Raw genomic sequence first — 54,903 nt, 5'->3', positions numbered from 1 at the left:
TGGTATCCGTTGCCGGCGCGGCCCATTTGCTGCAACCCTGCGGCATTTTTTAACCCTGGGTTGCGGTTGGGGGACGGGCTTAGCCCGCCTTGCCCTGCTTGGCCACGGCGGCTTGCGCCTTGGCAATCGCGTCCTGGTCGCCCAGATAGTAGTGCTTGATCGGCTTCAGGTTTTCGTCGAGCTCATAGACGAGCGGCACGCCGTTCGGGATATTCAGGCCGACGATGTCGTCGTCCGAAATGTTGTCGAGATACTTCACCATGGCGCGGATCGAGTTGCCGTGCGCGGCGATCACGACCTTGCGGCCCGACTTGATCGCCGGCGCAATCGACTCGTTCCACAACGGCAGAACGCGCGCGACGGTATCCTTCAGGCACTCGGTGAGCGGCAATTGCTCGCGCGGCACCTTGGCGTAGCGCGGATCGCCGTAGGGCGCGCGCTCGTCAGACGGATCGAGCGCCGGCGGCGGCGTGTCGTAGCTGCGGCGCCAGACCAGCACCTGTTCGTCGCCGAATTTGGCGGCGGTTTCGGCCTTGTTCAGACCCGACAGCGCGCCGTAGTGGCGTTCGTTCAGGCGCCACGAATGCACCACCGGCAGATACATCAGGTCCATCTGGTCCTGTACGTGCCACAGGGTGCGGATCGCGCGCTTGAGCACCGACGTGTAGGCGATATCGAACGAATAGCCCGATTCCTTCAGCAGCACGCCCGCTTGCTGCGCTTCACGGTTACCCTGCTCGGTCAGGTCGACGTCGACCCAGCCAGTGAAGCGGTTTTCCTTGTTCCACGTCGATTCGCCGTGGCGGATGAGAACGAGTTTGTACATGAGATTGCCGGTCGGTAGTAAGGAAGCGGTAAAGCGTTGCGAGGGTCCTCTGGAGGAGCGCCGCCATCGCGTCAGACGGTTATTTTATAATGGGTGGATTGCCCTTTTCGATTTCTCTCTTTTTCGGCGGATTTTCCGTGAAGTTTTTCACTGATTACACAAACCTTGTACTGATCGCAATCGTCCTCATCTCCGGTGGGTTGCTGCTGTGGCCGACGATCAGCCGGCGTGGCCGCGGTGGCCTGTCGGCCGCGGAAGCGACCCAACTGATCAACCGGCGCAACGCGGCGGTCGTCGATCTGCGTTCGTCCGCCGAGTTTGCCAAGGGCCATCTGCCCGCGGCGCGGAACCTTGAATTTGCAGAGTTGCAGGCGAAAGTCACGCAGCTCGTGAAGAACAAGAACAACCCGGTGTTGCTGGTGTGCCAGACCGGCCAGCAGTCGAACAAGGCAGCGCGTATCGTGCAGGATGCCGGATACGCCGAAGTCCATGTTCTCGACGGTGGTGTCGACGCCTGGCAGAAGGCCGGTATGCCGGTTGTGAAACAAGGAGCAGCCAAGTGAACAAAGTGATCATGTACAGCACGCAGGTGTGCCCGTATTGCCAGATGGCCGAACGTCTTTTAAAGTCGCGCGGCGTCGAGCACGTTGAAAAGGTACTGATCGACAAAGACCCGGCCCGTCGTGAAGAAATGATGACCCGGACCGGTCGCCGCACGGTGCCGCAGGTGTTCATCGGCGAGACGCATGTCGGCGGGTACGATGATCTGTCCGCGCTCGATCGCGCGGGCGGTTTGATGCCTCTGCTCGAGGCTGCCTGAACGAAGAGCTGCCCTGCTCATGCGCCGGCCGGCGCGTGGATTGGGCAGGTGAAATACAAGTCGGCGCATGCCGGCCCTGCGAGGGCAACTTCGAGGGCGGGCACGCGCCGCAACGATCTGGCGGCCCGTGAAGCCATGGGCCGCCGCCATGCATACCTATCAGGGAATCACACAATCATGTCCGACGAGAACAACCAGCCGTTTTTCAACATCCAGCGCATCTACCTGAAGGACATGTCGCTCGAGCAGCCGAATTCGCCGGGCATCTTCCTCGAGCAGGAAATGCCGTCGGTCGAAGTCGAAGTCGACGTGAAGGCCGAGCGCCTCGCCGACACCGTGTTCGAAATCCTCGTGACGGGCACGGTCACGGCCAAGGTGTCGGACAAGGTCGCGTTCCTGATCGAAGCCAAGCAAGCCGGCATTTTCGACATCCGCAACATTCCGGCTGAACAGATCGACCCGCTGGTCGGCATTGCCTGCCCGACGATCCTGTTTCCGTACCTGCGCTCGAACATCGCCGACGCGATCACCCGCGCAGGCTTCCCGCCGATCCACCTCGCTGAAATCAACTTCCAGGCGCTGTACGAGCAACGTCTCGCGCAAATGGGCGGCCAGGAAGGCGCGGTGCAGAACGGCGTCACGCATTAACGCGTCCGTTCGGTGCCGGCTATGAAGGTTGCTGTCCTCGGCGCCGGTGCATGGGGCACAGCCCTCGCCGGCCATCTGGCCGCGCGGCACGACACGGTGCTGTGGGCGCGCGAACCCGCGCTCATCGCCGATCTCTCCGCTTCGCATGAAAACGCCCGCTATCTGGCGGGCGTTGCTTTGCCGCCGTCCCTTCGCTATGAAGCCGATCTGAACGCAGCGCTCGAACACGCGCTCGCCGCGGACGCGTTATGCGTCGTGGCGACGCCCGTCGCCGGTCTGCGGGGTCTGTTCCGGGCAATGCACGACGCGGGCAAAGTGCCGGCGCATGTAGTGTGGTTGTGCAAAGGTTTCGAAGCCGACTCGCAGTTGTTGCCGCACCAGGTGGTCGCGGCTGAACTGCCCGGACATGGCAGCAACGGCGTGCTGTCGGGGCCGAGTTTCGCGCGTGAAGTCGGGCAGGGTTTGCCGGTCGCGTTGACGATCGCGAGTACGTCACCGACGTGCCGCGAGCGCACGGTGGCTGCGTTCCATCATGGCGCCATGCGTATCTATACCGGCGACGATATCGTCGGTGTGGAAGTGGGGGGCGCGGTGAAGAACGTGCTGGCGATCGCCACGGGCATTGCCGACGGCCTTGGCCTCGGTCTCAATGCGCGCGCGGCGCTAGTCACGCGAGGTCTTGCGGAAATGTCGCGCCTTGGTGTGACGCTCGGCGGGCGGGCGGAAACGTTCACCGGTTTGACCGGCCTGGGCGATCTGATTCTAACCGCCACGGGCGATCTGTCGCGCAATCGCACGGTCGGCCTGCAACTTGCCGCGGGCCGTACACTCGACGATATCCTCGGTGGGCTCGGTCACGTGGCCGAGGGCGTGCGTTGCGCCCAGGCCGTACTGGCGATTGCTCGCGCTCACGCGATCGAGATGCCGATCACTCAGGCAGTCTGCGCCGTGCTGTTCGACGGTGTAGCGCCGCGTGACGCCGTCAGCGCTCTGCTGCGGCGCGATTCGAAAGCGGAATAAGTCTTGTATTTCAGCCGTTTAGCGCGAAAAGCGCTGAACGGCTGCCCGCTATCGCTGTCCACGTTGTATCGACGCTTCGGACCAGCGAGGTTCTCATGCCCAATTTCCACAATCGCATCCTGGAAGCGCGTCGGGTCGACATCACGACACTGGCCGTGGATGCGATCGTCAATGCTGCCAATACCTCGTTGCTAGGTGGTGGCGGCGTGGACGGCGCGATTCACCGCGCGGCCGGTGAGGAACTGCTGCGTGAGTGCGAGACGCTCGACGGCTGCGCGACCGGCGACGCGAAGATCACCGGCGGCTACCGCTTGCCGGCCAGGCATGTGATTCACGCGGTTGGCCCGGTGTGGCGGGGCGGCGCGCATGGTGAGGCCGATCTTCTCGCCTCCTGCTATCAGCGCGCGCTCGAAGTGGCGCATCAGGCGCATTGCACGAGCATTGCGTTTCCCGCGATTAGTTGCGGCATCTACCATTTTCCCGCCGACGAGGCCGTGAAGATTGCCGTGAGCACCGTGCTCGAAACCTTGCCACGCACGCCGAAAATCGAACGCGTGATATTCGCCTGTTTCGACGGCGCCATGCTCGCGCTTTACGAAGCCGAATTGGCGCGCCGTCAGGCGCCGCCGTCGAAACCAGTCTGACGCCACGCTTCGAACACGACCACGGCGACTGTATTAGAGAGATTCAGACTGCGGTTGCCTGGCCGCATCGGCAGACGCACGCGCTGCTCGTTGGCGAATTGATCGAGCACCGTGTCAGGCAGGCCGCGCGTTTCGGCACCGAACACGAACCAGTCGCCGGATTGAAACGCATGCTCGTGAAACCGGCCCGAGCCACGCGTGGTGAAGGCGAACATCCGCGCTGGATCGGGCGTCTCCTTGGCGACGAACGCTGCCCAGTCGGCATGCACGTTCATCTGCGCATACTCGTGATAATCGAGTCCGGCACGGCGCAACTTGGCGTCGTCGAGCGGAAAGCCTAGTGGCTCGATCAGATGCAGACGCGCGCCGGTGTTGGCGCACAAGCGGATAACGTTACCGGTGTTCGGCGGAATTTCCGGTTCGACAAGAACGACATTGAACATGATGGCTTCAGGTAGAGACTAGTTTTTCGGCGTGCGCAGCGCGACGAAGTTGGTGACGCGCCGCGCACCGGCAGCTTTGAGCGTACGCGCGAGAGCCTCGAGTGTCGCGCCGGTCGTCATCACATCGTCGACGATACCGATATGCAGGCCCTGCACCGGTTTCGCGGCTTCGAACGCGCGGCCCACGTTCAGCCGGCGCGCGTCCAGATCGAGCCGCGATTGCGGCGCAGTATGGATCACGCGACGCAGCAGGACGGCGTCGCTGCGCACATTCAGCGCGCGGGCGAGCGGTCTTGCGATCTGCCAGGCCTGGTTGTAGCCGCGCTCGGTAAGACGCTTGCCGGCGAGCGGCACGGGGGCGAGCACGTCGGGTTTTTCGGACGCGTCGACCCAGGTGTCCTGCGCGAGCCGCGCAAGGCGTTGTGCGAACTCGCGCGCCAGCATCAGCCGGGCGCGGAACTTCAGGCCGAGCGCCAGGGCGTCCAGCGGCCGGCGGTAATCGGCGAGCGCAAAGGTTGCCTCGAACGGCGGCGGCTCGGCGATGCAATCGGCACAACGATATTGTGCGTGACTTGCCCAGCGCATTCCGGATAGAGGAACCGCACACACCGTGCAACGCAACCGGCTTTCATTCCAATAGGTCTCGTCACAATCGGCGCAAAGCGTCTTGTGCGACAAATTGCCGCACAATGCGCACAGATTAGGCAGCACGGCATGCATCACCTTCGGCCATGCTGTATACAAGCCGCGCGTGAATCGTGCAAAAGACGCCCTCGAATTGCCGGGAGACACAGAATTTTTTCGGAATGGCATGATTGGACCGCCCGCCAAGGCCTTTCACGCTGAATGGAAGGAAGCGAGCGAGTATACTTCGTGCTCTACGCCAGTACGACACCCATGCCCCCAACTACGTCTCAATCTGGCCGTCCGGCCTATGATTCCCGGCGCCTCAGGCAGATTTTCGACCGCCGTGCGGCGACCTTCGACAATGTCGCGTTCCTGCCACGCGAAATCGCGCAGCGCATGCGCGAGCGGCTCGACTACATCAAGGTTACGCCTGCGAGCGTACTCGACGCCGGTTGCGGCGCGGGCGAAGACATTCCCGCATTGCGCGAGCGCTTTCCCGAGGCACCGGTGTTCGGCACCGACCTGTCGCACGGCATGCTCAGCCGCGCGCTGCGTCACGATTCCGGCGACACCAGCTGGCGGCGTTTTCTACCGGCCACGCTCGGCCGCGCGCTTGGTGCTCGCGGCCCGCGTTTTGCGCAGGCCGACTTCTCGGCACTCCCGTTCGCCGCCGGCGCCTTCGAATTCATCTGGTCCAATCTCGCCTTGCACTGGCACTCGCGGCCCGACCTCGTGTTTCCCGAGTGGCAACGCGTGCTGAAAGTAAACGGCCTTCTGATGTTCAGCACGCTCGGTCCCGATTCGCTGAAGGAGCTGCGCGGCGCCTACGCCGAGGTCGAGGCGGCGCACGGCGTGGCTTCGCGCAAACATGTGATCGACTTCGTCGACATGCATGACCTCGGGGATATGCTGGTCGAGAGCGGTTTCGAGATTCCCGTGATGGACCAGGAAACCCTCACTATTACGTATAAGTCGCCCGAGTCGCTGCTCGCGGACGTGCGCCGCTGGGGCGCCTATCCGTTTGAGCGCGAGGCCGCTTCGAATGCCGTCGCGCGCAGGCTGCACAAGGCTTTGCTGGCGGCGCTCGAAGCTCGCCGGCGCGCCGACGGCACGATCGCGTTGACCTTCGAAGTCATCTACGGCCATGCCTGGAAAGCCGTGCCGCGTACCACGGCTGAAGGTCATGGAATCGTGCGGATCGAGGATATCGGGCGCGGTTCCTCGAGGAGCCGCTGAGGAATAGACGAAGTGGTAAAGAGGACATCTGTTATGTCTGAAATTACCGCTTCAAAAGACGCGTGAAAGCTGCGTCAAAACGGCGCGGAGGCTTGTCGCACCTGGCTTGTGGGCCGATTGAGGCTTGCTTGTGGATGCTATGGATCGCGCCTATAATGCGTCAGTTTGTCGCCCGGAGTTCCCACATTTGGGGCGGCAGGCCCGAGGCACAGGGCTGCAATATGACATGGCGCGGCGGGGAATCGAGTGGCCGTTCAGCGGTCGCGAGCAATGGCCGCAAGCGGTGATTGGAGACGATCGGCAGGAGGCAGCGATGGAAGCATCAGATCTGCTGGCGGATTCAGAACCAGTTCTCAAAGACTGGACGATGAAACGCAACTGTTCGATTTCACCGCGGCAGTTTGTATGTTTCTACGTATCACTTGCGTTGTTCTCGTTGGCAATTGCTTTCATGCTGGTTCTGGTCGGCGCCTGGCTGGTGTTGCCGTTCACCGGTATCGAATTGCTGGCGGTGGGCATCGCGTTTGCCATATATGCGCGTCATGCTGTCGATTACGAGCGCGTCCGGCTGTTTCAGAACCGGCTCGTGATCGAGCAGGTCAGCGCCGAGCGGCTCACGCAGTTCGAATTCAATCCGCGCTGGGTGCGGATCGAACCGGGCGCAACGCCGCGTGACCAGATCAAACTGGTCTCGCGCGGGCAGACGATCATGATCGGGCAACATCTCGCGCAGTATCGGCGCGCGCAGTTCGCAGGCGAATTGCGTATGTGGCTCACGCGTTGTTAGACGTGTTGAGACGCGCGGCGTTCAAGGGGAGCGCGAGACAGCCCGCCAGCGGGGTCGAGGGTTTGAATGGAAATTTTGGGTAAGGAAGCTATGAAAACAATCAAGCGAGCCCTCATGGGCGTGCTGGCGATGAGCGGACTGCTTTTCGCCGGTGCCGCCCTGGCAGTGGGCGATGTTCCGGGCGGCCCTGCCGTCAACGAGATCAATCTCCAGCCGCCTGCGACAAAAATCGCTGAGGAGCTCTTCAGCCTCCACATGTTCATGCTGGTTCTTTGCCTGGTGATCTTCGTCGGCGTGTTCGGCGTGATGTTCTATTCGATCTTTGCTCACCGCAAATCGAAAGGTCACAAGGCTTCGAATTTCCACGAAAGCACTACCGTCGAAATCATCTGGACGATCGTGCCGTTCATCATCGTTGTGTTGATGGCGCTGCCCGCCACCAAGACCGTCGTCGCGATGAAAGACACCACGAACGCCGACCTCACCATCAAGGTCACCGGCTACCAGTGGAAATGGGGCTACGACTACGTGAAGGGTCCGGGTGAGGGCATCAACTTCCTGTCCACGCTGGCCACGCCGCGTGCGGAAACCGATGGCCGCATGCCGATTTCCACCACGTATCTGCAGGAAGTCGACAATCCGCTCGTCGTCCCGGTCGACAAGAAAATCCGCATCATCACCACCGCGAACGACGTGGTCCACTCCTGGTACGTGCCGGCGTTCGGCGTGAAGCAGGATGCGATCCCGGGTTTTGTGCGCGACACGTGGTTCAAGGCTGACAAGACCGGCACTTTCCGTGGCTTCTGTACCGAACTGTGCGGCAAGGAACACGCGTTCATGCCGGTCGTGGTCGAAGTCCTGTCGGCGGACGACTACGCGAAGTGGGTCGATACGCAGAAGCAGAAAATGGCCGCCAGCCAGGACGACCCGAACAAGACTTACACGATGGCCGAGCTGATGGAGCGCGGCGGCAAGGTGTATGCAGCGAACTGCGCAGTCTGCCACCAGCCGACCGGCAAGGGCGCGGGCGTGTTTCCGGCGCTGGACGGCAGCAAGATCGCCAATGGCCCGATCGCCGAGCACGTGAGCCTGGTGCTGAAGGGCAAGAACGCGATGCCTTCGTGGGCGCCGACGCTGAACGACGTCGAAATCGCTTCGGTCATCACGTACGAACGTAACTCGTGGGGCAACCACACCGGCGACATTCTCCAGCCGAAGCAGGTTGCCGATGCCCGCAATGGCAAGCTGCCGGAAGGCGGCAACCATCTGGCCGACGCAGGCGCTGCCGCTAGCGGCGCGGATGCCGCAGCTTCGGGTGCGGCGGCCGCCTCGGGTGCAGAAGCCGCTTCGGCTGCCTCGGACACCACGGCAACACTGCCGGCGAGCATCTACTTCGACACGGGCAAGAGCACGTTGCCGGCCGACGCGAAAGCAGCGGTCGACGCGGCCGCGGCCTACGCGAAAGCGCACCCGGACGCAAAGTTCACGCTGTCGGGCTTTACCGATGCCACGGGTTCTGCCGAAGTCAACGCGAAGCTCGCGAAGACCCGTGCTGAAGCCGTGCGCGACGCGCTGAAAGCAGTCGGCATTGCCGAAGATCACATTATTTTAAAGAAGCCGGAAACGATCACGGGCGGCAGCGATGCGAAAGAAGCCCGGCGTGTCCAGATCAGCCCGGCTGCCTGACGTGTTCATGGTCAGCACCGCAGTATTCGTATTAGGAGATTGTCATGTCTAGCATCGGACACGATGTAACCGCGGGCCACGAGCACGTGCACGGCGACCATGCCCACGAAACGCCGCATGGCTGGCGTCGTTGGCTGTTCGCAACCAATCACAAGGACATCGGTACGCTGTACCTGATCTTCTCGTTCACCATGTTCCTCTCCGGGGGCGTGATGGCGCTGATGATCCGTGCCGAACTGTTCGAGCCGGGTCTGCAGATCATGCGTCCCGAGTTCTTCAACCAGTTGACCACCATGCACGGCCTGATCATGGTGTTCGGCGCGATCATGCCGGCCTTCGTGGGCTTCGCGAACTGGATGGTGCCGCTGCAGATCGGCGCATCGGACATGGCTTTTGCGCGGATGAACAACTTCAGCTTCTGGCTGCTGCCGGTGGCCGCGGTGCTGCTGGTCGGTTCGTTCTTCGCACCGGGCGGCGCGACCGCCGCGGGCTGGACGCTGTACGCGCCGCTGTCGACGCAGATGGGCCCGGGCATGGACTTCGCGATTTTCGCGGTCCACTTGATGGGTGCTTCGTCGATCATGGGCGGGATCAACATCGTTGTGACGATCCTGAACATGCGCGCGCCAGGCCTCACGCTGATGAAGATGCCGATGTTCGTCTGGACGTGGCTGATCACCGCGTACCTGCTGATCGCCGTGATGCCGGTTCTGGCGGGCGCGATCACCATGGTGCTGTTCGATCGCCACTTCGGTACGTCGTTCTTCAATGCGGCAGGCGGCGGCGACCCGGTGATGTACCAGCATATTTTCTGGTTCTTCGGGCATCCCGAGGTGTACATCATGATCTTGCCGGCGTTCGGGATCGTGTCGCAGGTGATCCCGGCGTTCTCGCGCAAGCCGCTGTTCGGCTATAGCTCGATGGTGTACGCCACCTCGTCGATCGCGATTCTGTCGTTCATGGTCTGGGCGCACCACATGTTCGCAACCGGCATGCCGGTGACGGGCCAGCTGTTCTTCATGTACGCGACGATGCTGATCGCCGTGCCGACGGGTGTGAAGGTGTTCAACTGGGTCGCGACCATGTGGCGCGGTTCGCTGTCCTTCGAAACGCCCATGCTGTTCGCGGTCGGCTTCCTGATCGTGTTCACGTTCGGCGGCCTGTCGGGCCTGATGCTGGCAATGGCGCCGCTCGACATCCAGTATCACGGTACCTATTTCGTGGTGGCGCACTTCCACTACGTGCTAGTGGCGGGTTCACTGTTCGCGCTGTTCTCCGGGTGGTACTACTGGGCGCCGAAGTGGACCGGCTGGATGTACAACGAAACGCGCGGCAAGATCCACTTCTGGGCGTCGATGTTCTTCTTCAACCTCGCGTTCCTGCCGATGCACTTCGTGGGTCTCGCAGGCATGCCGCGTCGTTACGCTGACTACCCGGCACAGTTCACGGACTGGAACCAGGTCATCTCGATCGGCGCGTTCGGCTTCGGTCTGGCGCAGGTGTACTTCCTGTTCGCCGTTGCACTGCCTGCCTACCGCGGCGGTGGCGAACTCGAAAAAGCGAGCGACAAGCCGTGGGACGGCGCAACGGGCCTCGAATGGACCGTGCCGAGCCCGGCTCCGTTCCACACGTTCGAACACCCGCCGACCGTCGAGTAATAGCGGTTCAGCGAGGTTGCCGGTTCAGGCAGCGGCACAGAAGTGGATAAGCCGCCGTCCGAACCGGGCAGCCACGCGAGCGGTGGCGGCACCCTGTAGTTACGAAAGTATTCAGAAAGTCGAGCATGACGCGCAATCCTCAAGAAAGGCGTACACCCGAGCAGATTCGCGCGGGCAACCGGCGGATAGGTTTTGTGATGCTTGCCATCGCCGCGGTCTTTTTCGCGAGCGTCATCATCAAGCAGTGCTGGTTCGCCTGACGCGGCGGTCCAGGTCTGATTTGCAGGTCTGTTGAGGATTGAGATGTCGACGCAACCGCCGGCTCAGGCCGATCGCTCTTTTAACCGTTCGATGCTGATCAAGCTGTTCATCGTCGCGTTGATGATGTTCGGTTTCGGTTTTGCGCTGGTGCCGATGTATCGGGCGATCTGCCAGATCACCGGCATCAACAACCTCGTGCAGCGTGATGCAACGGTGCGTGAGGCGAAGAATACGCAGGTCGACATGAGCCGCACGATTTCGATCGAGTTCGATGCGAACGCGCGCGGCCCGCTGGGTTTCAAGCCGGAGCAACGTAGTCTCGACGTGCATCCGGGCGAGGTGACGACCGTGATGTACGAGGTCAGCAACGAACAGGCGCGCACGATTCAGGCGCAAGCCATTCCGAGCTACGCGCCGAAGCAGGCCACCGAGTACTTCAAGAAGATCGAGTGTTTTTGCTTTACGCAGCAGACTTTGACGGCGAATCAGACGAAGCGGCTGCCAGTGGTGTTCGTGGTCGATCCGAAGTTGCCGAAGGATGTGAAAACGATCACGTTGTCGTACACGTTCTTCGAATTGAATACGCCGGCAGCGGCGACGGCCACAAGCACGTCACCCACGGCCAATACGGCGGCAACCACCGCCAATCCCGCCTGACGGTTTGTGCCGCGGGCGAAGGAAGAAGACGTAATGAGCGATAACAGCGGCACCCCACGCAAGAGCAGTTTCGGCCAGTCGATGAAAGCCGTGTTCTGGTCGTTTTTCGGGGTGCGCAAGCGTCGTGATCTGGAAGCGGATGCCACGCAGCTGAACCCGCTGCATGTGATCGTGGCGGCCTTGATCAGCGCGGCCATTTTTATCGGCGTGCTGATCCTGATCGTGCGGGCGGTGGTGGGCTGAGGCCTCCGGGCTCACGCGTAGTACGGGGCGCAGCAGAGCCCACGAATTAGAGTGAAGCGGTGCGGTATCGACGCGCCGCCGAAGATACAGCCGGAGATTCCGGAACAACTGGACTGAAGTGGAGAATCAAGAATGAGCGGTCAAAACGAGAGCCCGTACTATTTCGTACCGCATCCGTCGCGGCATCCGATCAGCGCCGCTGTCGGGTTGCTGGTCATGCTCGGATCGCTTGCGGCCTGGATCAACGACCACGAATTGGCACCGCTCGGCGTCGTCGTCGGCCTGCTGTGGCTGCTGTATACGTTGTGGCACTGGTTCGGCGACGCGATCGCGGAATCCGAGGGCGGCATGTACGGCAAGAACGTCGACAAGTCGTACCGCTGGAGCATGAGCTGGTTCATCTTCTCCGAAGTCATGTTCTTTGGCGCGTTCTTCGGTGCGCTGTTCTATGCACGCGAAATCGCGCTGCATCAGCTCGGCAGTCTCGACTACAAGCTGATCTGGCCGGATTTCTCGGCGGTGTGGCCGAACAACGGTCCGGCAGCGCTGGTCTCGACCTTCAAGTCGATGCAACCGTGGCCGGTGCCGACCATCAACACGGCGTTGCTGCTGTCGTCCGGCGCGACGTTGACGGTTTCGCACCACGCGCTGCGTGAAGATCACCGCAAGAAAGCGATCATCTGGCTGGCGGCCACCCTGGTGCTGGGCGTCTGCTTCCTGTTCCTGCAAGGTTTCGAGTATTTCCACGCGTATAACGAACTGAACCTGACGCTGTCCTCGGGGGTCTATGGTTCGACGTTCTTCCTGCTCACAGGCTTCCACGGTTTCCACGTGTTCCTGGGCGGCACGATGCTGGCTGTGGTGCTGGTGCGGATGATTCGCGGCCACTTCACGGCGGAACATCACTTTGCATTCGAAGGCGCCGCGTGGTACTGGCACTTTGTGGACGTCGTGTGGCTTGGGCTGTACGTCGTCGTGTACTGGCTGTAACGCAGTCTGGCCTGCCTGCGTACCGGAAACCAGCCGGTTTCCGGAATGCGTGCAGGCCATTCGCGCAGCGCTTTTCAGGGGCGTGGCGCACGAGCAGTACGCAAGTTATGCAGCGCCGCCCTCGACCCTGTCAGGGCGGCGTTTTGTTTGGTGTGTCTGGTAACTGATGCGCTTTCCGGCGGACTCAACGTCCGTAAGGAATACCGGTCGACTGAATCCAGCCCATCCAGTGAGCGAACAGGATGAACAGGAACAGCGAGATCGATAGGCCCACCCGTGTGGCGAGTGACCAAACCATCCGCTTGGTTTTGCCCTTGTCATGCATCATGAAATACAGCGCCGACACCATGCTGGCGATGATCAGGACAAAGGCGATGGGAACGAGAATGTGCATGGAACCAACTGAAACCAGAAAGCGCAGAGGCAAGACGTTTATTATCGCACCGCGCGCTGGCGTCTGCCGCAGCTTCCAGGCGAGGCCGCAAGAGACGGCGGAGTGCGTCTGATGAAGTTCCGCCTGGTTCCTGCGCTGTTGATTCTGCTGGTTATCGTGGTGACGGTGCGGCTCGGTTTCTGGCAGCGCGACCGCGCCCACCAGAAGGAAGCGCTCGAAGCGCAGATCACGCAGTTCGAAGACGCGCCGGCTCTGCCGGTCAGTGCTACGCCGGTCGAACTGAAGGACATCGAATTTCATCGCGTGAAAGCGCGTGGCAGTTTCGTCGCGGACAAAGTCGTCTATCTGGACAATCGCCCGTATAACGATCAGCCGGGCTTTTATGTCGTGATGCCTTTTAAACTGACCGGCGGCGGGTATGTGCTGGTCAATCGCGGCTGGCTGCCGCGCAACACCAGCAATCGCGAAACCATCGCGCCGTACACCACGCCGCAAGGCGAGATCGAAATCGAAGGCATTGCGCGTGCCGACGCCTCGCGTGCTTTCGAGTTGGGGCAGGGCGGCTCGGCCGCGCATCAGATGATCCGCCAGAATCTGGATACGGCGGCCTACGCTGCGGAAACCGGTCTGCCGTTGCAATCGTTCGTGATCCAGCAGTTGAGCGACGACGGCGACAAGCTGGTGCGCGACTGGCCGGCGCCGACGAGCGGTGTTGAACGCAACTATGGCTACATGTTCCAGTGGTGGGGCATGGCGGCCGCGGCCTTCGTTTTCGGCCTGTACGCCGCGCGCCGTGCCGCAAAGAAAGAGCACGCGCAGAGCGTGTAATGCATTGCCTGTGGTTTCCCGTACCCCGAACAAGGGCCCCGAAGCCGCGCTATTTCTGAAAGAGGTCCTGTAGTGTCGACGCAATCTCCCCGTTCGCCGCAAGCCGGCAAACCCGCAGCTCCGAAAGTGATGGCAGGTCAACCCAATGGCGTGGGATCGTGGAAGCGTGGCCGCTGGATGCTGCTGTTGCTGGCGGTTATCTGCGCCGCACCGATAGCCGTGTCGTACTTCGTCTATTACGTGGTCAAGCCGGCAGGCGGCAGCACGAACTACGGCACGCTGATCGAACCGCAGCGGCCGATTCCCGAATCGATCGTCGTGACGGGTGAAGACGGCAAGCCGCTCAAGCTCGCGTCGCTACGCGGCCACTGGCTGATGATCTCCGTCGACAACAGCGCGTGCGACAAAGCTTGCGCCACCAAGCTGTACTTCATGCGACAAATCCGCGCAGCTCAGGGCCCGGAACGTGAGCGCGTCGTTGAAGTGTGGCTGCGCACCGATGCAGGCAACGTGTCCGACGTGATACAAAAGGCCTATCCCGACACCGACATGCTGATCGCCAACCCGGCGCAGGTGTCCGCATGGCTGCCGGCCGACACCGGCACCCAGCTCACCGACCACATCTACCTGGTCGATCCGAATGGCAATCTGATGATGCGTTTTCCGAAAGATCCGAACCCCAGCAAGATCAAGGGTGATCTGACCAAGCTGCTCAAATGGTCGAGGATCGGCTGACGCCGCAACCAGGGTAAGAAAGATGTTCGTACTGCAATTGGCCCTGATCGGCTTGTGTATCGCGTTGTTGCCGCTGTCCTATGTGTGGGTTAAGGCCGACGACAACAAATTCCGCAAGCTGGTGTGGCTCACCACTTTCCTGACGCTTGACCTCGTGATGTTCGGCGGCTTCACGCGCCTCACCGACTCCGGTCTCGGCTGCCCGGACTGGCCGGGGTGCTATGGCACGTCGTCGCCGTTCATCGCGCACGCCGCGATCACCGCCGCGCATCAATTGATGCCGACCGGCCCCGTCAGCATGACCAAGGCCTGGATCGAGATGATCCACCGTTACTTCGCGATGGCGATCGGCGTGCTGATCATCGCGCAAACCTTGATCGCCTGGACGGCGCGCATCAAGCGCCGTCCGCTGCATGTGTCGCCGTGGTGGCCGACTTCGCTGTTGCTGCTGATTCTCGTGCAGGGCGCCTTCGGCGCGTGGACGGTGACCATGAAGTTGCAACCGATCATCGTGACAACCCATTTGCTGCTCGGCCTCGCGTTGCTCGGCACGCTCGGCTGGCTGGCCGCACGCCAAACGCCGCTGCCGGCCTATGAACCCGAGGCCGCGCGCTGGCGTGCGGCCGCAATCGCCGGTCTAGTGCTGCTGGTCGTGCAGATCGCGTTGGGCGGCTGGGTGAGCACCAACTACGCAGTGCTCGCCTGCACCGACTTCCCGACCTGCAACGGCCAATGGGTTCCGCCGATGGACTTCGCGCACGGCTTCCATTTGTGGCGTGCACTCGGCATGACCGGCGACGGCGACATGATCACGCAAGATGCGCTGGTCGCGATCCACTGGACCCATCGCACCTTCGCGATTGTCGTGGTCGCATACCTGGCGTGGCTGGCGCTGAAGCTGCGCCGTTTCGAGTCGCTGCGGCGCCCGGCCAACGGCGTGTTGCTGGTGGTGCTGATCCAGTTCATGACCGGTTTGTCGAACATTGTCCTGCAATGGCCGTTGCCCATTGCTGTCGCGCATAACGGGGGGGCCGCAATCCTGCTGCTTTTGCTCGTTATGTTAAACTTTCGGATCGCTTATAGCCGTCCCGGCCGCGCCGTGTTGCCTGCGCGCGATGCCGCGCCAGCGTGACCCCACATGGACAGCACAACTCTCTCCCAAACACCCGGTAGCCGGGTCTCCCAGTACATTGCCCTGACCAAGCCGCGCGTCACGCAGCTTGCTGTGTTCTGCGCAGTCATCGGCATGTTTCTGTCGACCCCCGGCATGGTGCCGTGGACCGTTCTGATCGGCGGCACTGTCGGCATCTGGCTGCTGGCGGGTGCGGCGTTCGCCATCAATTGCCTCGTCGAACAGAAGATCGACGCGAAGATGCGCCGCACATCCTGGCGGCCGTCCGCGCGGGGCGAAATCACCACCACGCAGATCCTGCTGTTTTCGGCCGTGCTCGGCGGCCTCGGCATGTGGACGCTCTACACATTCGCCAATCCGCTGACCATGTGGCTCACGCTCGCCACCTTCGTTGGCTATGCGGTCATCTATACGCTGCTGCTCAAACCGGCTACGCCGCAGAACATCGTGATCGGCGGCGCGTCTGGCGCAATGCCGCCGGCACTCGGCTGGGCCGCCGTCACCGGGCACGTGCCGGGCGACGCATGGATTCTCGTGCTGATCATTTTCGTGTGGACGCCGCCGCATTTCTGGGCGCTCGCACTGTATCGCCGCAAAGACTACGAAAACGCCGGCCTGCCGATGCTGCCGAACACGCACGGCGAAAAGTACACGCGTCTGCATATTCTGCTGTACACCGTGATCCTGTTCGCGGTCACGATGATGCCGTTCATCTCCGGCATGAGCGGCGTGGTGTACCTCACGGCGGCCGTGTTGCTCGGCGCCGTGTTCCTCGCGTATGCGTGGAAGATCTACCGGGAATATTCCGATGATCTGGCGCGCAAGACTTTCCGTTATTCGATCGTCTATCTGTCGGTGCTGTTCGCCGCGCTGTTGATCGACCACTATGCGCGCGTCGTGATCGGCGCGTAACACCCATGCTTAAACAAAGCTTTGTGCGCAAGGCGCGTGCCGCCGCGCGTGTCACCCTGATCGCCTGCGCACTTGGTGGCGCGTTGCTGGTGGCGGGCTGCGGCAAGCAGCCGCCGGCGTTCCAGAACCTGGACATCACCGGCAACACGCAATTCGGCAGCGACTTCTCGCTGCCCGACACGTCCGGCAAGATCCGCACGATGGCGGATTACAAGGGCAAGGTGGTGGTGCTGTTCTTCGGCTACACGCACTGCCCGGACGTCTGCCCGACCACGATGGCTGAGCTGTCGCAAGCACTTCAGCAGCTCGGCCCGGAAGACGCGAAGCGTGTGCAGGTGCTGTTCGTCACCGTCGATCCGGACCGCGACACGCCGGCTCTGCTCGCGCAATACGTTCCGGCGTTCAATCCGACGTTCGTCGGCTTGCGTCCGGCGGACCAGGCGCAACTTACCAAGATCACGAAAGACTTCCGCGTCTACTACGCGAAAGTGCCGGGCAAGACGCCGGATAGCTACACGATGGACCACACGGCGGCGAGCTATGTGTTCGACACTGACGGCAAGCTGCGTCTGTTCGCGCGCGACGGTCAGGGCGCTACGCCCTGGGTGCACGATATCAAGCTGCTGCTCGATTGATGGCCTGATGCAGACGGGCGCGTGCATCTGCCGTGCGCCCGTATTCAAATTCCTTCGCAGTAGTCCTCAAGCCGGCATCGGCAAATTCATTCCTGGCGCCATGCGCGTCGCCCTGAACTCCGTCACCTCGTAACGCGCGAGCTTCTGCTCGGCAAACGGGTCGCTGGCGAGAATCTCATCCAGCTCATCGCGCCCGATGCGCACCGCCAGAATGATGCCGCCGTCGCGCGGTATTTTCGGTCCGGCGGCCACGAACACCCCCGATTCGAAGTGCTTTGTCAGAAACGCACGATGCGCTTCGAGTGCGTCGTCGACGCTTTCGAGCGATGCGGTGTAGATGAGATTGATGACGTACATGAGGGTTCTCGTAGGCGAATGGCTGGGCCGCATGCGTTCGCGGGCAATGACCTTCGATTTTATCCGTCACCGGGCGATTCGTTGCGCACCGTCAATGCCGGCTCATGTTGCTTTCTCCCTGCCATCGCTTCCTTACAGCTTGCCTCAAGTTGAGCGGCTGACATGCCGATATACCTGTGGCAATCGTTTGCGCGTCAGGCCTTCAGCGCGCTCGCATCGCGCGAGACAGAGGCGACACCGGTCCGCAAACAGAACACGAATTACACGAGAGAGATCACAACAATGAGCAGGATGAGTTTGAATCGCAAACTATGGCTGTCGCTTGCGCTCGTCTGGCTGGGGCTGCTGGGCGTCGGGCTATGGAGCGCGGTCGAAACGCGCAGCACGATGCTGGCCGAGCGCAAGGCGGGCATGGTGAACCTCGTCGAGGCGGCGCAGGGCGTCGTGAACGGCTACTACGCGCTTTCGCAGAGCGGCAAGATGAGCGAGGCCGACGCACAGCGCGAAGCGCTCGCCCGGCTCGCCACGATGCGCTACGGCGAATCCGGCTATCTGTTCGTGATGGACTCGAAGCCGGTCGTGCTGATGCACCCGACGCTGCCGCAGATGACCGGCAAGCCGGTGGGCGACTTCAAGGACCCGGACGGCAAGCTGCTGTATGTGACGATCGTCGACGCAGCCAAGGCGAGCGGCAAGGGCTTTGCGGAATATCGTGGACGCTTGCCGCACAGTGAAACCGCCGTGCCGAAAATCAGCTACGTGGTGCGTTTCGCGCCATGGGACTGGAACATCACGAGTGGCGTGTTCATCAAGGACATCGACACGGTCTACTATGAAACGCTGCTGGGTCATCTGTTCGTTGTACTGGTGATCGGCGCGATCATTTCGCTGGCAATGGTGCTGATCATCCGCAACGTGCGCGCGAGTCTGGGCGGTGAGCCGGATCAGGCGGCGCGCTTGGCCGCGAGCATCGCCAAGGGCGATCTCACGCAGGAGGTCTACGTTCGTGCGCAAGACAAGACCAGCATGATGGCGGCCATGCACGAAATGCAGAACCGTTTGCAGCGGACCATCGGCGAAATTCGCCACTCGGCGGAATCGATTGCCTCGGCGACCCAGCAGATCGCCGCCGGCAATGGCGATCTGTCGCAGCGCACCGAACAGCAGGCGGCCTCGCTGCAGGAGACTGCGGCGAGCATGGAAGAGCTCACCGCGACAGTCAAGCAGAACGCGGACAACGCGCGCCAGGCAAGCGGTCTCGCGCACAGTGCGTCGGAAATCGCGACGCGCGGCAACGATGTGGTGAGTCGCGTGATCGGCACCATGGGTGAGATCAACGACAGTTCGCGGCAGATCGCCGACATCATCGGCGTGATTGAAGGCATCGCGTTTCAGACCAATATTCTGGCGCTGAACGCGGCGGTCGAAGCCGCGCGCGCGGGCGAGCAAGGCCGCGGTTTTGCGGTTGTCGCCGGGGAAGTGCGCAGCCTCGCGCAGCGCTCGGCAACGGCGGCCAAGGAGATCAAGCAGTTGATCGGCGCCTCGGTGGAGCGCGTGCATAACGGCTCGACACTGGTCCAGCAGGCCGGCATGACGATGGGCGAAATTCTGCAGGCGGTGCAGCGCGTCACCGACATCATGGGCGAGATTGCGGCGGCGTCCGAGGAGCAGAGCAGCGGCATTTCGCAAGTGGGCCGCGCGGTTACGCAGATGGACGAAGTGACCCAGCAGAATGCGGCGCTGGTCGAACAGGCCGCGGCTGCTGCTGCGTCATTACAGGATCAGGCGGGGCGTTTGCGCGACACAGTCAGCGCATTTCGCGTGAACGCCGCCGCGCAAGACGCATAAGGATATGCGATCGTGATATTTCCCATCTCGCCGGGCATATGAGACCATTTACGGTCCAGTTGGCGGTGCACTGCCGGAGCACATCAGCGCAGCAGCGCTGCCGCCGGCTTCCACCCGAATCTGACATCGATCAGAAAAAGCGAGAATCACATGCAGCGCAGAAACATCCTCAAAGCCCTCTCGGCCGTGGTCGCCGGTGCGGCGATCGTCACCAGCCTCGGCGCACACGCTGACGACAAGGTCATCAAGGTCGGCACCATTGGCGGTCCGGATGCGCAAATCTGGGAAGTGGTCACGAAAGTGGCGAAGCGCGAAGGCCTGAACGTGAAGGTCGTCGAATTCAACGACTACGTGCAGCCGAACGCCGCGCTCGACGCAGGCGATCTGGACGCCAACAGCTTCCAGCACCAGCCGTACCTCGACAGCCAGGTCAAACAGCGCGGCTACAAGATCGTCAATGCCGGCCTCACGTACATTTCGCCGCTCGGCATCTATTCGAAGAAGCTGAAATCGCTGAAGGATCTGGCGCAAGGCGCGAAGATCGCGGTGCCGAACGATCCGTCGAATGAGAACCGCGCGCTGCTGCTGTTGCAGGCGCAAGGCGTGATCAAGCTGAAGGCAGGCGCGGGTACGAACGGCAATAACGCCACGCCGCTCGACGTCGCTGAGAATCCGAAGAAGATCAAGCTGGTTGAGCTCGACGCGGCACAACTGCCGCGCTCGCTGTCGGATGTCGACGCTGCCGCGATCAACACGAACTTCGCGCTGGCAGCCGGTCTGCAGCCGACCAAAGACGCGATCGCGCTCGAAGACATCCGCAGCCCGTACGCGAACCTGATCGCCGTGCGCGCGCAGGACAAGGACAAGCCGTGGGTCAAGAAGCTGGTCGCGGCGTACCAGTCGGAAGACGTGCGTCAGTTCATCAAGACGCAGTTCAAGGGTTCGGTGGTGCCGTCGTTCTAAGCGGCAGCCTTCAGCCTACGCTGGAAAACAAAAACGCCACGGTCGCAAAAACCGTGGCGTTTTTTTGTGTCGCGCATAGGCCGGCGAGGCTACAGATCCAACTCCCATCGCTCGATCACCAGATCCTTGCCGAAACGGCGCTCAGCCGTCGTGCAGGCAAGCTGGAAGCCGGCGCGCTCGCATAGCCGCCTCGGTTCTTCAAGGATGCTGGCCGTGGTCAGCGTGAGTTTGGTGTACCCCGCGCGCCGGGCGAACCGCATGCATTCGCTCATTAATTGCGTGCCGATACCAAGACGCTGCACGTCCGGTTCGACCCACAAGAGCCGCACACCCGCCACCGTCGCCGAGATTCCGACGATGCACGCCGAGCCGACCACCATGCCGTCCTGATCGGCGACCCAGCACATTTCGCGCACAGAATCGCGGCGTTGCGTGTAATCGGCGACGATGCGCGAGAGCAAGCCCTCGAACGATTGATCCCAACCGTATTGCGCGCTGAACCACTGCGCCTGCCGATGCACGAGCCAGCTGCAGTCGCCGGCGCGGGGCTGCCGGAGGATCACGAGTTCGTGCTTCGGCTTGCTGCCGAGCAGCCGCTCGATCACCTTCATCGCGGTAATCAGTTGATCCTGGGAGAGCGCCGTCAAGCTGTTCAGCAGTGCCGATACTTCTTCGATCGCCGCGGTATCGAGCGGCGCGTAGGCCGCGTGACCGTGGTCGGTGAGCGCGATCAGCGACTGGCGAGCGTCCGTGTCGGACGGGCGCCGCGTAATCAGATTGCGTCGTTCGAAGCTGGTCAGGAGGCGGCTGAGGTAACCGCTGTCGAGGCCGAGATTGCGCCCGAGCACCGAAGCCGTCTGCGCGCGCTCGCGAGACAGTTCATGCAGAACGCGTACTTCTGTCAGCGAGAAGGCGCTCTTTGCCAAATGCTCATGCAGCGCGCCGATGTGCTGAGTATAGAAGCGGTTGAAATGCCGGACGGCCTGAGCGCGCCGCAGCGCCTCGGAATCTGTCAAATGCTGCTCCCCGGGGAATTTTTGTGGCTTTCCATCCAGCACTATATTGGATGACATCTCATTAAAAAAGCGCGTGGCTCGAGGGCACCTCAAAGTGGTATCAGAAAGGTATCGATTTCTGCGTATCCCATTGACCCGATAGAGCCCATGTGGACCGCCCTGACGCCGTCCGGTATCTCCAATACGGGTAAATCCCGATCCCTGTAAACGGCCCTTCGCAGCACCCAAACTCCCTTCTAACGCTTACCCAGCAAGGCTTTCCGGAAAACTATACCAGCATGAGACCAGTTGATTGACTGGTATTATGTTGGTTATATAATGGGCTCTCATTTTCGTAGGCCGCATTCTTCGAGACGACCGCCGGAGCCCCATGGAAACTCGCTGGTCCGCACTGATGCCTGACGCTCGCAACGTCACGCCGCTCTATCTGCAGCTCGCGCGCAATCTGGCGACGGCGATCCACTGCGGCGTGTGGTCGGCGGGTGAAGCGCTGCCTTCGGAGCGCACGCTGTCCGATGCGATCGGCGTGTCGCGCATCACCGCGCGCAAGGCGATCGAGCTGCTGGTTGAACAAGGCTTGATCCGGCGCGCGCGTGGCGCGGGCAGCTTCATTACGCCGCGTGTGGAGGACCCGCTGTCGCGGCTCACCGGTTTCACGAAGAAGATGCAGCAACGCGGCTTCCGGCCAGATTCGGTGTGGCTCGAGCGCGATATCCGCGCCGCCAACCGTGATGAACTGGTGCACCTCGGTCTGTCGCCCGGCGCGGCGGTGGCGAGCCTGCGGCGCCTGCGGCGCGCGGACGGCATCGTCATGGCGGTTGAGCATTCGGCGCTGCCCGCGGCGATCGTGCCCGATCCGCAGGCCATCGGCGTGTCGCTTTACAGCTATCTCGAACAACGCGGCGCTGCTGTCGTGCGCGCCTTGCAGCACTTTCGCGCGGTCAACGCTTCGAGCGAGATTGCCTCGTTGATGGATATCGAACCGCGCTCGGCGCTGCTGGTCATTACCCGTATCGGGTATAGCGCGGACCAGCGTGCGATCGAACTGACCGACACCTATTGCCGCGACGATTACTACGACTTTGTCGCTGAATTGCGCACCTGATCGATGTGCCCGCCTGGCGCACCTGAGCGAGGCCGCGCAGCTCGCTGTCACGTGCGGCGCCATCGAGCGTATTTCAGCCGCACCCCGCATTACGCCTCACCAGAGAGACTCATGCTGACCGGAAACATACTCACCACCGATGGGTGGATTCACGGCACGCTCGAATACGAAAACGGCCGCATCACGGCGCTGACCGGCGAACGTGCCGATCCGGCGAAGAACGACGCGCCCTACATCCTGCCTGGCTTCATCGATCTGCACGTGCACGGGGGCGGCGGGTCCGACGTGATGGAAGGCGGCGACGCGATCGAAACCATCACTCGCACGCATGCGCGTTACGGCACGACCAGTCTGCTCGCCACCACGATGACGGCGCCGCGCGACGAGCTGATGAATGTCGTCGCTGGGCTCGGCAACAACGCGCGGATTCGCACACCGGGCGGCGCGCGCGTGCTCGGCGTCCATCTGGAAGGTCCGTATATCAACCCGGGCAAGCTCGGCGCGCAGCCGGACGCCGCCGTATCGGCGGTGATGGACGAAGTGCTGAAGTATCTGTCGATCGCGCCGATTCGTGTGGTCACGCTGGCGCCGGAAATCGCCGGCCATATGGAGATCATCTCCGAAATGGCGGCGCGTGGCGTGCGCGTGCAGCTCGGCCATTCGCTCGGCACCTACGATGACGCCGTCGCCGCGCTCAAGCACGGCGCGTGCGGTTTCACGCATCTGTTCAACGCGATGTCGCCGCTGCATCACCGCAATCCTGGCCTTGTCGGCGCCGCGCTTGCGCACGCCGAATTCGCCGAAATCATTCCCGACCTGCTGCACGTTCATCCGGGCGCGATCCGCGCCGCGTTGCGCGCGATTCCGCGCCTCTACGTGGTGACGGACAGCACCTCGGCGACCGGCATGCCCGACGGCGAATACCGCCTCGGCAGCCAGCATGTGACGAAGTGCCTCGGCGGTGTGCGTCTCGCCGACGGCACGCTCGCCGGCAGCACCCTGACGATGGATCAGGCGCTGCGCAATCTCGTCTCGATCGGCTTGCCGATCGCCGATGTTTCAAACCGTCTGTCACGCTACGCCGCCGACTACCTAGGCATCGAAGACCGCGGCCGCATCGCTCGCGGCGCGTGGGCCGATGTGGTCGTGTTCGATCGTGAACTGGCGTTGACCGCGACATACGTCGAAGGAGAATCAATTGTCGAATATGCTTAAAGAGGCGCTGGCGTCCGCTGAAACGGTCGCCGCGCAACTCGCGGAACCATCGCGCGTCGAGGCGCTGGCGGCGAAGCTCGCCCAGCAGCCGCGCCATGTCGCACTGACGGTCGCGCGCGGCAGCTCGGACCATGCGGCGAGTTACTTCGCAAGCCTGACGATGAGCCGCCTCGGCGTGCCGGTCGCCTCGCTGCCGATGTCGGTCGCGACGCTCCAGCAAGCGCCGCTGCAAGTGCGTGATCAGCTCGCGCTGGCGTTCTCGCAATCAGGCAAGAGCCCGGATCTGGTCGGTACGATGGAAGCGTTGCGCAAGGCCGGTGCGTTGACGGTTGCTGCCGTGAATGCGCCGAACTCGCCGTTGGCCGACGCCTGCGAGTTTCACCTGCCGCTCGTGGCCGGCCCCGAACTGAGCGTCGCGGCGACCAAGAGCTACATCGCCATGCTGTCGATCTCCGCGCAACTGGTCGCTCACTGGCAAAAGGACGACGCGCTGCTCGGCGCGTTGAACACACTGCCCGCAGCGCTCCAGCACGCGGGCAAACTCGACTGGTCGAAAGCGGTGGACGAACTGCGCGGCATCGAACGCATGATCGTGATCGGCCGCGGTCTGGGTCTCGCGATCGCGCAGGAAGCCGCGCTGAAACTGAAGGAAACCTCCGGCATTCAGGCCGAAGCGTTTTCGAGCGCGGAAGTGCGGCATGGTCCGATGGAGTTGATCGACCGCGACTATCCGCTGCTGGTCTTCGCACCGCGTGGCCCCGAACAGGCCGGTCTGCTGCAACTCGCGCGCGACATGCAGGCGCGCGGCGCCCGCGTATTGCTCGCCGCGCCGGACGACGTGCCCGAAGCCACGCTACCGCTTGCCACTACCGATCATGCGGCGCTCGATCCGATCGCCGCGATCCTGTCCTTTTATGTGATGGCCGCCGGCCTTGCCGCCGCTCGCGGGCGCAATCCTGACGCGCCGCGCCATCTCAACAAAGTCACCGAAACTCACTGACGAGAAATCAGATGCGACGTGTCGAGGAGTCCCGCTTGATGAGCCATTCTGAAGGCCATATTGTTTTGGTCGCACCGATGACCGGTCCGGTCGTGCCCTTGGCGAATGTGCCCGACCCTGTGTTCTCGGGCGGCATGTTCGGCGACGGTATCGGCGTCGATCCGCTCGAGGGGCGGCTCGTCGCGCCGTGCGACGGCACCGTCACCCATCTCGCGCGCACCGGCCACGCGGTCACGCTCGCGACGGCCGAAGGCGTGGAGATTCTGCTGCACATCGGCATCGACACGGTTGAACTGAATGGCCAGGGTTTCGCGCCGATGATCGCGCAAGGCGCACAGGTACGCACGGGTGAAGTGCTGATCGAATTCGATCAGGACCGGGTCGCGCTGAACGCGCCGAGTCTCGTCTCCGTGATCGCGATTGCCAACTCGGATGCGTTCGAGATTGTCGAGCGTGTGCAGGGCGGCATGCTGAAGGCCGGCGAGACGCCGTTGCTGGTGCTGCGCGCTCGCGGCGGCGAAGCGGCGCAGGCCTCGCGCCAGGCGAGCGCCACCAACGTGACCGAAGAGGCCCGTCAGCAAGTCACGCTGATTCACGCAGGCGGTTTGCATGCGCGGCCGGCGGCGCGTGCTCGTGAAGCGGCGCGGGGTTTCGATGCGCGCGTCGAGGTGCGTTACGAAGGGCGCAAAGCGGCGATCGAGAGCGTGGTGGGTTTGCTTGGGCTTGGTGCCGGCGAAGGGGCGACTGTCGAGTTGCTCGGCGTCGGTCCGCAGGCCAAAGCCGCGATCGAAGCGATTGCCCACGAATTGACACGTGAAGCGCATGGCGAAGTCGAAGAAAAGCCGGCACGTCAAAGCTCGCCGGCGCCGCAAGCCGTTGCGCATGCGGCAGGCGAAACGCTCGCGCCGAATACGCTCGCGGGTGTGTGCGCGTCGCCGGGCGTCGCGGTCGGCAAGATGGTGCGTTGGGACGATGCGGATATCGATCCGCCGGAAAAGGCGAACGGCACGTCGGCGGCTGAAAGCCGGCTGCTCGACAAGGCGATTGCAACGGTCGACGCCGACCTCGGCACCACCGTGCGCGATGCGTCGCAACGCGGCGCGGTGGGTGAAGCGGGAATTTTCGCGGTGCATCGCGTGCTGCTCGAAGATCCGACGCTGGTCGACGCCGCGCGCGATCTGATCAGTCTCGGTAAGAGCGCAGGCTTTGCGTGGCGCGAGGCGATCCGTGCGCAGATCGCGATCCTGACGAAGATCGAAGACGCATTGCTCGCTGAACGTGCAGCCGATTTGCGTGATATCGAAAAGCGCGTGTTGCGCGCGCTCGGTTATACAAACGCCGCGGCACGCACGCTGCCGGAAGAAGCTGTGCTGGCGGCTGAAGAGTTCACGCCGTCGGATCTGTCCTCGCTGGATCGCTCACGCGTCACAGCGCTCGTGATGGCCCGCGGCGGCGCGACCTCGCACGCGGCGATTCTGGCGCGCCAGGCCGGTATTCCGGCGCTGGTGGCAGTCGGCGATGCCTTGCACGCGATCCCCGAGGGCACGCAGGTCGTGGTGAATGCCACAACCGGCCGCCTCGAATTTGCTCCAACCGAACTCGACGTCGAACGCGCGCGTCTTGAGCGCAGCCGCCTCGCCGATGTGCGCGACGCGAACCGCCGCACGTCGCAACAGGCGGCGGTCACCTCCGATGGCCGCGCGATCGAAGTCGCCGCGAACATCGCCACGCTCGAGGATGCGCAAACCGCCGTCGACAACGGCGCGGACTCCGTGGGTCTGCTGCGCACCGAATTGCTGTTCATTCACCGCGCTGCGGCGCCGACCACCGACGAACATCGCCAGAGCTATCAGGCCATCGTCGATGCATTGAGCGGCCGCACCGCGATCATTCGCACGCTGGACGTCGGCGCGGACAAGGAAGTCGACTACCTGACGCTGCCGCCCGAACCGAATCCGGCGCTCGGCCTGCGCGGCATCCGCCTCGCACAGGTGCGCCCGGACCTGCTCGACGACCAGTTGCGCGGTCTGCTGGCGGTGCAACCGCTCGGCGCGGTGCGCATCCTGCTGCCGATGGTGACCGATGTGGGCGAGCTGATCCGCATCCGCAAACGCATCGACGAATTCGCCCGCGAATCGGGCCGTACCGAACCGATCGAAGTCGGCGTGATGATCGAAGTGCCGTCGGCCGCGCTGCTCGCCGATCAACTGTCGCAACACGCGGATTTCCTGTCGATCGGCACCAACGATCTGACGCAATACACGCTCGCCATGGACCGCTGCCAGGCCGATCTCGCGGCCCAGGCCGACGGCTTGCATCCGGCGGTGCTGCGTCTGATCGCGGCGACCGTGCAGGGCGCGAACAAGCATGGCAAATGGGTCGGCGTATGCGGCGCACTGGCGGGCGACCCGCTCGCCATGCCGCTGCTCGTCGGCCTTGGCGTGACCGAGCTCTCGGTGGACCCGGTGTCGGTGCCGGGCATCAAGGCGCGTGTGCGCAACCTCGATTATCAGCTGTGCCGTCAACGTGCCCAGGATGCCCTGGCGCTCGAATCGGCGCAGGCGGTAAGAGCAGTAAGCCGCGAAACCTGGCCTTTGGACTGAACCCCACAGAGTCCGCAACCAGCTTCGCATAGTCAGAACGTATCGCTAGAAAACTCAACGACGACTGTCGACAACGAGACAAGGATTGGAGGTGTCAATGGATGGGAATCCGTTTCTGAAGATTCAGCGCCTGGGCCGGGCGCTGATGCTGCCGATTGCAGTGCTGCCGGTTGCCGGTTTGCTGCTGCGATTGGGCCAACCCGATGTGTTCAACATCAAGATGATCGCCGATGCCGGCGGTGCGATCTTCGACAACCTGCCGTTGCTGTTCGCAATCGGCGTGGCGGTCGGCTTCGCGAAAGACAACAACGGCGTGGCGGGTCTCGCGGGTGCGATCGGTTATCTGATCGAAATCGCGGTGATGAAGGACATCAACGACAAGCTCAACATGGGCGTGTTGTCCGGGATCGTGGCGGGTATCGTCGCGGGCTTGCTGTACAACAAGTACAAAGACATCAAGTTGCCCGACTACCTCGCATTCTTCGGAGGGAAACGCTTCGTGCCGATTGTCACCGGCGTGGCCTGTCTGGTGATAGGCATTGTGTTCGGCTACGTATGGCAGCCGGTGCAAGGCGTCATCGACACGGCCGGCCATTGGCTGACCACCGCGGGTGCGCTCGGCGCGTTCGTGTTCGGCGTGCTGAACCGTTTGCTGCTCGTCACGGGCTTGCATCACATCCTCAATTCGCTGACGTGGTTCGTGTTCGGCAGCTTCACGCCGCCGGGCGGCGTCGCGGTGACGGGCGATCTGCATCGCTTCTTCGCGGGCGATCCGACCGCGGGCACGTTCATGACCGGCTTCTTCCCGATCATGATGTTCGGCCTGCCGGCCGCGTGTCTCGCGATGTATCACGAGGCACCGAAAGAACGCCGCGCGATGGTGTTCGGCCTGCTGGCGTCGATGGCGCTCACCTCGTTCCTGACGGGTGTGACCGAGCCGATCGAATTCAGCTTCATGTTCCTCGCCCCCGTGCTGTATGCGATCCACGCGGTGCTGACGGGCTTGTCGCTGGCAATCTGCTCGGCACTCGGGATTCATCTCGGCTTCACCTTTTCGGCCGGCTTCATCGACTATGTGCTGAACTACGGCCTGTCGACCAAGGGCTGGTGGGCGATTCCGATCGGTGTCGTGTATTCGGTGGTGTACTACGGCCTGTTCCGCTTCTTCATCCGCAAATTCAACATGGCGACGCCGGGCCGCGAACCCGCCGCTGAAGAAGAACAGATCGAGTCGTTCGAGGCCGGCGGTTTTGTGTCGCCGGTTGCGGGCGCTGCCGTACCGCGCGCACAGCGTTATATCGCTGCGCTGGGTGGTGCGTCGAACCTGTCGGTAGTGGATGCCTGCACGACGCGTCTGCGTCTGTCGGTGGTGGATGCCAGCAAGGTCTCGGAAAGCGAGCTGAAGACGATCGGCGCGCGTGGCGTGCTCAAGCGCGGCGCGACCAGCGTGCAGGTGATTATCGGACCGGAAGCGGACATCATCGCCGATGAAATCCGTACGGTGATCGCACAAGGCGGTGGCGATGCGGTGAAGCCGGCGGCTGCGCCTGCTGTTGCTGCGGCTCCTGCGGCTCCCGCGGCGGCAAGCGGCGCTCAGGGCGGTGCACTCGATCCGGACCCGATGCGTTGGCTCGCCGTGTTCGGCGGCGCGGGCAACGTCGTGTCGCTGGATGCTGTAGCAGCAACGCGTCTGCGTATCGTGGTTCGCGATCCGTCAGCGGTTGATCGCCAGCGTCTTGCTACGCTCGATACGGCGTGGGTGTCGGCCGATACGTTCCACATCGTAGTGGGCGACGCAGCCCAGCGTTACGCGGCGCAACTGGCGACGCGTCTGTCGCCCGGTACGGGTGCAGGTACGGCGCCGCAGCCCGCGTAATCTCATCGAGGCTTCGAGCTGGGCTGATTTCAGTTTTCCGCCCAGCTTGAAAGCCACGGTAGGTCAATGAGAACAGGCGGGCGCTGCATTGCGTCTAGCTTCGTAGAAATAGAAAGCGGCACCTTGAATCAAGGTGCCGCTTTTGCGTTTACCGGCTAGCGTCTAACGGCGCTCAGCGGGCAAGGGATACATCAACGTGCTTTCTGTTTACCCGCTTCCAACGGCCGGCGCGATTCCAGCCACATCACGTTGATGATGCCGAACGCCAACGCCACGCTAATGCCGAGAAGCCAACTGAAATACCACATCACAAACTCCTGTTATCCGTATTCCTGATCAATACATCGAATGGTGATTTTCCTTGAGCGCCGCGGCGGTCACCTTGCCTCGCATCACGCGATACACCCAGCTCGTGTAGATCAGGATGATCGGCAGGAAGATGATCACGGCGACCAGCATGATCTGCAGCGTCATGCGGCTCGAGGTCGAATCCCACACGGTGAGGCTGCTGCGGCCGTCGAGCGAGGAGGGCATGATGAACGGAAACATCGAAAAACCCGCCGTCAGAATCACGCCGATGACCATCAGCGAGGTCGACAGGAAGGCGCTCTTTTCAAAGCGTGAACGCGCCAGCAACAACGCGAGCACGCCACCGACGAGGCCCGCCACCGGCGCGATCACCATCCATGGATAGTTGGCGTAGTTGGTGAGCCACAGGCCGGGTGCGCCGATCACGTTCTTCAGCAACGGGTTCGCGACCGTATCGAGCGGCGGGGCATCGATGATCTGATAGCCGCCGATCATCGTGGCGATCAATGCGCCGGCAAGCAGGAACAGCACCACGGCGGCGAGCGAAGCGATCCGCAGCGCGAGCGATGCACGTTCAGCGACGACGTCGTCCGCCTTCATCTTCACGAAGGCTGCGCCGTGCGCGGCCAGCATCGACACGCTAACGAGCCCGCACAGCACGGCGAACGGGTTGAGCAGCGCGAAAAAACTGCCGTGATACGTGACGCGCAGATCGGTGTCGAATGAGAACGGCACGCCTTGCAGCAGGTTGCCGAATGCCACGCCGAACACCAGCGCGGGGACGAAACCGCCGACAAACAAAGCCCAATCCCATGCGCTGCGCCAGCGCGGGTCTTCACGCTTGCTGCGGTAGTCGAAGCCGACCGGCCGGAAGAACAGTGAGAACAGCACCAGCAACATCGCGAAATAAAAGCCCGAGAACGACGCGGCGTACACCAGCGGCCAGGCGGCGAACATCGCGCCGCCCGCTGTGATCAGCCACACCTGATTGCCTTCCCACGTTGCGCCGACCGTGTTCACGACGATGCGCCGCTCGGCGTCCGTTTTCGCGATGAACGGCAGCAGAATCGCCGCGCCCATGTCGAAGCCGTCGGTGAGCGCGAAGCCGATCAGCAGTACGCCGATCAACACCCACCAGATCAGTTTGAGGGTTGCGTAATCCATGATGATCTTTCCCTTGGAACAGAGTGGCGGCGAATCATGCGGCCGTGTTGGTCGGCAGCGGCTGATTCAGCGGCTGTTCGTGGTGATAGCGTCCGGTGTGCAGCGATGAAGGTCCGAGCCGCGCGTACTTGAACATCAGCATGATTTCGATGATGAACAGCACCGTGTAGAACACGATAAAGCCGGCGATGCTCAGGTAGAGATCACCTGGAGTCAGGCTGGAGGCGGACAACGCGGTCGGCAGAATGCCGGCGATGGTCCACGGCTGACGGCCCACTTCGGCGACGATCCAGCCGAATTCCGCCGCGAGCCACGGCAAGGGAATCGCCCACACGGCCCAGCGCAGGAACCAGCGGCGCTTCTCCAGCAGCAGCGAGCGCTGCGCGCAGAACCAGAACGCCAGCACGAAGGTCGCGAGGAACAGGATGCCGAGGCCGACCATCAGGCGGAATGAAAAGAACACCGGCGCCACCGGCGGAATCGTCTTTTTTGCGGCTTGCGCGATCTGATCCGGCGTGGCGTCGGTGACGTTCGCGGTGAACTGCTTGAGCATCAGGCCGTAGCCGAGGTCTGCCTTATGTGCGTCGAAAGCGGCCTTGGCTTCGTCGGTTGCGTCGCCGAGTTTCAGCTTTTGCAATGCGGCGTAGGCGAGCATGCCGTTCTTGATGCGCACTTCGTTCTGCGCCATCAGGTCTTTCAGGCCGAGCACCGGTTCGTCGATTGAGCGTGTGGCGATAAGGCCGAGCGCATACGGGATCCGGATCGCATAGTCGGTGCGCTCTTCCTTCTGGTTCGGAATGCCGAAGATCGTGAACGGTGCCGGTGCGGGCGCCGTTTCCCATTCGGACTCGATGGCCGCCAGCTTGACCTGCTGAACTTCGCCGGTGCGGTAACCGGATTCGTCACCAAGCACGATCACGCATAACGTCGACGCCAGACCGAAGCCGGCGGCAATCGCGAACGAGCGCAAGGCAAACTCAGTGTCGCGGCGCTTCAGCAGATACCACGACGACACGCCGAGTACGAACATCGAAGCCGTCACGTAACCAGCCGAGACGGTGTGCACGAACTTGACCTGTGCGACCGGATTGAACAGCACCGAGAAGATGCTGTCGAGTTCCATGCGCATGGTCTGGTAGTTAAAGGTGGCGCCGACCGGATTGTTCATCCAGCCGTTGGCCACCAGAATCCACAGCGCCGACAGGTTCGAGCCGAGCGCCACGAGGAACGTGACGATCACGTGCTGCACTCTCGAGAGCCGCTTCCATCCGAAGAAGAACAGGCCGACGAAGGTCGACTCGAGAAAGAACGCCATCAAACCTTCTACGGCGAGCGGCACACCGAAGATGTCGCCGACATAGTGCGAGTAGTACGACCAGTTGGTACCGAACTGGAACTCCAGCGTGAGACCCGTGGTGACGCCCATCGCAAAGTTGATGCCGAACAGCTTGCCCCAGAACTGGGTCATGTCCTTGTAGATCTGCTTGCCGGTCATCACGTAGACCGACTCCATGATCACGAGCAACCAGGACAGACCGAGCGTGAGGGGCACGAACAGAAAGTGATAAAGCGCCGTGATGGCGAACTGGAGGCGCGACAGTTCTACGACTTCGCTAACGGGCATGTTGATCACCTTGGGACGGATGCGGGACAGGCACGGACAGCAGCGCCTGCGCGACTTGATCAGGCGGCAGCGACATATGCTCCGCCTGCGGATGATTGAAGAACGCGTACTTGAGCACCATCAGTAATGCGAATTTGATGGCGAGGACGATGGCGATATCCCGCGCCAGCGTCGGACCGCGTGCCCAGGCGGCGAGCCGTTTGCGCAGGCCCGGGCGAGGGTTGTTATTGCGATTCAGGGCTATGGTCATTATCGGTCGAAGGCAACTTCACACCGGAGAGTCCGGCTGGATCCAGGCCACCTGGGTGGTCTGGCGAGTGCATCTCGATTTTAGGAGCGGAGACCTTGTACGCATAAGTTCGACGCTGCGGCATTGGGTCGCGAACGTCACCCCGTGCGAACAGTATTGCTATGAGGTTTGTGATACGTCAAGAAACACGTGTTTGATAGGCATGTTCTTGAGTGAGGCCGAATGCGTCTGCGATTGAGCGCATGCGTCATTGAGCGGACACAAAAAAGCCCTGCCTTCTTGCGAAGACAGGGCTTTGTCGCTAATCGGCGCGCACCGGATGAGCCGGTGCGGCCCAGCGGTTACGGGCCGGCTTTAGGCCTTATGCGTATTCAGCCAGGGCGCCACGCATTTTTTTCATTGCGCTTGCCTCGATCTGGCGAATACGTTCAGCCGACACGCCGAATTCGTCGGCCAGCTCATGCAGTGTTGAGCCGCCCGAACCGTCGTCTTCCACCTTCAGCCAGCGTGCTTCGATGATGCGGCGGCTGCGGGCGTCCAGCGCGTTCAGGGCGCTCGCGATACCGTCGCTTTGCAGCTTGTCGCGCTGACGCGATGCCAGCACGGCAGTCGGTTCGCTATGCGAGTCGGCGAGGTAGGCGATCGGCGCGTACGACTCTTCGCCGTCTTCGACCTGGCCTTCCAGCGCAATATCGCCACCGGACAAGCGCGTTTCCATCTCGGCCACTTCTTCGCGCTTCACGTTCAGTTCCTGGGCGAGACCTTCGATCTCGTCCGGCGTGAATGCGCCGAGGCCCTGCTTGTGGCTGCGCAGGTTGAAGAACAGCTTGCGCTGCGCTTTGGTGGTGGCGACCTTCACCATCCGCCAGTTGCGCAGAATGTATTCATGGATCTCGGCCTTGATCCAATGCATGGCGTACGACACGAGCCGTACGTTCTGCTCCGGATCGAAGCGCTTTACGGCCTTCATCAGGCCGATATTGCCTTCCTGGATCAGGTCGGCGTGCGGCAGTCCATAACCGAGGTAGTTGCGCGCGATCGACACGACCAGCCGCAGGTGCGACAGGACGAGACGGCGTGCGGACGCAAGGTTGTCCTGCTCGCGAAATTCGGTGGCGAACTGGCGTTCTTCCGCCGGCGTCAGCATCGGAATCCGATTTACGGCCTGGATGTAGGCGTCGATATTGCCCAGTTGACCGGGCAGCAGCGAGGAATGCGAGAGCGCCAGCGCACCTGCCGAAGCGGCCTTAGCCGACGACGGGCTCAAAGTACTCGGAAGGGTCATTGCATGGCTCACGTAGGAAACTCCTTTGGAATCAGACAAAAGCGTATTCAGTTAACGACTCCAGCGTCGGATGTTAGCACTCTGATTTGCCGAGTGCTAATACTTAGAAGGCGTAGGGGCATCCAAGTTCCGCAAATTCCTATTGAAATTTAGAGTTCGATAGCCAATTGGGGGCGCCCTATCTGATCTTCAAGAAGTCGTATGATTTTCCTGACAGGGTGCTTTCGTTCTCATAAATGACCGATATTTTCTGAAGTAGAAGTGACTAATTGCGGGAATTGGCCTTTCTTCATACAAAGCGCCGGATGTACATTGTCTCTAAACTAGACAGCACAGTAGTTCGCTGATCAACGTCCGGCTAGCTCTCGGGTGTCCGATGAAGAACAAAAAAAATGCGTTGCGTGGTCTGGCGCTAAAAGGCACTGCCGCGGCCGTCCTGTTCGTTGCTTCCGGGCTGGCCGCAGCCGACCAGTTCGGCGTGCAGATTGCCGGTGGAGTGGGCGATAATCACATTAAAAAGCTCGATCTCGGTTTTGTCTGGGATCCGAATCTGACGTGGTGGCAGATCGGCGACTGGCACTTTTCGTTGATCGGCGAAGCGCACGTGGCCTGGTGGCATACCAATGAAGGGAATGTGCACGAAAACATCGGCGAGATCGGTGTGACGCCGATCATTCGCTTCATCAACGCAGCGGGGCCGATTCGCCCTTATATCGAAGCGGGTGCCGGTGTCCGCCTCCTGTCGAGTCCCAGGATCTCTTCTGACCTCACGCTCGCCACTGCGTTCCAGTTCGCCCCGATGGCGGGCGTCGGCGTGCAATTCGGCAGCCATCAGCAGTACGAGGCGGGCTACCGCTTCCAGCATATTTCCAACGGCGGTATCAAAGAGCCCAATCCTGGTATAAATTTCCACCAGCTATATTTGCAATATAACTTCTGACGACCGAGGCCACGTTCGGCTTACCGGTGCGAGGGGCTGAGCAATGGCAGCAAAGACAATCGAGGCGATTCGCGGGCTGGAGCGAGAACGCTTTCGTGCAATGGTCGACGGCGACGGGCAGTCGCTCGATACGCTGCTCTCGGACAACGTGAGCTACGTCCACACCAACGGCAAGCGCGAAACCAAGCGGCAGTTCATTGACGGGATAACCGCCGGGCGTCGCCGCTATCGGCAGATCGAGGTGCAGTCGCAAGAGGTGCTGCCCGTGGGGCGTGAGACCTGCGTCGTCACGGGGCGCGCGCTGATCGAGATGGAAGCGAATAACGGGGCGCTGCTGTTCCCGATTGCGTACACCGCGATTCATACGCAGGAAGACGGGCAATGGCGTCTGATTGCCTGGCAGGCGACGCGTTGCGCGATCGAGTGAGCCTTTTGGGTTCACTGGAGCTCACTGGAGCTCACCGGTTGCGCCTTGTGAGCGCCCGGAGGGCACGGGCAGGCGGGTTGCGCCGCCAGTGCTGAATCGCCGCCTGCCGGGTTGGGCCGGGCGGATGTCGATGCAATTGCGCTGTCAGGCGCCCGGCCAGGAATCAGGGGGCTTCGCCCCGCTTCATGTCACTCAGGCGGCCGCGCGCTGCAGATCCTCGTCGCTCCTTACCTGCCGATGCGTTGCATCGCCCGCATACGGGTGCCGCGGGTGCACCGGAAGCTGGTTGCAGCGCTCGACCACGCGCCGCACCGTATCGATGCCGGAGAAGTCGAGACCCGGGTCGACGCCCTGTGCGTCGAGGTTCATCGCGACCGTGACGAGGTCCACGTTGCCGGTGCGCTCACCGTTGCCGAACAGACATCCTTCGACGCGATCGGCGCCCGCCAGCAGCGCCAGTTCCGTGGCGGCCACGGCAGTGCCGCGATCGTTATGCGGATGCACCGACAGCACGATGCTGTCGCGATAGCTGAGATTGCGGTCCATCCACTCGATCTGATCGGCGAACACGTTAGGTGTTGCGGCCTCGACGCTCGCGGGCAAGTTGACGATCATCTTGTGATCGCGCGTAGGCCGCCATGTCTGCGCGACCGCGTCGCATACTTCGCGCGCGTACGGGAGTTCGGTTGCGTTGAAGGTTTCGGGCGAATACTGGAATGTCCAGTGTGTGTCGGGCCGCGCCTCGGCGTGTTCCTTGATGATGCGCGTACCTTCTACAGCGAGGGCTTTGATCTGCTCCTTCGACTGGTTGAAGACGATCTTGCGAAACGACGGACAGATTGCGTTGTACAGGTGCACGATGGCGCGCGGCGCGCCTTCGAGCGACTCGAACGTACGCGCGATCAGTTCGGCGCGCGCGGGCACGAACACTTCGATCGTCACGTCGTCGGGAATGCGTTTTTCTTCGATCAGTTTGCGGACGAAATCGAAGTCGGTTTGCGAGGCCGACGGGAAACCGACTTCGATTTCCTTGAAGCCGATCGCCACCAGCATCTCGAAGAATTCGAGCTTTTGTGCGGCATTCATCGGTTCGATCAGCGCCTGATTGCCGTCACGCAGATCGGTGCTCATCCAGATCGGCGCCTGGTTGATCGTGCGGCTCGGCCATTTTCGGCCGGTGAGGCGTACAGCGGGAAAGGGACGGTATTTCTCAGCGGGATTGCGCAACATGAGGAGCCTCGTTCGTGGTGTCGTATGCGAAAGGGTGTGGCCTCGAGCGGCTGGCGGGCTGCCACGGATGCACGGCCCGCCAGCCACTGGCTAGCGGCAACAACGAACGGGCGCGAACGAACAACGTCATGACGACGGCGAAAACGAACGTGGGTGATGCCCATGCGACGTGCATTTGATCCTCGCGCTTCGTCCGAACGGTAAACGGACGAATGCAAACGACTACAGGTTGTGAAGAACTACGCTTGGGGGTGATGCGGGAACTGCGGAACTGCTTTGAGGACCGCGCTTTGGGCAACGAAAGTTGCCAACGCGCGGCGCTACGCCTGGCTTACGCTAGACGTAGCGATAGGGGCCGCGCTAGGCGGCCGGAGGTAATTCGGAGGGTGTTCGGAAGGGAACGCATAGGTCCAATGTATGACGGCTCGTAGCGGCCTGTCAACCCGCGGCTGTCATATCCGGCGCGTGAGCGCGGCGCTGCAGGCGCTGCCTTGTGCGCCCGTGTGTACGTAACACGAGCGCAATGTGGGCACTAAGCGGGTATTTGCGCGACATCCACGATCAGCTCCACCTGGCGCTCGATCGCACTTGGCACGGGCGCTTCGCCGCGCAGCACGGCGCTGATCCACGCGGCCGTGGTCGCGGCGTCGCGAGCCTCGGGCAGCTCGACTTCAGGCGCGTCGGGCGACGAGCGCTCGTGCGGCACGCGCGTTTCGCAGATGCCGTCATGCAGCCAGTCCACCTGCACCTGGCGCCGCGTGTCGGCCACCGCTTCACCCTCAGTGCCACGCGCGAGCAGGGCGCCGCCCGCTGCAGCGTCCGGGTGCGTGTTGAACAATTGCGTGAGACTGTCACGATACGGCGGATGTGTGTAGTTCACGAGCCGCAATCCCGCAGGCGCGAACGGCTGCAGGATTTTCACGAGCGTATGCGTCGAGTTGCGCACACCCATGCGCCGGCGCAGTGAAAGAAGGTGCGCCAGCTTCGGTGCGAGGACGTCGATCGGCGCGAACGCGAGGCGGCGTTCGGCGAGACCGTCTTCGATATCGGCGTGCGATTGCGCGTGCGGGATCTGCAGATGCGTGAAAATTTCGGCGCTTGTCACGCGGCCCGGATCTTCGGTAACGCCATGCACCAGCACCGGCACACCTTCGCGCGCCAACAGCAGCGCCAGTAGCGGCGCCAGGTTGGGCTGTTTGCGCGCGCCGTTGTAGCTGGGTATCGAGACGGGCCGGAAGGCCGCATGGGGCAAATGAACCGGTTCGAACGACGCATGCGCGCCGGCCAGCATAGCGGCGAGTTCGTCGGCGGTTTCGCCCTTCACGCGATAGGCGAGCAACACGGCGCCGAGTTCGAGATCGGCCACGCGGCCGTCGAGCATCGCGGTGTAGAGCGCGCGCGTGTCCTCGGCGGTCAGGGCGCGGGCACCGTTCGGGCCGCGGCCGATTTCCTTGATATAGCGGGCACAGGGGAACGGATTGGCGGAGTCGGCGGAGTCGGTCATCGGGCGCAATGGGACGGGGGCGTGCCGCGTTTGGGCGGCCGGCCACGGTATTGAAAGGACACTGTTCGGTGTGAGTATCGCATCTATGGCGATCCGGCGGTCCGGCAACCCCTTGGACGATGCGCCGGGACGACCGGTCCATGCACGCCGGTGGCGATTGGCTGCACCGCGCTTTGCTGCGCGTTACACTCGATGTTTTATCGCCGCGCGGACGCGGCACAATCCAGAAAACGGAGAACGGGATGAGTTACGTATTTGCACCCGCACCGGTGGTCGCGGTGCCGGTCGTGGGGTCCAGCGAGCAGTTCGCGGTGCGTCGCATCTACTGTGTGGGCCGCAATTACGAGGCACACGCGCGCGAGATGGGGCACGATCCCGAGCGTGAACCGCCGTTCTTCTTCGCCAAGCCGGCCGACGCCGTGCTGTATGTCGCGCCGGGTGCGACCGGCGAATTCCCCTATCCGTCGCTGTCGAAGAACGTCCACTTCGAGATGGAGCTGGTGGCCGCGATCGGTAAAGGCGGCAAGAACATTCCGGCCGAAAGCGCACTCGAGCATGTGTACGGCTATGCGCTCGGTCTCGACATGACGCGCCGCGATCTGCAGGCCGAAGCGAAGAAGCTGGGCCGTCCGTGGGATACCGCGAAGGGCTTCGATCACTCGGCGCCGCTCGGCCCGATTCATCCGGTAACGACGGTCGGCCATGTCGGCAAGGGCGCGATCTGGTTGTCGGTGAACGGCGAGGAGAAACAGAACTCGGACGTGTCGCAACTGATCTGGTCGGTGGCCGAGACGATCGCCTACCTGTCGACGCTGTTCGAACTGCAGCCGGGCGACCTGATTTTCACCGGCACGCCGGAAGGCGTGGGCGCCGTGGTGCAGGGCGACCTCATGAAGGGCGGTGTGGACGGGCTCGGCGAGCTCAGCGTACGCGTCGTCTGAAGCGCGCCTGGAGGAGACACACAAAATGAAGCTTTATAGCTATTTCCGTAGCTCGGCGTCCTATCGCGTGCGCATCGCGCTCAACGTGAAGAACCTGCCGTACGACTACGTGCCGGTGCACCTCGTGCGCGAAGGCGGCGAGCAGTTGAAGCCCGAGTACCGGAAGGTGAATGTCGACGGCATCGTGCCCACGTTCGTCGACGGTAACGACGTGATGCCGCAGTCGCTCGCGATCATCGAGTATCTGGAGGAAACGCATCCGGAACCGCCGCTCTTGCCCGGAACGCCGGCCGACCGCGCGTATGTGCGCGCGATCGCGTTGCAGGTGGCGTGCGAGATTCATCCGCTGAACAATCTGCGCGTGCTGAAGTATCTGAAACACACGCTGCGGGTGGACGACGAAGCGAAAGACGCGTGGTACAAGCATTGGGTCGAAGCGGGTTTTGCGACGCTCGAGGCGCATCTGGCAGCCGACCCGCGCACCGGCAAGCTGTGTTTCGGCGACACGCCGACATTGGCCGACGCCTGTCTGATTCCGCAGGTGTTCAACGCGCAGCGCTTCAAGGTCGACACGGCGAAGTTTCCAACGATTCAGCGTATCTACGACCACGCAACGCAACTTGACGCGTTTGTTCGTGCAGCACCGGGTGTTCAGCCCGACGCGGAGTGATGCGGTGGTTTGAATAAAAAAAGGGCGCTCGCAAGAGTGCCCTTTTTGCTTGTTTCGCGATCGCGACGATCGTTCCTGAATTCAACCGCCCAGCAAGGCGTCCGAAAATTCTTCTGCGCTGAAAGGCTGCAAGTCCTCCACCTTTTCACCGACACCGATGAAGTACACCGGGATCGGACGCTGACGCGCGATTGCCGCGAGAATGCCGCCCTTCGCCGTGCCGTCGAGCTTGGTGACGATCAGACCAGTGAGGCCGAGCGCGTCGTCGAAGGCTTTTACTTGCGCGAGCGCGTTCTGGCCGGTGTTCGCGTCGATCACCAGCAGCACCTCATGCGGTGCGCCGTCCTGCGCCTTGCCGATCACGCGCTTCACCTTGCGCAGTTCTTCCATCAGATGCAACTGGGTCGGCAGACGGCCGGCCGTGTCCGCCATCATGACGTCGATCTTGCGCGCACGCGCGGCGCCGACCGCGTCGTAAATCACGGCGGCCGGGTCGCCGCTTTCCTGCGACACCACCGTCACGTTGTTGCGCTGGCCCCAGATCGCGAGCTGCTCGCGGGCGGCGGCGCGGAACGTGTCGCCCGCAGCCAGCAACACCGACTGATCGAAGCTCTGCAAATGCTTGGCGAGCTTGCCGATGCTGGTGGTTTTGCCCGCACCGTTCACGCCCGCGATCATTACGACCAGCGGTTGCGCATGGCCGAGCATCAGCGATTTTTCCAGCGGCTTGAGCAGGTCGATCAGCAGGGTGCGCAGCGCCGCTTTCACCTGCTGGGGATCGGTGAGACGCTCGGTGCGCACCTTCTCGCGCAGCGATTCGAGCAGGAACTCGGTGGCCTCGACGCCCGCGTCCGACATCAACAGGGCGGTTTCGAGTTCTTCGTACAGGTCCTCGTCGATTTTCGTACCGACAAAAATGCCGGTCAGGCTCGAACTCGTTTTCGACAGGCCGGTTTTCAGGCGGGTGAGCCAGGAGCGCTTGGCGCTGGCATCCTGCTGGGGCGGCGGGACGATTTCGACGGCTTCGAGCGCGGTTGCGCCGGGTTCGCCGGCGGACGGCACGTTAGCCGGCTGCGTCTCGACCTTAACCGGCGCAACCGGCCGTGGCGCCGGCGGCGTCAGGGGCGCAACCGGCGCCTTTGCGGCGGGTTCGGCCGCCGCGGCTTGCGGCGCGGTTGGCGATTCTTCTGGCGCGTTGTCGGACTCTTTCGAACCCTTGAATCGTTTGAAAAAGCTGAACATGATCTGGCGTGGTGAGAGCGCGCGCCGATGCGCGCAGCCGGGACAAGCCCGTGGGAGCGGCAGACAGCGTTGCGATGCGGGATGCAAGGCGCTGGAAGCCGCACATTTTATCAGGCGCGCCGCCACCCGTCGTATTGGCCGGACGGCCAGGCTGGACGCCGTGCGCCCCTGTGGTAACGTTGGCCCTCCAGTCCCTACGCATCGGCGTGGCGGGCATCCCTATCACGTATTCGAAACTGCATGCCCCGTTCTGCTCCCTCACGCGCCCATGGCGCTTCGTCCAAAGGCGGCAAGCCGCACGCCATCCGTATCATTGGCGGCGACTGGAAGCGCACGCCGCTGCCCGTGCTCGATCTCGACGGCCTGCGTCCCACGCCCGACCGCGTGCGCGAAACGCTGTTCAACTGGCTCGGCCAACGGCTGGACGGCCAGCGCTGCCTCGATCTGTTCGCCGGCAGCGGCGCGTTGGGCTTCGAGGCCGCCTCGCGCGGCGCGGCGCGCGTATTGATGGTCGAGCGCAACGCGCGGGCCGCCGGCCAGTTGCGGGCCAACCAGGAGCGCCTGTCAGCGCGTACGATCGAAATCGCGGAAGCTGACGGCTTGCGTCTCGCAGCGAGTCTCGCGCCGGGATCGTTCGACGTGATTTTCCTCGATCCGCCGTTCGGCGACGATCTGCTCGACAAGGCGCTCGCACTGGCCGTGCCGCTGCTCAGCCCGGAGGGTTTTCTTTATGTGGAGGCGGGTGTTGCGCTCGAACTCGAGGGGAACGAGACGCTCGCCGGTTGGGAAATCGTGCGGCAGGGCAAAGCGGGCGCTGTCCACTTTCATTTGCTGCAGCGCGAAAATAAGGAATAATGCGCGTTCCAAAACAAGCAGCGGACGGTTACCGTCACGCGTGCGGTCGGTGCCAAATGCGTCGCGTGGACGCTTTGACGTGCCCATTTGTCTGAAGAGAGGAGAAGTCTCATGGTAGTCGCCGTGTACCCGGGCACGTTCGACCCGCTGACGCGCGGTCACGAAGACCTCGTTCGACGCGCGTCGAGTATTTTCGACACACTGGTGGTGGGCGTTGCCGACAGCCGCAACAAGAAGCCGTTTTTCACCCTGAAAGAGCGTCTGGACATCGCTCATGAGGTGCTCGGGCACTACCCGAACGTTCAGGTGATGAGCTTCAAAGGGCTATTGAAGGACTTCGTCCGCAGCAATAACGCGCGCGTGATCGTGCGTGGCCTGCGCGCCGTCTCGGACTTCGAATATGAGTTCCAGATGGCCGGTATGAACCGTTATCTGCTACCGGACGTCGAGACCATGTTCATGACGCCGTCCGATCAATACCAGTTCATCTCCGGCACCATCGTGCGTGAAATCGCACAACTGGGCGGCGATGTCAGCAAGTTCGTGTTCCCGTCGGTCGAAAAATGGCTGAAGGAGAAGGTTGCTTTGCTGGATCCGAATGACGGTGTTTCGGCGGGACAACCTTAACCGGCGTAAACTGTTGGTTTGACGGATCAAAGCTGGCTTCGGCTGGCGCGAAGTGAGAGAAGTATGGCCTTGATGATTACCGACGAGTGCATCAATTGCGACGTGTGCGAGCCCGAGTGCCCGAACGACGCGATTTCGATGGGCGCGGAAATCTATGTAATCGACCCGAAGAAATGCACCGAATGTGTCGGTCATTTCGACGAGCCTCAGTGTATTCAGGTCTGTCCGGTCGAGTGCATTCCGCGCGACCCGGAGCATCTGGAGACGGCGGAAGGTTTAATGGCGAAGTATCACGCACTGCAGGCTGCGAAGCTTGCTTGAGCGTTGAATGAGGGTGAACGGCGAGGCATCTGCCTCGCCGTTTTCTTTAGTAGCAACGCTTGGTGTCGCGTGCGCTTATCCTGGTCGCTATCCGACGTAAGCGCTGAAAATGTCGCGCAGTGCGTCCAGCAGAATGCCGCATTCGGTATCGGTGCCGACCGAGATCCGCAGATGCTGGTCGATTCGCGCTGCCTTGAAATGGCGCACGAAGATTTCCTTTTCCTTTAGCCGTGTCATGAGCGTCGCGGCGTCGTAGCCTTCGTGACGCGCGAACAGCAAGTTCGCCGCCGACGGCACCACCTCGAAACCCAGTGCGGTCAAACCAGCCGCTAGCCGCTCACGGCTGGCAATCACCCTGGCGCAGTTGTCGCGGAACCACGCATCGTCCTCATAGGCTGCGGTGGCCGCGGCTTGCGCGAGACGGTCGAGCGGATACGAGTTGAAACTGTCCTTCACGCGGTTCAGCGCGTCAATCAATCCGGGATTGCCGAACGCGAGGCCGACGCGCATGCCGGCCAGCGAGCGCGATTTCGATACCGTCTGGATCACCAGCAGATTGGGATAGCGGTCGATCAGGGCGATGGCCGATTCGGCGCCGAAATCGACATAAGCCTCGTCGATTACCACGACCGAGTCGGTGTTGCGCGCCACCAGCCGTTCGATATCGGCGAGCGGCAGCGGTCGTCCGGTCGGCGCGTTCGGGTTCGGAAACAGTATGCCGCCGTTCGGTGCGGCGTAGTCGTCGACCTGGATGGCGAAGCTGTCGTCGAGTGCGATGGTCCGATAGTCGACTTCGAAGAGCCGCGCGTAGGTCGGGTAGAAACTGTAGGTGATATCTGGAAACAGCAACGGTTTGTCGTGCTTCAGTAACGCCTGAAAGGTGAGCGCGAGTACTTCGTCCGAACCGTTGCCTGCAAACACCTGTTCCGGGCGAATGCCATGAAACGCGGCGACCGTTTCGCGTAACTTGCGCGCGCTCGGGTCGGGATAGCGCCGCAGCGACTCGCCCGCGGCCCCCAGTTCCTGCCGGATCGCTTCAAGCACGCGTGGCGACGGCGGATAAGGGTTCTCGTTGGTGTTCAGCTTCACCGGGTGCGCGATCGCCGGTTGCTCGCCCGGCACGTACGGCGTCAGACGATGAACGATGTCACTCCAGTAGCGGCTCAAGCGATTCTCCTGTTGATGGCGATACGGCGATACGGCGATACGGCGATACGGCGATACGGCGATACGGCGATACGGCGATACGGCGATACGGCGATACGGTTGCGGGCAGGGCGCGCTCAGGGATTGTTGCGATGCAGTTGCATCGTCGCCCGTTCAAACTCGCCCTTGATGATTTGCGGCATCACGGCCAACGCCCGTTCGACCGACGCATCGATCACATCCTGTTCTTCCCGTCGCGGTGGTTTGAGCACGTAGTTGGCGACGTCCGGCTTGGCGCCGGCTCGCGCGCTTTCCGGAATCAGGTCACGGGGATGGCCGATGCCGATCCGCAGCCGCCAGTACTGCTGCGAGGACAAATGGGCGGTGATGTCCTTCAGCCCGTTATGGCCGCCGCTGCCGCCACCGAGCTTCAGTTTGACGCTGCCAGGCGGCATGTCGAGTTCATCGTGCGCAACCAGGATTTCGTCCGGAAGAATCTTGAAGAACTGCGCGAGCGCCACAACCGATTGCCCCGAGCGGTTCATATACGTCTGCGGTTCCAGCAGATGTACTTCTTCGCCATGCAGCCGGGCCTTCGCGTAGAAACCGTGGAAGCGCCGCTCGTCGCGCAGCGTCGTGCCTGCTTCGCGCGCCAGTTGATCGACAAGCCAGAAGCCGGCATTGTGGCGTGTCGCGGTGTATTCAGCGCCCGGATTGCCGAGCCCGACGATCAGCTTGATCATGATTGCGTAGGTCCATCTGGCCCGCGCGCCGAATGCGGCCGAGCCGAAAAAAACCGAAAAAAAACCCGCCGGGGCGAACCTCGGCGGGTCACATCGACCGTTTCATTGAAACGGCTCGAGAGGATTGCTTGCTCAGCGCCCAACAGGCACTTAGGCAGCCGGCTTTTCGCCTTCACCCGCAGCAGCAGCGGCGTCGCTTTCAGCGACTGCGCCAGCCGGGATCGTTGCCAATGCGACGACCGGGTTTTCTGCGTCAACGTGAGCAACCAGTGCCACGCCTGCCGGCAGGACGATGTCCTTGGCGTGCAGCGAGTGGCCTGCTTCGATCTTCACCAGGTCGACTTCGAGGAATTCCGGCAGTGCCGACGGCAGGCACTCGATTTCGATTTCGTTGAGGACGTGCGAGATCACCGCGCCCGACAGCTTCACTGCCGGGTTGGTTTCCTGGTTCATGAAGTGCAGCGGCACCTTGGTGTGCAGCTTTTTCTTCGCGTCGACACGTTGGAAGTCCACGTGCAGCACGAGCTGACGGAACGGGTGGTATTGCACGTCGCGCAGCAGAACCTGTTGCGACTTGCCACCGATTTCCAGGTCGAGGATCGACGAGTGGAAAACTTCTTTCTTCAGCGCGTGCCAAAGTGCGTTGTGGTCCAGTTCGACCAATTGCGTTTCAGCACCAGCGCCATATACGATGCCCGGGGTCTTACCCGAGATACGCAGGCGGCGGCTCGCACCCGTACCTTGCAAGGAACGCTCGAAAGCGACTACTTTCATATTGAATCTCCAATGCACTGCCCGCGACCAGGCAGTAAAAACGGGGCCTCCAAGCCATTACGGCTGAGGCCCCAGAGCGATGGCACGAACCTTCGTCCGTTCATGCCAATTGTGCAAAAGTGCGGCGCGCGGTACTGCATGCCGCGCCGCGCCTTCGCAAATACTTAACTTTCAGCGAACAGCGACATCACCGAATCGCCGCGGCGAATCCGCGAGAACGTTTCGGCGAGCAGGCCGGCGCTGCTCAGCGAACGGATCTTGGCGCACGAACGGGCTTCTTCGCCGAGCGGGATCGTATCGGTGACAACGAGTTCATCGAGTGCGGAAGCGGCAATACGCTCGCCTGCACCGCCCGACAGAACCGGGTGGGTGGCGTAAGCGAACACCTGTTTCGCACCGCGTTCCTTCAAAACCTGAGCTGCCTTGCAAAGCGTGCCTGCGGTGTCGACCATGTCGTCCATGATCACGCAGGTGCGGCCTTCGACTTCGCCGATGATGTTCATCACTTCGGCTACATTCGCCTTCGGGCGGCGTTTGTCGATGATCGCGAGATCGCAATTCAGTTGCTTGGCCAATGCACGGGCACGCACCACGCCGCCGACGTCCGGCGAAACGACCAGCAGGTTCTCGTAGTTCTGCTTGCGCAGATCGCCGAGCAGCACGGGCGTAGCGTAGATATTGTCGACCGGGATGTCGAAGAAACCTTGAATCTGGTCGGCGTGCAGATCCATCGTAATGATCCGCTCGACGCCAGCGATTTCCAGCATGTTCGCCACGATCTTCGCCGAGATGGCGACACGCGCCGAACGCGGGCGCCGATCTTGACGGGCATAACCGAAGTAGGGGATGGCTGCGGTGATCCGGCCTGCGGATGCGCGCTTGAGCGCATCGACCATGATCATCAGTTCCATCAGATTGTCATTCGCCGGCGCGCAGGTGGACTGCAGGACGAAGACATCCTTGCCACGCACGTTTTCCTGAATCTCGACCTGGATTTCACCGTCCGAGAAACGGCTAACCATTGCTTTGCCGAGGGGAATACCGAGGATTTTGACGACTTCCTGTGCAAGCGCGGGATTTGCGTTGCCAGTAAAAACCATCAGGCCGTCATGGCTGCTCATCGTGCACCTACTTCAGGCTGGGGGCGAGGGAAATGCGAGAATTTTTGGCAGGGGAGGAAGGAGTCGAACCTTCGAATGCCGGAATCAAAATCCGGTGCCTTAACCAACTTGGCGACTCCCCTACACTAACTTTGAGCTTCACCGAACGAGGGAACGTTCGACGATGCAAAACTTATGACGCGAAAGCAAAGAGTGGATGCTGATCGAGACCTGCAGTCACTGCGCTGTTCCATTCGGCTGGCAGTCTGGCTTGCACCGATTCTGCTTCAGCTTTACTACGGAACGCTGCAAATACACTTGCACCTGACCCAGACATCCGCGCTGGCGCGATGGTTTCAAACCACCGCAGCACTCGCGCTACTTCCGCGTATTTTCCCACGACAACTTGCTGCATGTCATTCCGGCCGAAACTTTCTGGCCATTCAGTGTTGCAGCTAAGTTCTGCAGGAAAGTCCGTAATTATGAGGGGTTTCGAATCTCTTGTCAACGCTTTTTCGGAAAAAATCGCTGCAGTCGGAACATGAACCCTCGGCGTCACTACCAGGAAATGACGCGGCGGCAATTGTACAACGTCTAAAGCCTCTCCGACACCCTGTGCGAACGCATTTTTCCCAAAAACAAAGAATGGCACGTCCGCGCCGAGCTTCAATGCCAGCGCCTGCAACTCCAGTCGCGGCAAATCGAGTTTCCAGAGACGGTTCAGCGCGAGCAGCGTGGTGGCCGCGTCGGAACTGCCGCCGCCAAGGCCCGCACCCATCGGCAGGCGCTTGTCGATTTCGATATCGACACCCTCGGGAGAGCCGGTATGCGCTTTCAGGAGTGTCGCCGCACGCACGGTGAGGTCGTGTTCAGGCGGCACGTCGGCGATTTCAGTGCTGCGCGTGATGAGGCCGTCGTCGCGCCGCCTGAAGTGCAGCGTGTCGCCCCAGTCGAGCAACTGGAACACGGTTTGCAGCGTGTGATAGCCATCGGGCCGGCGGCCGGTGATGTGGAGGAAGAGGTTGAGTTTCGCTGGTGCGAGGCAATCGCGCAGCGAATCGGTCGTTTCAATCATGAGTCTGGGTTGCATGCGCCATCGCGGCGCGCAAGAAGCGGTAAGGGTTGCGCTCGTGAACAGGGGTGACTACTGATCCAGCACGAGCTTGATGTCGAGCGGTGGTTCCGAGCGGCTCAGGTTCAGGCGCTTCACGCCGGTGGCCGGCGCATCGGCATAGGCCAGGTAGTCGATCGTCCAGCCGTCCTGCATGATCTGCTTCAGACGCGAGGGCTGGTCCGGATCCTTCTCTGTCTTCGCGCGTGAAGTGGGCGCCGGCGAAGGCTGCAGCCAGTAGCGGAGCCCTTCGACCGGCAGCGCGAAGCCGAGCGCGTTCTGCATGAGCGTGGAGACGTTGTCGGCGGTGAGCGGCTGACGGTTGGGCAACTCGAGCGTGGCGGACGCAGGCGACGAGGTCACGATCGCGAGTGTCTGTCCAAGCGGATTGCGCAATTGCAAGGTGACCGTATCACCCGTTTCCTGCCAGGTGAAGTTGCCATAGGCATTGCGCTGCTGGCCGTTCTGATCGTTGTACTGGATCGCGAAACGGCCCTGATAAGCGCGGCTGGTCTGGGTGGAAACGGCTGTTGCCGCGTTCGATGTGGACGGCCCCTGCGGTTGCACCGATGCGCAACCGGCCAACGCGACAACCGCTGCCGCTACGAACCCGAGCGCAGCGCCACGCGGCGCCCGGGGATAAGAGATCAAGCGGGAAAGACGCATCAAAGATCGTTTACCTGAAGACGTTGCAGCGTTTTGACCAATGTGTCGTTGTCCGGTTCGAGCTTGCGCGCATCGCGGAAGGCAGCGCGGGCTTGATCCTGCGCTCCGGTTTTCCATAAGACTTCGCCGAGGTGCGCTCCGATTTCGGCGTTCGGCTGCAGGTCGTACGCTTTGCGCAGGAGCTTGATTGCGTCTGTCGTATTGCCCATCCGGTACTTGACCCAGCCGACGCTGTCCATGATGAACGCGTCGTTCGGCGCCAGTGACGATGCCTTCTCGATCAGCTTGTCGGCTTCCGGCAGGCGCAGGTTGCGATCGGCAAGTGAATAGCCGAGCGCGTTGTATGCCTGCGGATTGTCCGGCTGCGTCTGGATCAGCTTGCGCAGTTGCGCTTCCATGACATCGTAATGACCGGTCTTTTCGGCGGACATGGCGTAGTCATAGGTGAGATCGGGGTCGTCGGGGAAGGCGGCCGTTGCTTGTTGCAGGCGTGTTTCCGCCTCCGGGTAGCGCTTCGCGTCGAACAGAATGGCGGCGTCGGTGCGTGCGATCAGCGCCTGGTCGCGCGGATCGGGTGACTGCAGGCTGGCCAGCAACCTGCGCGCGTCGTCCGTCTTGCCCTGCTTGGCGAGCAATTGAGCCCGCGTGATCTGGGCCGGCATGAATTGCTGGCTTGAAGGAGAAACCTTGTTCAGCCAGTCGCTTGCGGCCGCTTCGTTCTTCTGTTCGAGCGCCAGTTGCGCAAGATAGATATACGCCTGGCCCGGATCGGCGCCCGGCGTTTTTTCAGCTTGCTGCGCGTACTGGGTCAGATAGGTCTGCGCGTCGTTGAAATTCTTCTGCTGGATCTTGATCAGCGCGAGCGCCATCAGCGGCGTGAGGTCGGCCGCGTTGTTCTTGTGCATGACCTCGAACTGCTTTTGCGCGTCGTCCAGACGGTCGCTCGCGAGATACATCTGGGCGAGCGCGAGACGCGCGTCATGCGATTTCGGATTCTGCTGCACATACTTTTCGAGCGACGCGATCCCTTCCTTGCGCTCCTCCGGACCCATCTGCGACAGCATCAGCGCGGCCGGCAGATAGTCGGGCTTGAGCGTGAGCGCCTGTTCGAGCGATTTGCGCGCACCCGGTGCGTCGTCGGAAACGAGTTGCTGGCGTGCGATGGCCAGTTGCGCCTCGGGCCGGTTCAGGTCGTTTTTCAGCAGGTCTTGCAACACGTGCAAGCCGCCGATCCGGTTGGGACCGCGCGAGAGCAGCAGCTGCAGCGCCAGAATCGCGCTGCCGCGATTGTCGGCCGGCACTTTCGCGAGTTCTCGCGCGAGTACCGGTTCGGCGTCGTCAGGTTTGCCTGACAGCACGAGCAGGGATGCGTCGAGTTGCGCGGCGCGTTCCGAATCCGGCGCATACTGCTGCCACAATTGCGCGGCGGCCAAAGCGTCCGATGGGCTTTGCGCGGCCAGCGCAATTTCCGTGGCGCGTTGCGCCATGCGCGGATCGTGCGTGTCGCGCGCGAGCGCGAGGTAGGTCTGGTAGGCGGGCGCCGGCTGGTCGCGTTGCAACGCGACTTCAGCGGCGAGCACCTGGAATACGATCTGGCTGGACAACGGCACGTTCGGCAGGGACTTCTGGTCTTCTGCCGTTGCCGGGCCGAGCGGGTCCGGCAGGGTGACGGAGGTGTCATCCGAGTCGGGCGATGGATCCTGCGCGTGCGCAGGCACGGCGGCCAGCGCCCAGACGGCGAGCGCGGCGGTACCGAGCATACGGCGAGCGGACACGGCCTGCAGCACGCGGGATGCGCTAGCCGGGCGCTTCGAAAACAGCTTCACGAAGGACAAGTTCATGGAAATCCGTTCAATGTTTCGGACGATTGTAACGCGCTCGCTACAATAAGCGCACAACCACTCACGCAAGTTGCAGACCAGTTAGACATGCCAGAGTTGCCAGAAGTTGAGGTTACCCGAAGGGGAATCGAACCGTATGTGTCCGGGCGCAAGGTTGAACGCGTCGATGTGCGCACGCCCGCGCTGCGTTGGCCGATTCCGGCGGACCTTGCGAAAACCTTGCGCGGCAGCGTGGTGCGCAAGGTAGAGCGGCGCGGCAAGTATCTGTTGTTCGAAATCGATGCCGGCTGGTTCATTGTGCATCTCGGCATGACCGGTACGCTGCGTGTGCTGCGCCATGTGCCGCGCCCGCCGGCTGCGGCGAAGCACGATCACATCGACTGGATTTTCGACGAATTCATTTTGCGCTATCGCGACCCGCGGCGCTTCGGCGCGGTGCTGTGGCACCCGCGCGAAACCGGCAATGTGCTGGAGCATCCGCTGCTCGCGGGCCTTGGTGTCGAGCCGTTTTCGCCGGCGTTTTCCGGCGCGCTGATGCACCGGCTCACGCGCGGGCGCAAGGTGTCGGTGAAACAGGCGTTGCTGGCGGGGGAGATCGTGGTCGGCGTGGGTAATATCTACGCTTCGGAAAGCCTCTTTCGCGCCGGTATCCGGCCCACCACCGCAGCGGGTCGCGTCTCGCTCGTGCGCTACGACCTGCTGGCGGACGCGGTGCGCGTCACGCTCGCCGCAGCGATCGAGAAGGGCGGCAGCACGTTGCGTGATTTCGTCGGCAGCGATGGCGAAAGCGGTTACTTCCAGCTCGACTATTTCGTCTATGATCGCGCGGGGCTGCCATGCCGCGTGTGTGGAACGCCGATCAAACAGATCGTGCAGGGGCAGCGCTCCACGTATTTCTGTCCCACCTGCCAGCGTTAATTCTTCAATGCCATCTCGTATAAGCCCGTCTGCTCCGTCCGCTGCGTCTGCTTTCCCGGTTATGTCTGATTTTTCCGCGCGGCTGATTGCGTGGCAGCGCCAGCATGGCCGTCATGACCTGCCGTGGCAGAACACGCGTGATCCATATCGCATCTGGCTGTCGGAAATCATGCTGCAGCAGACGCAGGTATCGACGGTGATTCCGTACTACGCGAAGTTTCTTGCGCGTTGTCCGGATGTGGCCTCGCTCGCCGCCGCGCCGGCGGACGATGTGATGGCGTTGTGGGCCGGCCTCGGCTACTACTCGCGCGCGCGCAATCTGCACCGCTGCGCGCAGGTGGTCGTCGAGCAGCATGGCGGTGCGTTTCCCGCGTCGGCCGACGCGCTCGCGGAATTGCCGGGCATCGGCCGCTCGACGGCGGCGGCCATTGCCTCTTTTGCATTCGGCGCGCGGGCCACGATTCTCGACGGCAACGTGAAGCGCGTGTTGGCGCGTGTATTCGGTGTCGAAGGTTTCCCGGGTGAAAAGAAAGTCGAGAATGCGATGTGGACGCTGGCGGAATCGCTGCTGCCGTCCAACGCATCGGAAAACGACGTCAGTGCGTACACGCAAGGCTTGATGGACCTCGGTGCAACGCTGTGTGTGCGCGGCAAGCCGGATTGCCTGCGCTGCCCGTTCGCCGTCGACTGCGTGGCCAACGTGACCGGACGTCAGCGTGTACTGCCCACGGCACGGCCAAAGAAAGCTGTGCCGACACGCCGCACATGGATGCTGGTGCTGCGCGACGGTAATGCGGTGATGCTGGAAAAGCGCCCGCCGTCAGGCATCTGGGGCGGCTTGTGGAGCCTGCCCGAAGCCGCTGACGAAGCCGCACTCGCCGAGCGCGCGCGCGCCTTCGGCGGCGAAGGCGCAGCCTCGCCGCTCGCGCCGCTTACGCACGTTTTTACGCATTTCAAGCTGGATATCGAGCCGCGGCTCGTCGAGCTGGATCGCGGTGCGGGCGCATTCTCCGCGCTAGGCGACGCGGATACCGCGTGGGTTCCACTAAGCGATCTCGACTCGTTCGGCGTGCCCGCGCCGGTGCGCAAACTGCTGGATGGCTTGCAGGGCTCGTTGATTTAAGCAATCACCAGCAAAACGATTCCGGGCAACCGACGCCGAATCAAAGTAGCTGATGCTGCTGCATATAGTGATGAACCACGTCGATTCGCGCGCCCGCGTCCTGCAATTCCATAAGCTTTTGCCTTGCGCGAAGGGCGATCGGCAGCACTTCCGCGAGCCGGTTCGACACCCATGACGGATCTTCCAGTCTGAACGGCTCCGCGAACGGCAAACTGTCGGGATCGCGTTCGCGGATCGTGGCGATGATCCGTTCGAGTACTTCCGAGCACGCGCCGAACTTGGCCAGTTGCTCATTGCCCTCGAGCGGTATGTCGTCGCCGAGCGGCTCCGCCATGCCAACCAGCAAACCGCTCGTTTCCACCCGATGCGACAGCAGGCGAAACCGCCGCGTGCCCCGTGCCCGAATCAGCAGCATGCCGAAGGCTTCGACATCGCACTCTTCGATTTCGGCGAGGCAGCCAATTGCTTCGGGTACCGAAGGCTCTTCAGCGCGCGCCACTTCGGCGCCGCTTTTCAGCAGACACACGCCGAACGGTGTTTTGTCGCGCAAACAGTCGCGCGCCATGTCGAGGTAGCGCGCTTCGAAGATTTTCAGTGGCAACAATCCATCTGGAAACAGCACCGTATGCAGCGGAAACAGCGGCACATCGGCAAGCACTGTAGAAGAAGACATGGCGCAACGCTTCGAGTTGAGGCCGCGCGATACGGCCGGTTAAGCCACTAACTTCGATGATTCGCCGATAGGAATCGGCGCATCGCGGTGCCGCACAATGACATTCGCCGACGTTGCGAGACGCGCGGCAAGCGTCTCCGCAATGAATACCGAGCGGTGCTGGCCGCCCGTGCAACCGATCGCGACCGTCAGATAACTACGATTGTCGTCGCGGAAATGCGGAAGCCATTTGACGAGAAACTTTTCGATGTCGTCGATCATTTCATGCACGACCGGCAGCGCATCGAGAAAATCCATCACCGGTTTGTCGAGGCCCGTGAGCGGCCGCAATTCATGATCGTAGTACGGGTTCGGCAGCGTGCGTACGTCGAAAACAAAATCAGCGTCGAGCGGCACACCGCGTTTAAAGCCGAAGGACTCGAACATCAGCACGAGCCCCGCATCTTCCTGTTCGATGAAGCGTTTCACCCATGCACGCAGCACGTTTGCGCGCAGATTGCTGGTGTCGATCTGGTGGCCAAACTCTGCGAGGCCTGCCACGAGTTCGCGCTCGCGTTCAATCGCTTCGGCGAGCGACGTCAACAGACCGACGTCCGCATCATGCGCGGTGGAACCGGACAGAGGATGGCGCCGGCGTGTTTCGGAGAAGCGTTGAATCAGCGACTGCGTGCTTGCGTTCAGGAAGAGTACACGTACGTCGTGGGCGCGCGACAGGTCGCGGATCATTGCGGGCATTTCGTCGAGCGAGGCGCTCGAACGCGCGTCGATAGCGACGGCGAGGCGTTCCTGGCCGTCGTCGGCGAGATAGTTGGCCAGTTGCGGCAGAAAACGCGGCGGCAGATTGTCGACGCAGTAATAGCCTGCGTCTTCAAGCGCGTTCAGGGCAACTGATTTGCCGGAGCCGGAAATACCGGTGATCAGGATTATGCGCATGGAGTCGTGGAATCCGTACAGTTCATCATAGCATCTGGTCCCCGTGCGCGTGCCGCGACAGCCGCCGTTTGCGGTCCTGACACAACGCCACGGGGTGCCGCGGATTCAGATCAATTTGCCGGGAAACTGGCTGTCCGGGTCCTGCATGGCGAGGCGCTGGCGATCCATGAAGTCGCGCAGCGTATCGATGCCGCGCAATTGCAGGATCGTGTTGCGCACGGCCGCTTCGACCAGCACCGCGAGATTGCGGCCGGCCGCAACCTGAATCGTGACTTTGCTGATCGGCAAGCCAAGTACGTCGACGGTCTGGCTTTCCAGCGGCAGTCGCTGGAATTCACCGTCGGGACGGCGCACCAGTTGCACGATCAGTTTCAGCTTCATTTTGCGGCGTACCGCGGTTTCACCGAAGATTGTCTTGATGTCGAGCAGGCCGAGACCGCGTACTTCGAGCAGGTTTTGCAGCAGCGGCGGGCAGCGCCCTTCGACGAAATCCGGGCCGAGGCGCACGAAATCCACCGCGTCGTCGGCGACGAGGCCGTGGCCACGGCTGATCAGTTCCAGCCCAAGTTCGCTTTTGCCGAGACCAGAATCGCCGGTGAGCAGCACGCCCATGCCGAGAATGTCGAGAAACACGCCGTGCAGCGTGGCGCGCGGCGCGAGAATGCGCGACATATAAAGGCGCAGGCTGTCGATCACCGCGGCGGCCGACATTGGCGTGGTGAAGAGCGGCGTGGACGAGCGCGTGCAGCGCAGCACCAGTTCAGGGGGTGCCGCGACGCCGCCCGCCACCACCAGAAATGGCGGTTCCAGCGCGATCAGCTCGGCCATGTGGCGCGAGCGGTCTTCGTCGGTTTGGCGCTTGTAGTAGTCGATCTCGGCGTCGCCGAGCACCTGGATCCGGTTCGGGTGGATCAGGTTCAAATGGCCGACGAGGTCGGCGCTCGACGTGGCATTGGCGACCGATTCCGAAGAAAAGCCGCGCTCCCAGCCTTCATGCCCCGTCAGCCAGCTCAGTTTCAGCGTGGCGGCGTTGTCGTCGAAAATGCTCTGGGCGTTGATGCTGGACGTATCCATGAGTCAGTGACTCCAGTGTGGGCCGCTTGCCGGGCAAAGAGGGGCGCTAACGCGGACCGTTTTTCTTGCTCAACTGTACCTGCACGCCGGCGGCGGGTAACCGGATACATGGCGGATACATGAGCGGACGCATAAGCAGGTGGATAAGCCGCCGGGTAAGCGGTCCGCGGACAATCGCCGATGCATCAAGGTTGCCACTGAGTGAGCAGGCGATGCAACGATTCGCGGTCTTCTTCCGTGTGCAGGC

The 54,903-nt window shown here is 62.2% G+C and carries 58 protein-coding genes, 1 tRNA gene and 1 pseudogene (1 of these 60 cut by a window edge); 34 read left to right on the top strand and 26 right to left on the bottom strand.

Annotated elements, in window-relative coordinates; translation table 11 throughout:
- Window positions 1-79: 79 nt before the first annotated feature.
- Entirely contained in the window at window positions 80-826 is a 747-nt protein-coding gene (gene gpmA / locus BCY88_RS11640; RefSeq protein WP_120344389.1) for a 2,3-diphosphoglycerate-dependent phosphoglycerate mutase, read from the bottom strand.
- 137 nt (window positions 827-963) lie between these two features.
- Between gpmA and BCY88_RS11635 the strand changes: the two genes are divergently transcribed.
- From BCY88_RS11635 to BCY88_RS11615, 5 genes are all read left to right on the top strand, one after another.
- Window positions 964-1,389: a rhodanese-like domain-containing protein gene (locus BCY88_RS11635; RefSeq protein WP_120344461.1), complete on the top strand. Its 426-nt coding sequence runs from the start codon at window positions 964-966 to the stop codon at window positions 1,387-1,389.
- Complete coding sequence (gene grxC / locus BCY88_RS11630; protein WP_028199035.1) at window positions 1,386-1,646, top strand: glutaredoxin 3; 261 nt, start codon at window positions 1,386-1,388, stop codon at window positions 1,644-1,646. Before BCY88_RS11635 ends, grxC begins: the two co-directional genes overlap by 4 nt.
- 177 nt (window positions 1,647-1,823) lie before the next feature.
- The gene (gene secB / locus BCY88_RS11625) at window positions 1,824-2,294 is read left to right on the top strand and encodes a protein-export chaperone SecB (protein ID WP_028199036.1); all 471 of its coding nucleotides are present in this window, start codon (window positions 1,824-1,826) and stop codon (window positions 2,292-2,294) included.
- A 21-nt stretch (window positions 2,295-2,315) separates the two neighbouring features.
- Complete coding sequence (locus BCY88_RS11620) at window positions 2,316-3,314, top strand: NAD(P)H-dependent glycerol-3-phosphate dehydrogenase (RefSeq protein ID WP_120344388.1); 999 nt, start codon at window positions 2,316-2,318, stop codon at window positions 3,312-3,314.
- Window positions 3,315-3,409: 95 nt separating this feature from the next.
- Window positions 3,410-3,958 (top strand): O-acetyl-ADP-ribose deacetylase, encoded by a 549-nt coding sequence (locus tag BCY88_RS11615; protein ID WP_120344387.1) that lies wholly within the window; start codon window positions 3,410-3,412, stop codon window positions 3,956-3,958.
- On the opposite strand, the gene trmL is transcribed toward BCY88_RS11615, so the two are convergent.
- The gene (trmL, locus tag BCY88_RS11610) at window positions 3,931-4,401 is read right to left on the bottom strand and encodes a tRNA (uridine(34)/cytosine(34)/5-carboxymethylaminomethyluridine(34)-2'-O)-methyltransferase TrmL (protein WP_054035748.1); all 471 of its coding nucleotides are present in this window, start codon (window positions 4,399-4,401) and stop codon (window positions 3,931-3,933) included. The genes BCY88_RS11615 and trmL overlap by 28 nt on opposite strands.
- A gap of 18 nt (window positions 4,402-4,419) precedes the next feature.
- Window positions 4,420-5,214, bottom strand: a complete 795-nt coding sequence (locus BCY88_RS11605; RefSeq protein WP_120344386.1) for a ComF family protein — start codon at window positions 5,212-5,214, stop codon at window positions 4,420-4,422.
- An 84-nt stretch (window positions 5,215-5,298) separates the two neighbouring features.
- On the opposite strand from BCY88_RS11605, the gene BCY88_RS11600 reads away from it, so the two are divergent.
- The 8 genes from BCY88_RS11600 to BCY88_RS11570 all read left to right on the top strand — a co-directional run bounded on the left by BCY88_RS11600 (window position 5,299) and on the right by BCY88_RS11570 (window position 12,546).
- Window positions 5,299-6,264 (top strand): methyltransferase domain-containing protein, encoded by a 966-nt coding sequence (locus BCY88_RS11600; RefSeq protein WP_120344460.1) that lies wholly within the window; start codon window positions 5,299-5,301, stop codon window positions 6,262-6,264.
- Window positions 6,265-6,577: 313 nt separating this feature from the next.
- Window positions 6,578-7,051: a DUF2244 domain-containing protein gene (locus tag BCY88_RS11595; RefSeq protein ID WP_063494650.1), complete on the top strand. Its 474-nt coding sequence runs from the start codon at window positions 6,578-6,580 to the stop codon at window positions 7,049-7,051.
- A 66-nt stretch (window positions 7,052-7,117) separates the two neighbouring features.
- On the top strand, window positions 7,118-8,737 hold the full coding sequence (coxB, locus tag BCY88_RS11590) for a cytochrome c oxidase subunit II (protein WP_120344385.1): 1,620 nt from the start codon (window positions 7,118-7,120) through the stop codon (window positions 8,735-8,737).
- A 44-nt stretch (window positions 8,738-8,781) separates the two neighbouring features.
- Window positions 8,782-10,395, top strand: coding sequence for a cytochrome c oxidase subunit I (gene ctaD, locus BCY88_RS11585; RefSeq protein ID WP_120344384.1), 1,614 nt, complete (start codon window positions 8,782-8,784; stop codon window positions 10,393-10,395).
- A gap of 125 nt (window positions 10,396-10,520) precedes the next feature.
- Window positions 10,521-10,655: a cytochrome oxidase small assembly protein gene (locus tag BCY88_RS40090; protein ID WP_217482061.1), complete on the top strand. Its 135-nt coding sequence runs from the start codon at window positions 10,521-10,523 to the stop codon at window positions 10,653-10,655.
- 43 nt (window positions 10,656-10,698) lie between these two features.
- Window positions 10,699-11,313 carry a cytochrome c oxidase assembly protein gene (locus BCY88_RS11580; RefSeq protein WP_120344383.1) on the top strand — a complete coding sequence of 205 codons (615 nt, stop codon included), beginning with the start codon at window positions 10,699-10,701 and terminating at the stop codon, window positions 11,311-11,313.
- Window positions 11,314-11,346: 33 nt separating this feature from the next.
- Window positions 11,347-11,556 (top strand): DUF2970 domain-containing protein, encoded by a 210-nt coding sequence (locus tag BCY88_RS11575; RefSeq protein WP_120344382.1) that lies wholly within the window; start codon window positions 11,347-11,349, stop codon window positions 11,554-11,556.
- A gap of 132 nt (window positions 11,557-11,688) precedes the next feature.
- Entirely contained in the window at window positions 11,689-12,546 is an 858-nt protein-coding gene (locus BCY88_RS11570) for a cytochrome c oxidase subunit 3 (RefSeq protein WP_120344381.1), read from the top strand.
- Window positions 12,547-12,730: 184 nt separating this feature from the next.
- Here BCY88_RS11570 and BCY88_RS11565 read toward each other — a convergent pair whose 3' ends face one another.
- Window positions 12,731-12,940, bottom strand: a complete 210-nt coding sequence (locus BCY88_RS11565; RefSeq protein WP_007179452.1) for a twin transmembrane helix small protein — start codon at window positions 12,938-12,940, stop codon at window positions 12,731-12,733.
- Window positions 12,941-13,051: 111 nt separating this feature from the next.
- Between BCY88_RS11565 and BCY88_RS11560 the strand changes: the two genes are divergently transcribed.
- From BCY88_RS11560 to BCY88_RS11540, 5 genes are all read left to right on the top strand, one after another.
- Window positions 13,052-13,768: an SURF1 family protein gene (locus tag BCY88_RS11560; protein ID WP_120344380.1), complete on the top strand. Its 717-nt coding sequence runs from the start codon at window positions 13,052-13,054 to the stop codon at window positions 13,766-13,768.
- Between the two features lie 72 nt (window positions 13,769-13,840).
- On the top strand, window positions 13,841-14,503 hold the full coding sequence (locus BCY88_RS11555) for an SCO family protein (RefSeq protein WP_120344379.1): 663 nt from the start codon (window positions 13,841-13,843) through the stop codon (window positions 14,501-14,503).
- A 22-nt stretch (window positions 14,504-14,525) separates the two neighbouring features.
- Window positions 14,526-15,635 carry a COX15/CtaA family protein gene (locus BCY88_RS11550; protein ID WP_120344378.1) on the top strand — a complete coding sequence of 370 codons (1,110 nt, stop codon included), beginning with the start codon at window positions 14,526-14,528 and terminating at the stop codon, window positions 15,633-15,635.
- A 6-nt stretch (window positions 15,636-15,641) separates the two neighbouring features.
- Window positions 15,642-16,547, top strand: coding sequence for a heme o synthase (cyoE, locus tag BCY88_RS11545; RefSeq protein ID WP_120344377.1), 906 nt, complete (start codon window positions 15,642-15,644; stop codon window positions 16,545-16,547).
- Between the two features lie 5 nt (window positions 16,548-16,552).
- Window positions 16,553-17,182: an SCO family protein gene (locus BCY88_RS11540; protein WP_120344376.1), complete on the top strand. Its 630-nt coding sequence runs from the start codon at window positions 16,553-16,555 to the stop codon at window positions 17,180-17,182.
- Window positions 17,183-17,248: 66 nt separating this feature from the next.
- Here the strand turns inward: BCY88_RS11540 and BCY88_RS11535 are convergent, their stop codons facing one another.
- Complete coding sequence (locus BCY88_RS11535) at window positions 17,249-17,539, bottom strand: YciI family protein (protein ID WP_120344375.1); 291 nt, start codon at window positions 17,537-17,539, stop codon at window positions 17,249-17,251.
- Window positions 17,540-17,821: 282 nt separating this feature from the next.
- On the opposite strand from BCY88_RS11535, the gene BCY88_RS11530 reads away from it, so the two are divergent.
- Together BCY88_RS11530 and BCY88_RS11525 are read left to right on the top strand one after the other, a co-directional pair.
- Window positions 17,822-19,387 (top strand): methyl-accepting chemotaxis protein, encoded by a 1,566-nt coding sequence (locus tag BCY88_RS11530; protein ID WP_120344459.1) that lies wholly within the window; start codon window positions 17,822-17,824, stop codon window positions 19,385-19,387.
- Between the two features lie 150 nt (window positions 19,388-19,537).
- Window positions 19,538-20,350, top strand: a complete 813-nt coding sequence (locus BCY88_RS11525) for a MetQ/NlpA family ABC transporter substrate-binding protein (protein WP_120344374.1) — start codon at window positions 19,538-19,540, stop codon at window positions 20,348-20,350.
- A gap of 89 nt (window positions 20,351-20,439) precedes the next feature.
- Here the strand turns inward: BCY88_RS11525 and BCY88_RS11520 are convergent, their stop codons facing one another.
- The gene (locus BCY88_RS11520) at window positions 20,440-21,366 is read right to left on the bottom strand and encodes a bifunctional helix-turn-helix transcriptional regulator/GNAT family N-acetyltransferase (RefSeq protein WP_120344373.1); all 927 of its coding nucleotides are present in this window, start codon (window positions 21,364-21,366) and stop codon (window positions 20,440-20,442) included.
- Window positions 21,367-21,736: 370 nt separating this feature from the next.
- Between BCY88_RS11520 and BCY88_RS11515 the strand changes: the two genes are divergently transcribed.
- From BCY88_RS11515 to nagE, 5 genes are all read left to right on the top strand, one after another.
- Window positions 21,737-22,471, top strand: coding sequence for a GntR family transcriptional regulator (locus tag BCY88_RS11515; protein WP_120297531.1), 735 nt, complete (start codon window positions 21,737-21,739; stop codon window positions 22,469-22,471).
- A gap of 111 nt (window positions 22,472-22,582) precedes the next feature.
- Entirely contained in the window at window positions 22,583-23,686 is a 1,104-nt protein-coding gene (gene nagA / locus BCY88_RS11510; RefSeq protein ID WP_120344372.1) for an N-acetylglucosamine-6-phosphate deacetylase, read from the top strand.
- A complete protein-coding gene (locus BCY88_RS11505) occupies window positions 23,679-24,686 on the top strand; it encodes an SIS domain-containing protein (RefSeq protein WP_120344371.1) in 1,008 nt (335 codons plus the stop codon). Before nagA ends, BCY88_RS11505 begins: the two co-directional genes overlap by 8 nt.
- Before the next feature lie 38 nt (window positions 24,687-24,724).
- Entirely contained in the window at window positions 24,725-27,289 is a 2,565-nt protein-coding gene (gene ptsP, locus BCY88_RS11500) for a phosphoenolpyruvate--protein phosphotransferase (protein ID WP_183081340.1), read from the top strand.
- Between the two features lie 97 nt (window positions 27,290-27,386).
- Complete coding sequence (gene nagE, locus BCY88_RS11495; RefSeq protein WP_120344369.1) at window positions 27,387-29,165, top strand: N-acetylglucosamine-specific PTS transporter subunit IIBC; 1,779 nt, start codon at window positions 27,387-27,389, stop codon at window positions 29,163-29,165.
- 191 nt (window positions 29,166-29,356) lie between these two features.
- Here nagE and cydX read toward each other — a convergent pair whose 3' ends face one another.
- The 5 genes from cydX to rpoH all read right to left on the bottom strand — a co-directional run bounded on the left by cydX (window position 29,357) and on the right by rpoH (window position 33,809).
- Entirely contained in the window at window positions 29,357-29,473 is a 117-nt protein-coding gene (gene cydX, locus BCY88_RS11490; protein ID WP_120344368.1) for a cytochrome bd-I oxidase subunit CydX, read from the bottom strand.
- Between the two features lie 28 nt (window positions 29,474-29,501).
- Entirely contained in the window at window positions 29,502-30,638 is a 1,137-nt protein-coding gene (cydB, locus tag BCY88_RS11485) for a cytochrome d ubiquinol oxidase subunit II (protein ID WP_120344367.1), read from the bottom strand.
- Between the two features lie 34 nt (window positions 30,639-30,672).
- A complete protein-coding gene (locus tag BCY88_RS11480) occupies window positions 30,673-32,262 on the bottom strand; it encodes a cytochrome ubiquinol oxidase subunit I (RefSeq protein ID WP_120344458.1) in 1,590 nt (529 codons plus the stop codon).
- Window positions 32,252-32,512, bottom strand: coding sequence for a cytochrome oxidase putative small subunit CydP (gene cydP, locus BCY88_RS11475; protein WP_120344366.1), 261 nt, complete (start codon window positions 32,510-32,512; stop codon window positions 32,252-32,254). Before cydP ends, BCY88_RS11480 begins: the two co-directional genes overlap by 11 nt.
- Window positions 32,513-32,873: 361 nt before the next feature.
- Window positions 32,874-33,809: an RNA polymerase sigma factor RpoH gene (gene rpoH / locus BCY88_RS11470; protein ID WP_120344365.1), complete on the bottom strand. Its 936-nt coding sequence runs from the start codon at window positions 33,807-33,809 to the stop codon at window positions 32,874-32,876.
- A 364-nt stretch (window positions 33,810-34,173) separates the two neighbouring features.
- On the opposite strand from rpoH, the gene BCY88_RS11465 reads away from it, so the two are divergent.
- On the top strand, window positions 34,174-34,737 hold the full coding sequence (locus tag BCY88_RS11465; RefSeq protein ID WP_120344364.1) for an acyloxyacyl hydrolase: 564 nt from the start codon (window positions 34,174-34,176) through the stop codon (window positions 34,735-34,737).
- A 43-nt stretch (window positions 34,738-34,780) separates the two neighbouring features.
- A complete protein-coding gene (locus BCY88_RS11460) occupies window positions 34,781-35,164 on the top strand; it encodes a nuclear transport factor 2 family protein (protein WP_120344363.1) in 384 nt (127 codons plus the stop codon).
- Between the two features lie 246 nt (window positions 35,165-35,410).
- Here BCY88_RS11460 and BCY88_RS11455 read toward each other — a convergent pair.
- Together BCY88_RS11455 and ybiB are read right to left on the bottom strand one after the other, a co-directional pair.
- A pseudogene (locus BCY88_RS11455) lies at window positions 35,411-36,394 on the bottom strand (2-isopropylmalate synthase); the annotation flags it as partial.
- 532 nt (window positions 36,395-36,926) lie between these two features.
- On the bottom strand, window positions 36,927-37,898 hold the full coding sequence (gene ybiB / locus BCY88_RS11450; protein ID WP_120344361.1) for a DNA-binding protein YbiB: 972 nt from the start codon (window positions 37,896-37,898) through the stop codon (window positions 36,927-36,929).
- A 242-nt stretch (window positions 37,899-38,140) separates the two neighbouring features.
- Between ybiB and BCY88_RS11445 the strand changes: the two genes are divergently transcribed.
- On the top strand, window positions 38,141-38,839 hold the full coding sequence (locus BCY88_RS11445) for a fumarylacetoacetate hydrolase family protein (protein WP_120344457.1): 699 nt from the start codon (window positions 38,141-38,143) through the stop codon (window positions 38,837-38,839).
- A 25-nt stretch (window positions 38,840-38,864) separates the two neighbouring features.
- A complete protein-coding gene (gene maiA / locus BCY88_RS11440) occupies window positions 38,865-39,509 on the top strand; it encodes a maleylacetoacetate isomerase (RefSeq protein WP_120344360.1) in 645 nt (214 codons plus the stop codon).
- Window positions 39,510-39,590: 81 nt separating this feature from the next.
- On the opposite strand, the gene ftsY is transcribed toward maiA, so the two are convergent.
- Window positions 39,591-40,751, bottom strand: coding sequence for a signal recognition particle-docking protein FtsY (gene ftsY, locus BCY88_RS11435; protein ID WP_120344359.1), 1,161 nt, complete (start codon window positions 40,749-40,751; stop codon window positions 39,591-39,593).
- Between the two features lie 240 nt (window positions 40,752-40,991).
- On the opposite strand from ftsY, the gene rsmD reads away from it, so the two are divergent.
- The 3 genes from rsmD (at window position 40,992) to BCY88_RS11420 (ending at window position 42,554) form a co-directional block, all read left to right on the top strand.
- Window positions 40,992-41,606 carry a 16S rRNA (guanine(966)-N(2))-methyltransferase RsmD gene (gene rsmD, locus BCY88_RS11430; protein ID WP_120344358.1) on the top strand — a complete coding sequence of 205 codons (615 nt, stop codon included), beginning with the start codon at window positions 40,992-40,994 and terminating at the stop codon, window positions 41,604-41,606.
- Window positions 41,607-41,717: 111 nt separating this feature from the next.
- Window positions 41,718-42,233, top strand: a complete 516-nt coding sequence (gene coaD / locus BCY88_RS11425; protein WP_120344357.1) for a pantetheine-phosphate adenylyltransferase — start codon at window positions 41,718-41,720, stop codon at window positions 42,231-42,233.
- 63 nt (window positions 42,234-42,296) lie between these two features.
- Complete coding sequence (locus BCY88_RS11420) at window positions 42,297-42,554, top strand: YfhL family 4Fe-4S dicluster ferredoxin (protein WP_120344356.1); 258 nt, start codon at window positions 42,297-42,299, stop codon at window positions 42,552-42,554.
- 87 nt (window positions 42,555-42,641) lie between these two features.
- On the opposite strand, the gene hisC is transcribed toward BCY88_RS11420, so the two are convergent.
- From hisC to BCY88_RS11380, 8 genes are all read right to left on the bottom strand, one after another.
- Entirely contained in the window at window positions 42,642-43,721 is a 1,080-nt protein-coding gene (gene hisC / locus BCY88_RS11415) for a histidinol-phosphate transaminase (protein WP_120344355.1), read from the bottom strand.
- Window positions 43,722-43,837: 116 nt separating this feature from the next.
- Window positions 43,838-44,443 carry an aminoacyl-tRNA hydrolase gene (gene pth / locus BCY88_RS11410; protein WP_120344354.1) on the bottom strand — a complete coding sequence of 202 codons (606 nt, stop codon included), beginning with the start codon at window positions 44,441-44,443 and terminating at the stop codon, window positions 43,838-43,840.
- Between the two features lie 150 nt (window positions 44,444-44,593).
- Window positions 44,594-45,217, bottom strand: a complete 624-nt coding sequence (locus tag BCY88_RS11405; protein ID WP_120344353.1) for a 50S ribosomal protein L25/general stress protein Ctc — start codon at window positions 45,215-45,217, stop codon at window positions 44,594-44,596.
- 164 nt (window positions 45,218-45,381) lie between these two features.
- A complete protein-coding gene (locus BCY88_RS11400) occupies window positions 45,382-46,338 on the bottom strand; it encodes a ribose-phosphate pyrophosphokinase (protein WP_028199080.1) in 957 nt (318 codons plus the stop codon).
- A gap of 45 nt (window positions 46,339-46,383) precedes the next feature.
- Window positions 46,384-46,460: transfer RNA gene (locus BCY88_RS11395), tRNA-Gln, on the bottom strand.
- Window positions 46,461-46,510: 50 nt separating this feature from the next.
- Complete coding sequence (ispE, locus tag BCY88_RS11390) at window positions 46,511-47,392, bottom strand: 4-(cytidine 5'-diphospho)-2-C-methyl-D-erythritol kinase (RefSeq protein ID WP_120344352.1); 882 nt, start codon at window positions 47,390-47,392, stop codon at window positions 46,511-46,513.
- Between the two features lie 69 nt (window positions 47,393-47,461).
- Entirely contained in the window at window positions 47,462-48,094 is a 633-nt protein-coding gene (lolB, locus tag BCY88_RS11385; protein WP_120344351.1) for a lipoprotein insertase outer membrane protein LolB, read from the bottom strand.
- A complete protein-coding gene (locus BCY88_RS11380) occupies window positions 48,094-49,935 on the bottom strand; it encodes a tetratricopeptide repeat protein (RefSeq protein WP_120344350.1) in 1,842 nt (613 codons plus the stop codon). The genes lolB and BCY88_RS11380 overlap by 1 nt, the downstream gene beginning before the upstream one ends.
- Window positions 49,936-50,022: 87 nt before the next feature.
- Here BCY88_RS11380 and mutM point away from each other — a divergent pair, with 87 nt between their 5' ends.
- Window positions 50,023-50,853 (top strand): bifunctional DNA-formamidopyrimidine glycosylase/DNA-(apurinic or apyrimidinic site) lyase, encoded by an 831-nt coding sequence (gene mutM, locus BCY88_RS11375; RefSeq protein WP_120344349.1) that lies wholly within the window; start codon window positions 50,023-50,025, stop codon window positions 50,851-50,853.
- A 61-nt stretch (window positions 50,854-50,914) separates the two neighbouring features.
- Window positions 50,915-51,976 (top strand): A/G-specific adenine glycosylase, encoded by a 1,062-nt coding sequence (gene mutY, locus BCY88_RS11370; protein ID WP_120344348.1) that lies wholly within the window; start codon window positions 50,915-50,917, stop codon window positions 51,974-51,976.
- Between the two features lie 40 nt (window positions 51,977-52,016).
- Here mutY and BCY88_RS11365 read toward each other — a convergent pair whose 3' ends face one another.
- The 4 genes from BCY88_RS11365 to BCY88_RS11350 all read right to left on the bottom strand — a co-directional run.
- On the bottom strand, window positions 52,017-52,649 hold the full coding sequence (locus tag BCY88_RS11365) for an LON peptidase substrate-binding domain-containing protein (RefSeq protein ID WP_120344347.1): 633 nt from the start codon (window positions 52,647-52,649) through the stop codon (window positions 52,017-52,019).
- Window positions 52,650-52,688: 39 nt separating this feature from the next.
- Window positions 52,689-53,582: an RNase adapter RapZ gene (gene rapZ / locus BCY88_RS11360; RefSeq protein ID WP_120344346.1), complete on the bottom strand. Its 894-nt coding sequence runs from the start codon at window positions 53,580-53,582 to the stop codon at window positions 52,689-52,691.
- Between the two features lie 105 nt (window positions 53,583-53,687).
- A complete protein-coding gene (gene hprK, locus BCY88_RS11355) occupies window positions 53,688-54,656 on the bottom strand; it encodes an HPr(Ser) kinase/phosphatase (RefSeq protein WP_007179412.1) in 969 nt (322 codons plus the stop codon).
- 185 nt (window positions 54,657-54,841) lie between these two features.
- On the bottom strand, window positions 54,842-54,903 hold the 3' portion of the coding sequence (locus BCY88_RS11350; RefSeq protein WP_074285509.1) for a PTS sugar transporter subunit IIA. It continues 454 nt past the right edge of the window; 62 of the gene's 516 nt are visible here — the last part of the coding sequence; its start codon lies beyond the right edge, outside the window; it ends in the stop codon at window positions 54,842-54,844.

The sequence above is a fragment of the Paraburkholderia fungorum genome (genome assembly GCF_003610895.1).
In the GTDB taxonomy this organism is placed as follows: domain Bacteria; phylum Pseudomonadota; class Gammaproteobacteria; order Burkholderiales; family Burkholderiaceae; genus Paraburkholderia; species Paraburkholderia fungorum_B.
The sequence above is the reverse complement of the archived record's forward strand: the minus strand, read 5'-3'. Positions and strand labels throughout refer to the sequence as shown.

Excerpts from the sequence above, each read along its gene's own strand:
- cydP (WP_120344366.1), bottom strand. The coding sequence starts at position 32,512 with ATGACCATAGCCCTGAATCGCAATAACAACCCTCGCCCGGGCCTGCGC.
- BCY88_RS11480 (WP_120344458.1), bottom strand. The coding sequence starts at position 32,262 with ATGCCCGTTAGCGAAGTCGTAGAACTGTCGCGCCTCCAGTTCGCCATC.
- BCY88_RS11540 (WP_120344376.1), top strand. The coding sequence starts at position 16,553 with ATGCTTAAACAAAGCTTTGTGCGCAAGGCGCGTGCCGCCGCGCGTGTC.
- hprK (WP_007179412.1), bottom strand. The coding sequence starts at position 54,656 with ATGGATACGTCCAGCATCAACGCCCAGAGCATTTTCGACGACAACGCC.
- trmL (WP_054035748.1), bottom strand. The coding sequence starts at position 4,401 with ATGTTCAATGTCGTTCTTGTCGAACCGGAAATTCCGCCGAACACCGGT.
- rapZ (WP_120344346.1), bottom strand. The coding sequence starts at position 53,582 with ATGCGCATAATCCTGATCACCGGTATTTCCGGCTCCGGCAAATCAGTT.
- cydB (WP_120344367.1), bottom strand. The coding sequence starts at position 30,638 with ATGGATTACGCAACCCTCAAACTGATCTGGTGGGTGTTGATCGGCGTA.
- ftsY (WP_120344359.1), bottom strand. The coding sequence starts at position 40,751 with ATGTTCAGCTTTTTCAAACGATTCAAGGGTTCGAAAGAGTCCGACAAC.
- BCY88_RS11525 (WP_120344374.1), top strand. The coding sequence starts at position 19,538 with ATGCAGCGCAGAAACATCCTCAAAGCCCTCTCGGCCGTGGTCGCCGGT.
- nagE (WP_120344369.1), top strand. The coding sequence starts at position 27,387 with ATGGATGGGAATCCGTTTCTGAAGATTCAGCGCCTGGGCCGGGCGCTG.
- coaD (WP_120344357.1), top strand. The coding sequence starts at position 41,718 with ATGGTAGTCGCCGTGTACCCGGGCACGTTCGACCCGCTGACGCGCGGT.
- ybiB (WP_120344361.1), bottom strand. The coding sequence starts at position 37,898 with ATGACCGACTCCGCCGACTCCGCCAATCCGTTCCCCTGTGCCCGCTAT.
- lolB (WP_120344351.1), bottom strand. The coding sequence starts at position 48,094 with ATGCGTCTTTCCCGCTTGATCTCTTATCCCCGGGCGCCGCGTGGCGCT.
- coxB (WP_120344385.1), top strand. The coding sequence starts at position 7,118 with ATGGAAATTTTGGGTAAGGAAGCTATGAAAACAATCAAGCGAGCCCTC.
- BCY88_RS11570 (WP_120344381.1), top strand. The coding sequence starts at position 11,689 with ATGAGCGGTCAAAACGAGAGCCCGTACTATTTCGTACCGCATCCGTCG.
- BCY88_RS11615 (WP_120344387.1), top strand. The coding sequence starts at position 3,410 with ATGCCCAATTTCCACAATCGCATCCTGGAAGCGCGTCGGGTCGACATC.
- BCY88_RS11420 (WP_120344356.1), top strand. The coding sequence starts at position 42,297 with ATGGCCTTGATGATTACCGACGAGTGCATCAATTGCGACGTGTGCGAG.
- BCY88_RS11565 (WP_007179452.1), bottom strand. The coding sequence starts at position 12,940 with ATGCACATTCTCGTTCCCATCGCCTTTGTCCTGATCATCGCCAGCATG.
- BCY88_RS11580 (WP_120344383.1), top strand. The coding sequence starts at position 10,699 with ATGTCGACGCAACCGCCGGCTCAGGCCGATCGCTCTTTTAACCGTTCG.
- ptsP (WP_183081340.1), top strand. The coding sequence starts at position 24,725 with ATGAGCCATTCTGAAGGCCATATTGTTTTGGTCGCACCGATGACCGGT.
- BCY88_RS11575 (WP_120344382.1), top strand. The coding sequence starts at position 11,347 with ATGAGCGATAACAGCGGCACCCCACGCAAGAGCAGTTTCGGCCAGTCG.
- BCY88_RS11515 (WP_120297531.1), top strand. The coding sequence starts at position 21,737 with ATGGAAACTCGCTGGTCCGCACTGATGCCTGACGCTCGCAACGTCACG.
- BCY88_RS11460 (WP_120344363.1), top strand. The coding sequence starts at position 34,781 with ATGGCAGCAAAGACAATCGAGGCGATTCGCGGGCTGGAGCGAGAACGC.
- secB (WP_028199036.1), top strand. The coding sequence starts at position 1,824 with ATGTCCGACGAGAACAACCAGCCGTTTTTCAACATCCAGCGCATCTAC.
- BCY88_RS11465 (WP_120344364.1), top strand. The coding sequence starts at position 34,174 with ATGAAGAACAAAAAAAATGCGTTGCGTGGTCTGGCGCTAAAAGGCACT.
- BCY88_RS11505 (WP_120344371.1), top strand. The coding sequence starts at position 23,679 with ATGCTTAAAGAGGCGCTGGCGTCCGCTGAAACGGTCGCCGCGCAACTC.
- BCY88_RS11595 (WP_063494650.1), top strand. The coding sequence starts at position 6,578 with ATGGAAGCATCAGATCTGCTGGCGGATTCAGAACCAGTTCTCAAAGAC.
- BCY88_RS11600 (WP_120344460.1), top strand. The coding sequence starts at position 5,299 with ATGCCCCCAACTACGTCTCAATCTGGCCGTCCGGCCTATGATTCCCGG.
- rsmD (WP_120344358.1), top strand. The coding sequence starts at position 40,992 with ATGCCCCGTTCTGCTCCCTCACGCGCCCATGGCGCTTCGTCCAAAGGC.
- pth (WP_120344354.1), bottom strand. The coding sequence starts at position 44,443 with ATGATCAAGCTGATCGTCGGGCTCGGCAATCCGGGCGCTGAATACACC.
- BCY88_RS11405 (WP_120344353.1), bottom strand. The coding sequence starts at position 45,217 with ATGAAAGTAGTCGCTTTCGAGCGTTCCTTGCAAGGTACGGGTGCGAGC.
- nagA (WP_120344372.1), top strand. The coding sequence starts at position 22,583 with ATGCTGACCGGAAACATACTCACCACCGATGGGTGGATTCACGGCACG.
- gpmA (WP_120344389.1), bottom strand. The coding sequence starts at position 826 with ATGTACAAACTCGTTCTCATCCGCCACGGCGAATCGACGTGGAACAAG.
- ctaD (WP_120344384.1), top strand. The coding sequence starts at position 8,782 with ATGTCTAGCATCGGACACGATGTAACCGCGGGCCACGAGCACGTGCAC.
- cydX (WP_120344368.1), bottom strand. The coding sequence starts at position 29,473 with ATGTGGTATTTCAGTTGGCTTCTCGGCATTAGCGTGGCGTTGGCGTTC.
- BCY88_RS11550 (WP_120344378.1), top strand. The coding sequence starts at position 14,526 with ATGTTCGTACTGCAATTGGCCCTGATCGGCTTGTGTATCGCGTTGTTG.
- BCY88_RS11560 (WP_120344380.1), top strand. The coding sequence starts at position 13,052 with ATGAAGTTCCGCCTGGTTCCTGCGCTGTTGATTCTGCTGGTTATCGTG.
- BCY88_RS11445 (WP_120344457.1), top strand. The coding sequence starts at position 38,141 with ATGAGTTACGTATTTGCACCCGCACCGGTGGTCGCGGTGCCGGTCGTG.
- ispE (WP_120344352.1), bottom strand. The coding sequence starts at position 47,392 with ATGATTGAAACGACCGATTCGCTGCGCGATTGCCTCGCACCAGCGAAA.
- BCY88_RS11365 (WP_120344347.1), bottom strand. The coding sequence starts at position 52,649 with ATGTCTTCTTCTACAGTGCTTGCCGATGTGCCGCTGTTTCCGCTGCAT.
- mutY (WP_120344348.1), top strand. The coding sequence starts at position 50,915 with ATGTCTGATTTTTCCGCGCGGCTGATTGCGTGGCAGCGCCAGCATGGC.
- BCY88_RS11380 (WP_120344350.1), bottom strand. The coding sequence starts at position 49,935 with ATGAACTTGTCCTTCGTGAAGCTGTTTTCGAAGCGCCCGGCTAGCGCA.
- BCY88_RS11535 (WP_120344375.1), bottom strand. The coding sequence starts at position 17,539 with ATGTACGTCATCAATCTCATCTACACCGCATCGCTCGAAAGCGTCGAC.
- maiA (WP_120344360.1), top strand. The coding sequence starts at position 38,865 with ATGAAGCTTTATAGCTATTTCCGTAGCTCGGCGTCCTATCGCGTGCGC.
- BCY88_RS11605 (WP_120344386.1), bottom strand. The coding sequence starts at position 5,214 with ATGCCATTCCGAAAAAATTCTGTGTCTCCCGGCAATTCGAGGGCGTCT.
- BCY88_RS11620 (WP_120344388.1), top strand. The coding sequence starts at position 2,316 with ATGAAGGTTGCTGTCCTCGGCGCCGGTGCATGGGGCACAGCCCTCGCC.
- mutM (WP_120344349.1), top strand. The coding sequence starts at position 50,023 with ATGCCAGAGTTGCCAGAAGTTGAGGTTACCCGAAGGGGAATCGAACCG.
- BCY88_RS40090 (WP_217482061.1), top strand. The coding sequence starts at position 10,521 with ATGACGCGCAATCCTCAAGAAAGGCGTACACCCGAGCAGATTCGCGCG.
- cyoE (WP_120344377.1), top strand. The coding sequence starts at position 15,642 with ATGGACAGCACAACTCTCTCCCAAACACCCGGTAGCCGGGTCTCCCAG.
- BCY88_RS11530 (WP_120344459.1), top strand. The coding sequence starts at position 17,822 with ATGAGCAGGATGAGTTTGAATCGCAAACTATGGCTGTCGCTTGCGCTC.
- BCY88_RS11400 (WP_028199080.1), bottom strand. The coding sequence starts at position 46,338 with ATGAGCAGCCATGACGGCCTGATGGTTTTTACTGGCAACGCAAATCCC.